Origin of the sequence: Streptomyces sp. NRRL F-6676 (assembly GCF_000725625.1) — a bacterium.
In the GTDB taxonomy this organism is placed as follows: domain Bacteria; phylum Actinomycetota; class Actinomycetes; order Streptomycetales; family Streptomycetaceae; genus Streptomyces.
The window spans coordinates 1-57,671 of record NZ_JOHS01000030.1 but is presented as its reverse complement, the minus strand read 5'-3'; the positions used below and the strand labels follow the sequence as shown (position 1 = coordinate 57,671).

Here is a 57,671-nt window from a genome sequence, read left to right as displayed (position 1 = left end):
GCGGCGGTCCCGACGCGCCGGCCGGCCGGCCGGCCTCGGCCGTGTCGCCGGACGTGGGCACCGCGTCCGGACCGGTCACCGGGCCGACGGCGCCGAGGACCGGCGCGGAGCGGTCCGCGCCGGCGGACGCGGCGGTGGGGACGGGTGCCGCGGCGGCACCGGCCCGACGGCCGGCTTCCGCGCCCGGCGGTTCCGCGACGCCGGCCCCGCTCGCACCGTGGGGTGCGGTGACCACGTCCGGGCCTGTCGCCGGTTCCGCGGCGGCAGAGGCCGGTGCGGGGTCGCTCGCGTCGGCCGGCCCGGACTCGGGGACGGACGGTTCCGGGGCCGCGGCGGCACCGCGTGACGTGACCACCGGGTCCGGGGGCCGTGGCGGGAGCGCGGCGCCGCCCGCCGCGCGCGCCGCGCGCGAGGGGACGCCCTCCGGCCGGGACGGCGGTGAGCCGGCCGGGTCCGGCCGGGAGCCGTCGGCCGAGGGACGTCCGACGCCCGACGTGGTGGACGGGGCCGATGGGCCCGGTGTGCGGGCGGGACGGGGCGGCTCGGCCGCGGAGGTCGTGCGATGAGTCTCGTGCAACTCCTGTTCGCCGCGCTGCTCGTGCTCGCGAACGGGTTCTTCGTCGGCGCCGAGTTCGCGCTGGTCTCCGTGCGGCGCAGCCAGATCGAGCCGCTCGGCACCGCCCGGGCGCGCCAGGTGCTGTACGGCCTGGAGCGGCTGCCGCAGATGATGGCGGCGGCCCAGTTCGGCATCACCGTCTGCTCCCTCACCCTCGGCGCCGTCGCCGAGCCCACCGTGGCGCACCTGCTGGAACCGCTCTTCGAGGCGGTGCGCCTGCCCGAGGGGATGATCCACCCCCTCGGATACGTCATCGCGCTCGCCGCCGTCGTCTTCTTCCACCTCGTCATCGGCGAGATGGTGCCGAAGAACCTCGCGATGGCCGCTCCCGGGAAGGCCGCGCTGTGGCTCGGCCCCGGACTGGTCGCCTTCGCGCGACTGTGCGGGCCGGTCACGGTCTTCCTGAGCGCCTGCGCCCGGCTGATCCTCCGGCTGTTCCGGGTGGAGCCCAAGGACGAGGTCGAGGCGGTCTTCACCAGCGAGCAGCTCAACCAGCTCGTGGAGGACTCCGGCCAGGCCGGACTGCTCGACCCCGAGGAGCAGGAGCGCCTGGAGGACGCGCTGGAGCTGGGCTCCCGCCCGGTCACCGACGTCCTCCTGGACCGCGCCTCACTGGTGACCGTGCGGCCCGCCGTCACCCCGGGCGAGATCGTGGCGCTGACGGCCCGTACCGGGTATTCCCGGTTTCCCGTCGCCGCCGGGACCGGCGCCTTCATGGGCTATCTGCACGTGAAGGACGTCCTCGACCTCGAGGAGTCCGAGCGCGCGGTGCCCCAGCACGTGTGGCGGCCGATGACCACCCTGGCCGCCGAACTCCCGCTGGACGACGCCCTGACGGTGATGCGGCGGGCCGCGACCCACCTGGCGCAGGTGGCGGACGCGTCCGGGCGCGTGCTCGGCCTGGTCGCCCTGGAGGACGTGCTGGAGCTGCTGGTCGGAGAGGTACGGGACCCGGCACACCGGGTCGCCGCCGGGGAAGCGGAGGCGCCGGTGGCGTGACGGACGGCGTGGGCGGAGACCCCGAAGGCTCCGCCCACGCCGTGCGCCACCAGCGCGGACGGTTCCCGCGGTCCCCGCTCCCGCCGCCGGCTACAGCGCGGACGGGTCCTGCGGGCTCCGCCCGGACAGCACCTCCCCGTACGCCTGCATCAGATCCGGCAGCCGCAGCGTGGCGAGGTCGTCCCGGGACAGCGTCCCGGGATACGTGGTCAGCCGCAGGTCGCGGTAGGCACAGCTCTTCTCGTACAGCGTGCGCAGGAACCGCCCGTTGCCCAGCTCGTCGATCCACCCCTGGTCGACGACGTGCCCGGCGATCGAGCGCAGCTCGTCCAGCGCCTCCTCGTCCCACACGTCACCGTTCTCCCCGGCCAGCACCTCCCCGATGGACGTCAGCTCCAGCGGCCGGTACGAGGGGAAGTCCACCCGCGTGGTGAACCGCGAGGACAGCCCGGGGTTGGCGGCCAGCAGCCGGTCCATGCCCTCGGGGTACCCGGCGAGGATCACCACCAGATGGTCCCGGTTGTCCTCGGCCCGCTTCAGCAGCACTTGCAGCGCCTCGTCGCCGTACGCGTCGCCCTTGCCGTACCCGGAGTTGGACAGGGCGTACGCCTCGTCGACGAAGAGGACGCCGCCGATCGCCGAGTCGATCAGCTCGTTGGCCTTCACGGCCGTCTGGCCCAGATACTCGCCCACCAGGTCGGCCCGCTGGGCCTCCACCAGATGGTCGCCGCCGAGCAGCCCGAGCGCGTAGAACACCCGGCCGAGGATGCGCGCCACCGTCGTCTTGCCGGTGCCGGAGGGGCCGGAGAAGACGAAGTGCCGCTTGGGCGGCTGCACGGGCAGCCCCTGACCGGCCCGCAGCCGGGCCATGTTGAGCTGCGCCGACAACGCCTTGACCTGGCGCTTGACCGGCTCCAGCCCGACCATCCGCTCCAGCTCCGCGAGCGCCTGTTCGAGCAGCGCGGGGTCGGTGGGCCCGGCCGGCAGCGGCGAGCCCGTCCCGGGGGTCCGCTCCCGGGCCGCGTCGGCGGCCGGCGCCGCGACGACGGGGCCCACCGGACCCACCGGGTCCACCGGACCGCCGGGGCCGCTCGTCGGCTCCGGTTCGGGGGAGACCCGCAGATCCCGCCCCTCCGCGCCCGCGCCGAACAGCGGATCGACGCCGTCGAGACCGTCCGGGCCGTCCAGCAGGTCCTGGCCGATCCCGGCCAGGCTGACCGCCGCGAGACCGGCCGCGTCGTCGTACCCGTCCCCCTCCGCGATCGCCGCGAGCCGGGCGGAGGTGTCCATGAACGCCGGATCCACCCGGTGCACCGCCCGGTACAGGGGCAGCGCGGCCGCCGAGCGGCCCGTGCCCTCGTGCGCCCGCGCCAGCCAGTACCGCAGCTCCTTGCGCTGCGGCTGCTCGCTGCGGCACCGCATCAGCGCGGCCGACAGCAGCGGCTCCGCCTGCCCGAACATCTCCAGCCGCACCCGGGCCATGCCGCCGAACAGCCCCGCCTCGATGCCGAGCAGGGTGTCGTCGATCAGCGGATCGGTGTGCCGGACCAACTGCTCCCAGTCCTTGACCAGATAGGCCCGGCAGGCATGCAGGAAGCGGACCTGGGCGTCGGTGTCGACCGGCGGCAGCCCCGCGAGCGCCCGGTCCAGCTCCGGCACATGCCTGCCGTCCAGCCAGTGCGAGGCGTGCGCCAACAGCAGATCGCGCGGGCTCTCCAGCACCGGCTGCACCCACCAGCCCAGCCAGTACCAGGAGTTGAAGGTGCGACGGTGCCGTGCCCGCTGCTCCCCGAAGCGCTCGCGGTGATGGAACATCCGCAGCAGGGCGGTCGTCGTGTCGACGCGGAGCGCGTGCAGCCCGAGCCAGCCGTCCGCCATCCCGGGGTCCATCCGTACCGCGGCCCGGAACTCCTCCTCGGCCTGCGGATAGGCGCCCATCGTGTAGGCGTCCACCCCCCGCAGCCAGGCGAGGTCGGCCGGAGCCTCGGGGCCCTGCGTGCCGAAGTCCATCACGTCCCCCACAAACCGTGCCCCCGATGGTTCACCGCCGGGCCGTTGCCCGCCGGCAGTCCTCGAACCGCTGTACCGCGGACCGGAGTTGCAGCGGTGCGACCAGGCAGACCCCGGTCACGCCGAGGGCATCGTACCTGCGGGGCAGCCGCCCGCCGAAGGGTGCCGTCCGACCTGTTGGACGAGGTGGGAGCACGGGGGCGCACACGAATCGGTGACCCTGAGTGAGCGCATCGCCGCGCTCGGCACGCGAAAGGAACGCGGCAGGAGGCGGAGGGCGGAACGAAGCCCCCGGTCACGGGGGAACAACCGGGGGCTTCGCGCGGGAGGGCGGCTTCGGTGCACCGCACATTGAAAACGTAGGACGTCCACGGTCCCCCGGTCAAGCCGGAGAGGGGCGCCGGCGCACGCGGATGAGCAGGGACTTCACGAATTCAGCACACCGCTGACGGACCGTCACCCTCAGTGAGGGAACCACCCGTCACAGCCGTGCCCGCCGGCCCCGGCAGCACCAGATATCCGCCGTCGGATCCGTCCGGATCCCCGCCGCGCACCCGCCGCACCAGCAGATCGGCGAAGGGCCGCGACGGATCCCGCGCGAAGTGCCGGCGCTCCGCCCGGACCCAGCCGTCCCAGAACTCCCGCTGCTCCTCCCCGTCCCGCTCCCGCCCGGCCCGCCAGGCCTCCTCGGCCGGCACCTCCATCCACAGCAGCCGCGCCAGATGCGGGCGCAGGGCCCGCCGACCGGCGCCGACCCCCTCGACCAGCACCACGGGCGCGGGCGGCAGCGCACGCGCCGGACCGAAGCGCCGCGCACGCCAGTCGTACGGGCGGTAGTGCGCCGTCTGCCCCCGGCGCAGCGGTGCGACGACCTCGCGCAGCAGCCGCTCCGTCCAGTCGAACAGCTCCTCGTGCGTGGCGACGTCGTCGAGACGCAGCACGGGCGCGCCGCCCAGCGCCCCCGCGAGCCGCCCCGCGCACGTGCTCTTCCCGGACCCCGCGTGCCCGTCGATGGCGACGAGCCGCACGTCCCCGCACGACGGCGGCGCCTGCCGCACGGAGGAGGCGAGCTGCTGAAGGGCGAGTTCCACGCGAGGAGTCCTGAGCGACGAGGAGGGGCAGGGCCGACAGCGGCATCCTAGGTTCCCGTTCCCCGGCGCACGCCAGTGGTCGAGACCAATAGTGGTGGCGCGCCGAAGCGTCGGGATGCTGGCAGGCGTCCGCCTCCGGCGGCCATAGTTGGCCCACTCGCGTCCGACCGCCGCGCAAGGACACAGGACACTCGGGGGTACACACACATGCCCAGCCCATCCCAGCCCTCCCGCCGCACCCTCCTCACCGCCGCGGTGGCCGCCGCCGCGGCCGGCACCGCGATCCCCGCGGCCGCCGCCACACCCGCCGACCGGCCGACGAGGAGGAAGCCCGCACCCACCGTGGACTATCACGCCTGGACCTCCCACACCGACTGGCGCTCCGGCACCGCCAGGGGCACCCGAGCCGTCCCCGGCACCCGCCCCGGCCTGGTGCTCGACACCCCGGCCGGCCGCACCGACTACGCCGACCCGCACACCGGCCGGACCTCCACCTGGGAGTACGCCACCTGGACCTCCCCGGCCCACACCCTCTCCGTGCCCGCCACCGAGGTCATCGCCTCCTGGAACGCGCACACCCCGGCCGGCACCTGGATCCAGACCGAGCTGTCGGCCCGCTACTCCGACGGCACCGACACGCCCTGGTACGTCATGGGCCGCTGGGCCGCCGGCGACGAGGACATCCGCCGCACCTCCGTCGACGACCAGAGCGACGGCAGGAGCAGTGTCTGGACCGACACCCTCGCCCTCGACGACGCCGCGAGCGGACTCCGGCTCGCCTCCTACCGGCTGCGCCTCACCCTGTACCGCGCCCCCGGCACCCGGAGGACGCCCACCGTATGGCGGGCGGGCGCCATGGGCTCCGACGTCCCCGACCGCTTCACGGTCCCGGCCTCCACCCCCGGCGCCGCCCACGAACTCCGGGTCCCGAGCTACTCGCAGGAGATCCACAAGGGCCAGTACCCGCAGTACGACAACGGCGGCGAGGCCTGGTGCAGCCCCACCTCCTCCCAGATGATCGTCGAGTACTGGGGCCGCCGGCCCACCGCCGCGCAACTGGCCTGGGTGGACCCGTCGTACGCCGACCCCCAGGTCTGCCACGCGGCCCGGTACACCTTCGACTACCAGTACGAGGGCTGCGGCAACTGGCCCTTCAACGCGGCCTACGCGGCCACCTACCAGGACATGCAGGGCGTGGTGACCCGGCTGGCCTCGCTCACCGACGTGGAGACGCTGGTCGCCGCGGGCATCCCGGTCATCACCTCGCAGTCCTTCCTCAAGGAGGAGCTGACGGGCGCGGGCTACGGCACCTCCGGGCACCTGATGACCGTGACCGCCTTCACCGCCGACGGCGACGTCGTCGCCCACGACCCCGCCGCGCCGAGCGACGCGGAGGTGCGGCGCGTCTACCGGCGCCGCGAGTTCGAGAACATCTGGCTGCGCACCAAGCGCTACGACGCGAACGGCCAGGTCAAGAGCGGTTCGGGCGGGGTGTGCTACCTGTACTTCCCGGCCGGCCCGACGCCGGGCGTCAGGCGCGCGCTGGAGAGCGTCGGGGTGCGGTGACCCGGGCCGCCGCACGACCCGGCGTGCTACGGCGCCGGGTCGGCGGGCGCCGTGCCGACCGATTCCGTGCCGGTCTGCTCGGTCTGCTCGGTCTGCTCGGTCTGCTCCGTCTGTGACAGCGCGGCGAGGAGCCGCAGCTTCTCGTCGCTGTCGCTGTTCCTGTCCGGGTAGTAGACGACGAGGATGACCCCGCCGACGGGCAGTTTGTCGCGGTGCAGACGCAGTTCGCCGACGGCCGGGTGGTTGACGGTGACCGTGCCGCCGTCGAGGACGCGGACGTCGTGCCGGGCCCACAGGGTGCGGAACCGCTGGCTGGACAGCGCCAGCTCCCCGACGAGTTCCACGAACCGGGGGTTGTCGGTGTCGTCCCCGATGGTGCTGCGCAGGGCGGCGACGAAATCGGCGGTGGCCCGCTGCCAGTCCTGGTGGAAGGCCTGTTCCTCGGGGTCCAGCAGCAGCGAGCGCAGCCGGTTCTCGCCGGGCCGCAGCCGGGGGGAGAGCGCGACGGCCATCTGGTTGGCGGCCAGGACGTCGAAGGCGCGCCCCTCGACGAACGCCGGGACCGTCAGATGGGCGAGCAGTTCGTGCAGCCGCGCCGGTACCCGCTCGGGCCGCCTGGCGCGTGACGCGCGGGGGCGGGCGGCCGCGAGGCCGAGCAGATACGTCCGCTCCACGTCGTCGAGCCGCAGGACGCGCGCGAGCGAGGAGAGGACCTGGGAGGACGGGTTCCGGTCCCGGCCCCGCTCAAGGCGCAGGTAGTAGTCCGGGCTGATCCCGGCGAGCAGGGCGACCTCCTCGCGGCGCAGCCCGGGCACCCGCCGGTTGCCGCCGGGCGGCAGCCCCGCCTGCGCCGGGGAGACCAGCTCGCGCCGGGCGCGGAGGTAGTCACCGAGCCGGTTGCCGGATTCCTCGTCCTTCATACCGCCACGGTAATGCGGATCCCGGGCCGCGAAGGGGGCCCTGTCAGGACCAGGGAACACCGGGGCACTGCCCCCTTCGGCGCGGGTCGCGAAGACTGCCGTCGTGCCGCCCGTCCGGGACGGACGGCCGTTCCTCACCGTCCGCGCCGCCGGACCGCACACCGGCGGCGCCCGTACGAAGGGAAGATCCCGTGGATCTGACCAACCGCACCGTCCTCGTCGTCGGCGGCACCTCCGGCATCGGGCGCGAGCTGGCCCGCCGGTTCGCCGCGGCGGGCAGCACCGTGGCCGTCGCAGGGCGTGACCCGCGCGCACTCGCGGAACTCGAAGGGCAGGGCTTCGGCACGGTCAGCGTGGACGTCACCGACGACGCCTCCGTCGCCGCGGCCCGGGACGCCGTGCTCGCCCGGTACCCCGGCCTCGACACCGTGGTGACGATGTCCGGCGTCATGCTCCTGGAGGACCTGCGCGACCCCGCGCACTTCGAGACCGCCCGGACGACGGTCGACACCAACCTCCTCGGCACCGTCCGCGTCCTCGACGCCTTCACCCCGCACCTGGTCGGGCGCGGCGCCGGCACCTTCGTCACCGTCACCTCCGGCATCGCGTTCCTGCCCTTCCCGCCGATGCCCAGCTACGCCGCCTCGAAGGCCGCGGTGCACGCCTACTCGGAGGCGCTGCGCGCGCAGCTCGACGGCACCGGGGTCGACGTCGTCGAACTCGTCCCGCCGGCCGTCGCCACGGCGGGCCAGGAGAAGGTGAACCCGCACGCGCTGCCGCTCGACGACTTCGCGAGCGAGGTCATGGAGCTGCTGTCACAGGAGCCCACGCCCCGCGAGATCCTCGTCAAGGGCGTCCTCGGGCATCGCTGGGCCGAGCGCGACGGTACGTACGACGGCCTCGTCGCCCAGCGCTCCCGGGCGCTGGCCATGCTCCCCGGCCGGCAGGGCTGACCGCACGCCCCGGGTGCCGGTGGGGCGGACGGCCGGGCCGGGGGCCTGTGAGCAAGCTCTCGGCCGCGCCCGCCGCATCCGGTGGCAAGGTGGACAGCACGGTGGGGGGAGCCCAGATCCGCCGCACGACGAGGACCAGCGAGAAGCCATGACCGCACTGTCTGCCACCACCGCACGTCCGCGCGCCCGCACCGGCGGGCCGAAGGACGACGGCACCCCGTACCTGGAGCACGTCCTCGGCTGGACCCTCGTCGTCGTCCTCGCGATGCTCGTCACGCAGCTCGGCCTGCTGTGAGGTGAGGGCGCGCCCCGAGGGACAGGGCCCCGGGCGCGGTCCGGTGATCGGAGTCGAACATGCGGGCGGTGTGGCTCTGCCATACTGCCGCTGTCCCGCCCGACCGCTTCAGACATGGGCCGAAATTGACGCACAGTCAGCAGCGTGACACCGCGCGCCCCCGGGCGCGCGGGACCGACCGCTCCGTGGCACGCCGCGCCGAACTCATCGCCGTCGGACGGGCGTTGTTCTCCGACAGGTCCTACGACGCGCTCTCGATGGACGACATCGCCCGCCACGCGCAGGTGGCCAAGGGGCTGATCTACTACTACTTCCAGTCCAAGCGCGGCTACTACCTGGCGATCATCGAGGACTCGGTTGCCGGACTGGTCACGCGCGCCGCCGAGGGGCGGGAACTGCCGCCCGCGCAACGGGTGCACCGCACCATCGACGGCTACCTCCGCTACGCCGAGCACAACCAGGCCGCGTACCGCGCGATCGTCAGCGGCGGTGTCGGGTTCGACACCGAGGTGCAGGAGATCCGGGACGGGGTGCGCGAGGCGATGATCGAGGCGATCGCCGAAGGGGCGTACGGTCGCCGCCGGATCGCCCCGCTGGCGCGGATGGGGCTGCTGGCCTGGCTGTGCAGCGTGGAGGGGACGACCCTCGACTGGATCGGCCGCCCCGAGCTGTCCCGGGACACCGTGCGGGAGCTGCTGGTGAAGATGCTCGGGGGGACCCTGCGGGCGATCGAGGAACTGGACCCGGCGTACCCCGCGCCGGCGGCGGCGCGGCGGGGGTAGATTCCCCGGGCGCCGGGCCTCGACCGACGCGAGCGGCTCCGCCCCCAGTGGTCGTACGGCCGGGTCAGGCCGCCGCTTGGCGCATGGTGGGGACGCGGATGGGGCGGGAGCCGGGGCCGCCCACGTGGGAGAAGGGCTGGGTGCGCCAGTCCAGGCCCTGGGGCAGGGTCAGGAGCAGACCCGTCTCCTGCTGCTGGGGCGTCAGCGACTCGTCGGCGGGGCGGGCCTCGTCCGCCGGGCGGCCCGTGCCCGCGCACACCGTGAGACCGAACGGGTTCCACGGCGACGCGCACAGCGCGTGCTCGGGCAGCACCTCCTCGTCCGCGAGGAGCGCGATCGGCTGCGCGCAGTCCGGGCAGATCACCCGGTACATCTCGAACGTGTCGTAGGCGTCGAACTCGTCGTCCGGTTCGACGCCCTCCGGCTCGGGCTCCACCACCGGCTTGAGCCGCTTGGGCACGGAGCGGCCAGGGCGCTTCACACTCTGCATGGGATTCTCCCCCTAGGGCTGGGCCGATCAGGCACTGCGGCCTCGACCACAGCAAGCACTTCCCGCCCCGCCCGGTGGGTAATCACGAGGACATCACGAAGCCTGTTCGGACACTGTGGCGTTCGTCACATGCCGCCCGCAGGTGCCGTACGAGGTGCCGTACGGGACACGCCCGTCCGCGCGTACCGGACCACGTCAGGTCACGAACCGGACATGACCTGCGTCGCCGAGCTGTCCCGGGTGATCCGCGGCACTGTAGGTTCTTGCGCCATGGAGGAGCTGGACCGACAGATCGTGCAGCTGCTCGTCAAGGACGGGCGGATGAGCTACACCGACCTGGGCAAGGCCACGGGCCTGTCCACGTCGGCCGTGCACCAGCGCGTGCGCCGGCTGGAGCAGCGCGGTGTCATCCGCGGCTACGCCGCCGTCGTCGAGGCGGAGGCGGTGGGGCTGCCGATGACCGCCTTCATCTCCGTGAAACCGTTCGACCCCAGCGCCCCCGACGACATCGCGGACCGGCTGGCCGGCGTCCCCGAGATCGAGGCGTGCCACAGCGTGGCGGGGGACGAGAACTACATCCTCAAGGTCCGGGTGGCGACTCCGCACGAGCTGGAGGAGCTGCTGGCCCGCGTGCGCACCCTGGCCGGCGTCTCCACGCGCACCACGGTCGTCCTGTCGACGCCGTACGAGGCCCGCCCGCCCCGCATCTGACCCGGCGCCGTCCGCAGTGGTCGGACGTCTCCGACGGCCACCCGCGGTCGGCCGCGTCCGGCGGCCGCGCGACACTGTTACGCATGAGTGAGCGCACCCCCGACCCGCAGACCGTCCTCCTCCGCCGCGGCGAGGTCCACAGCCCCGCCGACCCGTTCGCGACCGCGATGGTCGTCGAACGCGGCCGGGTCGCCTGGGTCGGTTCCGAGGGTGCCGCCGACGCCTTCGCGGACGGCATCGACGAGGTGATCGACCTCGACGGCGCACTCGTCACCCCCGCGTTCACCGACGCACATGTGCACACCACCGCCACCGGCCTCGCGCTCACCGGACTCGACCTCTCCGCCGCGCCGACGCGCGAGGCGGCCCTCGCCCTGGTCCGCGACTTCGCCGCCGCCCGCCCCGCCGACCGGGTCCTGCTCGGCCACGGCTGGGACGCGGCCCGCTGGCCCGATGGCCGGCCCCCGGCCCGCGCCGAACTCGACGAGGCCACCGGCGGCCGTCCGCTCTACCTCTCCCGCATCGACGTCCACTCCGCGGTCGTCACCACCGCCCTGCTCGACCTGACCCCCGGCGTCACCGGCCTGGCCGGGTACGACGACGGCCCGCTGACCGGCGACGCCCACCACGCCGTCCGCGCCGTCGCCCTCGGCGCGCTCACCCCTGCCCAGCGCGAAGAGGCCCAGCGCGCCGCGCTCGCGCACGCGGCCTCGCTCGGCATCGGCTCGGTCCACGAGTGCGGCGGCCCGGACATCTCCTCCGAGGACGACTTCACCGGACTGCTCCGGCTCGCCGCCGAGGAGCCCGGCCCCCGCGTGGTCGGCTACTGGGCCGAGCAGGGCGACGCGGGCGTGGCCAGCGCGCGCGAACTGGGCGCGGCCGGCGCCGCGGGCGACCTCTTCGTCGACGGCGCCCTCGGCTCGCACACCGCCTGCCTGCACGAGCCGTACGCCGACGCCGCCCACACCGGCACCGCCCGCCTGGACGCCGCCGACGTCACCGCACACGTCGTCGCCTGCACCGAGGCGGGGATCCAGGCCGGGTTCCACGCCATCGGCGACGCCGCCGTCACCACGGTGGTCGAGGGCGTCCGCGCCGCCGCCGAGAAGGTCGGCCTCGCCCGCGTGCGGGCCGCCCGGCACCGTGTCGAACACGCCGAGATGCTCACCCCCGAGACCGTCGCCGCCTTCGCCGAACTCGGCCTCACCGTCTCCGTACAGCCCGCGTTCGACGCCCTGTGGGGCGGCGAGGACGGCATGTACGCACGCCGACTGGGCGCCGAACGGGCCCGCACCCTCAACCCCTTCGCGGCCCTGCTGCGCGCCGGGGTGCCGCTCGCGCTCGGCTCCGACAGCCCCGTCACCCCGCTCGACCCGTGGGGCACGGTCCGCGCGGCCGCCTTCCACCGCACCCCGGAGCACCGCGTCTCAGTGCGCGCCGCGTTCACCGCGCACACCCGCGGCGGCTGGCGGGCCGTCGGCCGCGACGACGTCGGCGTCCTGGTGCCCGGGGCGCCCGCGGACTACGCCGTCTGGCGCACCGACGAACTGGTCGTCCAGGCCCCCGACGACCGGGTCGCCCGCTGGTCCACCGACCCGCGCTCCGGCACCCCCGGCCTGCCCGACCTCGCCCCCGGCCGGGACCTGCCGCGCTGTCTGCGGACCGTGGTGGGCGGACGGACGGTGTTCGTACGGCCGGGCGAGTGATCTACCGGGGCGGCCGGGTGCCGCCCGGCCCCCGCCGGGCCGTGGCACGACCTGCGTTTCCTCCCCGCTGACCTGCGACGCTGCGCGAAAGCCGCAGTTGGGAGGGGTGTTGACAGCGAGCCGTCGGGGGCCGGTAGGTTCTGCCGGGTCCACCACCGCCACGTCCGGCCGGAGAACGTCCGAGAGGTCGCCGGAGCCCGCTGGGTCAGGGATGGTGCGCCGCCGGCGCGCCGCCACTGGGAGCCAGGCCCAGCGTCCGCGCCACGGCGAGGGAATGTTTCGTGCCCGGCCGGCAGGTGTGACCCGGGTGGGGCCCGGCCGCTCAGTAGACAACGGCTTTCGGTCGATCCGCAGCCAGCGGTTCCCAGGTCGGCCCGAAGGGCCGCCGGGCCCCCATCTCGTCGCCCGCGACAGCCGTGACAGGGGCCTGTGGCGGGTAGACGGCAGTCATGGGCGCGCACTCCTACCCACTTTCTGTCCGGCCGACACCCCCGTGGGCCCGTGCTGTCGCGTCCTACCAGGCAGTGGCCACTATGGTGGTGCCCTGCGTACGGACATGAAGGGGCTGCAGTGAACGACGGCGACGGGACCCTCGAGGCGGGAGCCCAGGGAAGACGGTTCGGCCCGCTCGGCACGGCCTTGGTGATCATCCCCACCTACAACGAGGCGGAGAACGTCAAGACCATCGTCGGCCGGGTGCGCGAGGCCGTTCCCGAGGCGCACGTCCTCGTGGCCGACGACAACAGCCCCGACGGCACGGGCAAGCTGGCCGACGAACTGGCCGCCGAGGACGACCATGTCCAGGTGCTGCACCGCAAGGGCAAGGAAGGGCTCGGCGCCGCCTACCTCGCGGGCTTCCGCTGGGGCATGGAGCACGACTACGGCGTACTGATCGAGATGGACGCCGACGGCTCGCACCAGCCCGAGGAACTGCCCCGGCTGCTCACCGCGCTCAAGAACGCCGACCTGGTGCTCGGCTCGCGCTGGGTGCCCGGCGGCCGCGTGGTCAACTGGCCCCGCTCCCGCGAGATCATCTCCCGCGGCGGCAGCCTCTACTCCCGGCTCGCACTCGACCTGCCGCTGCGCGACATCACCGGCGGCTACCGCGCGTTCCGCCGCGAGACCCTGGAGGGCCTCGGCCTCGACGAGGTGGCCTCCCAGGGCTACTGCTTCCAGGTCGACCTCGCCCGCCGCGCGGTCAAGGCCGGCTACCACGTGGTCGAGGTGCCCATCACCTTCGTCGAGCGGGAGCTCGGCGACTCCAAGATGAGCCGCGACATCCTGGTCGAGGCCCTGTGGCGGGTCACCTCCTGGGGCGTCGGGGAGCGGGTCGGGCGACTGACGGGGCGTACCGCGCCGAAGCCGTCCCCGGCCGACGGCGCCGGGCGTACGGCGCCGAAGTCCTCCGGCTGACGGCCGGGGCGGCCGGCCGGGCGCCTTGGACGATCACTCGCTTACGCCGTTCTGAGCAGGGCCCAGGCACACTGGAACCATGACGTCTGGCGCATCGAGTCCCACATACCCGGCCCGGCCCCGCCGCTCCCGTCTGCGCACCTTCCTGCCGCTCGGTGTCGCCGCGTGGCTGGTGCTGGAGATCTGGCTGCTCCTGCTGGTCGCGGACGCGGCCGGAGGGCTCGCGGTCCTCCTGCTGCTGGTCGCCGGGTTCGTGGGCGGTGCGGCGGTGGTCAAGCGGGCCGGACGCCGGGCCTTCAGGAACCTCAGTGAGTCCCTTCAGCGCGGGACGCCTCCGCAGAGCGGTGGGGCGAACGGGCTGACGATGCTGGGCGGGCTGCTGCTCATGCTGCCCGGTCTCGTCTCCGACGCGGTGGGGCTGCTGCTGCTCGTGCCGCCGGTGCAGAAGGCCGTGAGCGCGTACACCGAGCGCACGCTGGACCGCAAGCTGCGGGCGACGGTTCCCGGGCCGCTCGGTGACGCGTTCGCACAGGCCCGGATGCGGCGGCCCGACGGCAAGGTCGTCCAGGGCGAGGTCATCCGGGATGACCGCCCCGGCAACCCCTACGACACCGGCGACGACCGTCCGCCGCTGACGGGCTGACGCGTTTCCCCTGAAAAGATCGCGCAGTTCCCCGCGCGCCTATTTATTCCCCGCGCCCCTATTTAGGCGCGGGGAACTGCGCGAGCAACAACCACGACGCACCCGCACCTGTCGGCCAGGCGCGCGGCGCGCGCAAGAGCGAGGGCGCCGTACGTCGAAACGTACGGCGCCCTCGCTCTTGCGCGACGTCCGCTGTGCTACCGCCCGACCCCCGGAGGGATCACGCGGACTTGCGGCTGTCGCGGGGATGAACCGCGATATTCATCGCACCGGACCGCAGGACGGCCAGCCGCTCCTCGAGGACCTCTTCGAGTTCCTCGCGGGTGCGCCGTTCCATCAGCATGTCCCAGTGCGTACGAGCGGGCTTGGCCTTCTTCTCCTCAGGACCGTCGCCGTCCACCAGGAGTGCCTGGGCCCCGCAGACCTTGCACTCCCACTCCGGCGGGATCTCCGCCTCGACCGAGAAGGGCATCTCGAAACGATGCCCCTTCTCGCATGCGTACTCCACGGCCTGGCGCGGGGCCAGGTCGATGCCGCGGTCCGTCTCGTAGCTGGTCACCACGAGGCGCGTGCCGCGAAGAGCTCGCTCACTCATGAATCGTGCCTCCCGGGCTTGTCGCCCACAGGACAGGTGTCGCTGTCGTCGTCATCCGGTCAACGTCCGGTCGGCGGTAAAGATTCCCGTCCCGTGTCCCGTTTCGGGTCATGCGTCGCCGTCGTAGCCGCAGCCTTGTCTCCCCATGCAGTACCCAACGGCGCCCGGTTTGTCACATCTGCTAGCAGATGTCACCCAGCGTCGCGTCTTCTCTGACGCGCAGTAACGGTACGCCTGGCAGGCCAAACGCGTACACTACCGCCCTTTGGTCCGGAGTGCTAAATCCGGTCGGGAACCGGGTTGCCCGCGTCCCGCACCGCCCGCCGCACCGGAACCCGGGCGAGCGGGGCGAATCCGGCGACGAAGAAGACCACCAGCGACATGATCGCGTCGCGCAGTACCTGCACGAGCAGCACCGCGCCGATGAGGGTGGACTGGCCCAGGCCCAGTTCCTCGGAGCCGTAGACCGAGGCCCCCGCCGCCCCTACCCGTCCCGTCCTCAATCCGGGGGCTCCGCCCCCAGGGCCCCCGGGGCGCGGGAGAGCTCGGGTGGGGTGGGTTCGTCGGCGGGTGCGGGTGTGTCGTGGCTTGTCGCGCAGTTCCCCGCGCCCCTGAAAGACCGGGGGCGCCCCACTGCTTTTAGGGGCGCGGGGAACTGCGCGAGAAGTCCCCACCCACCCGCACTCCCCACACGACCCCACCCCACCCGAACTCTCCCGGGGTCCAAGGGGCGGAGCCCCTTGTAGGGACGGGAAGGGTAGGGGCGGCGGGGGCGAGGGAAAGCCGTCCGCACCCCCGCGCACCGTTACGCCCGGCGCGTGGCCGTCACCCAGCGGGAGAGGGTCTCCCGGCCCGGGCCGGGCCGCTGTCGATTCACTCCGCCGCGCGCGACCCCGTCGCGGAGACGGTCCACCAGGGGACCCTCCTCCCCCCGCAACGCCACCACCGCCGCCGCCACGCGCACGGTGCCGATGTCCACCCGTGCCCTCGCTTCCCCGTGCCCGTTCCCCGGGGTGCCCGAGGACCCCGTGAACGTCTGCCGTCCGCCGCCGCGCCGGGCCGTCAGCCCCAGGTGCCCCGTTCCTCCAGGACCGTGCGCAGCGTGTCGATGTGATCGGTCATGATGCCATCGACCCCGAGGTCCAGGAGCCGGTGCATGCGGTCCGCCTCGTTCACCGTCCACACGTGCACCTGGAGCCCCAGCGCGTGCGCGGTCCGTACGAAGCGGGCGTCGACCACGGGCACGCCCGACTGCCGCTCGGGCACCTGGGCCGCGACCGCCGAGCCGCGCACGGCGGCGGGCAGCCCCCAGGAGCGCAGCCGCAGACCGAGCACGCCCCGGGTGCCGTACGAGGTCGCCAGCCGGGGTCCAGCCAGCCGCTGGGCCCTGGCCACCCGCGCCTCCGAGAACGAGCCCACGCACACCCGGTCCCAGGCGTCGGTGCGCCCGATGAGGCCGAGCAGCGGGAACAGGGCGGACTCCGCCTTGCAGTCGACGTTCCAGCGGACCTCCGGAAACTCCGTCAGCAGGTCCTCGAACAGGGGGACGGGCTCGCCGCCCGCCACGCGTGCCTGGCGCACGACGGACCACGGGAGGCCGGCGATCCGGCCCGTGCCGTCCGTCAGCCGGTCCAGGGTCGCGTCGTGGAACGCCACGAGCCTGCCGTCGGCCGTGACGTGCACGTCCGTCTCCAGGTAGCGGTAACCGGCCGCCACCGCGCGCCGGAACTGGACAGCGGTGTTCTCCAGGCCGTCGGCCGCTCCGCCCCGGTGGGCGAAGGCGAGCGGGCCGTGGTGGTCGAGGTAGGGGTGGCGTATCGCGGTGGTCACCGCCGCAGTATGGCCCGCCCCGGTTTCCGTCCGGCAACGACGGTGCTGCCCGAGGGCGTCGACGGGACGGCGCACACCCGCAGGAACAGCTGTACGAGCGGGCCGATGGACAGCGCGTACAGCACGGTGCCCACGCCGACCGTGCCGCCCATGACGAAGCCGGTCACCACGACCGCGACCTCGATGCAGGTCCGCAGCAGCCGGACCGACCGGCCGGTGCGCGTGTGCAGCCCCGTCATCAGCCCGTCGCGCGGGCCCGGGCCGAACCGCGCGGCGATGTACAGACCGGTGGCCAGCCCGTTGAGGACCACACCGCCGGCCATCAGCGCGATCCGCAGCCAGAGGGTGTGCACCGGGGGCAGTACGGCGAGCGTGCCGTCCATGGCCAGGCCGATCGCGAAGACGTTCGATACGGTGCCGAGTCCCGGACGCTGGCGCAGCGGGATCCACAGCAGCAGCACCACGGCGCCCACGGCGATCGTCACCTCGCCGATGGTGAACCCGGTGCGTTCGGCCAGCCCCTGGTGCAGCACGCCCCACGGTTCGAGGCCCAGACCGGCCGCCACCAGCAGCGCGGAGCTCACGCCGTACAGCGCCAGGCCGACGTAGAGCTGGGACAGCCTTCGCAGCAGGCGCCGGCGCTCCGGCGGCGCGGACGGGGCGGAACCGGAGGGAAGGACGGACGGCGAGGTCGGCAAGGGAGCCCCCGAGTGGTTGAAGTGGACCGGCGCGTGCCACTCTGTGGCTCGGGGAATTGAACCATCCAGGGCCAATTCCAGGAAGGTGGACCGATCTCCATGGTGAAGTGGACCTCCGCCGTCGGGGCGGCACAGCTCGCCCGGCTGCTCGGCTCGCAAGCGGACCGCCCCGCCGGCCCCGGCACCCGCCGCCCGCCCGCCTACCGCGCCCTGGCCGACGGTATCCGGCTGCTCGTGCTGGAGGGCCGGGTCCCGGTCGCCGCCCGGCTGCCCGCCGAGCGCGAACTGGCGCTCGCCCTCTCCGTCAGCCGCACCACGGTCGCCGCCGCCTACGAGGCACTGCGCGGCGAGGGGTTCCTGGAATCCCGCCGGGGGGCCGGGAGCTGGACCGCCGTACCCGCCGGGAACCCGCTGCCCGCGCGCGGCCTGGAACCGCTGCCCCCCGAGGCGCTCGGCTCGCTGATCGACCTCGGCACCGCGGCCCTGCCCGCCCCCGAACCCTGGCTCACCCGCGCCGTCCAGGGAGCCCTGGGGGAGCTGCCGCCGTACGCCCACACGCACGGCGACTACCCGGCGGGGCTGCCCGCGCTGCGCGCCATGCTCGCCGAGCGCTACACCGCGCGGGGCATCCCGACCATGCCCGAGCAGATCATGGTGACCACCGGTGCGATGGGCGCGATCGACGCGATCTGCCACCTCTTCGCCGGGCGCGGCGAACGGATCGCGGTGGAGTCGCCGTCCTACGCCAACATCCTCCAGCTGATGCGCGAGGCGGGGGCGCGGCTGGTGCCCGTCGCCATGGCCGAGGGGCTGGCCGGCTGGGACGTGGAGCGCTGGCGACAGGTACTGCGTGAGGCGGCACCGCGCCTCGCCTACGTGGTCGCCGACTTCCACAACCCCACCGGCGCGCTCGCCGACGAGGACCAGCGGCGCCGCCTGGTGGAGCTGGCGCGCTCGGCCGGCACCGTGGTCGTCGTCGACGAGACGATGAGCGAGCTGCGCCTGGACGAGGACACCGAGATGCCGCGCCCGGTGTGCGCCTTCGACCCCGCCGGGTCGACCGTCATCACGGTCGGCTCCGCCAGCAAGGCGTTCTGGGCCGGCATGCGCATCGGCTGGGTGCGGGCCGCGCCGGACGTCGTCCGCAGCCTGGTCGCGGCCCGCGCCTACGCCGACCTGGGCACCCCCGTCCTCGAACAACTGGCCATCAACTGGCTGCTGAGCACGGGCGGCTGGGAGGAAGCCGTCGGACTGCGCCGCGGCCAGGCCCGGGAGAACCGTGACGCGCTGGTCGCGGCGGTGCGCCGGGAGCTGCCCGACTGGGAGTTCGCGGTGCCGCACGGCGGCCTCACGCTGTGGGTCCGCACCGGCGGGCTGTCCGGCTCGCGGCTGGCCGAGGCGGGGGAGCGGGCGGGCGTCCGCGTCCCCTCGGGGCCCCGCTTCGGAGTGGACGGCGCCTTCGAGGGCTATGTCCGGCTGCCGTTCACGGTGGGCGGCGCGGTGGCCAACGAGGCGGCGACGCGGCTGGCCGCGGCGGCGGACATGGTGCGGGCGGGGGCGTTGGGGACGACGGAGCCGCCGCGGACGTTCGTGGCGTGAGGACGACGGAGCCGCCGCGGATGTTCGTGGCATAGGGCGCCGGGGGCGCTCACCCCTCCGCGGCCACCGGCTCCGTTCTGCTCAGGGGCCCCGCGTCCTTGGTGAACGGCCCCGGGTCCGCCGGCGCCGTGCGCTCCGGCAGCAGGGCCAGCACCGCCTCGCGCTGCCGCTCGCCGGTGGCGTCGTCGTACGGGTCGGGGGTGGCCGGCACCTGGAGCCGGTGGACCGGTCCCGAGCCGAGCCGCGCGTACCCCCGCCCCGGCGGGACGTCCTTGGTGGGGGTCGTGTGCGGTGGCGCCCCCAGTACCGCCGTGAGCAGGTCCGCGGCGGCCGGGCCGAGCACCACACGCGCGCGGGTGTGCTGCCGTACCGACTCCGGGAGCGCGTCGAGGCCGTCGACGTGCTCGGCCACCACCACGGTCACGTTCGCCGCGCGGCCGTGCCGCAGCGGCACCTGGAGCAGCGCCAGCGGATCCTCGTGCCCGCCGGCCGCGGCCAGATGGCCGAGGGCGGCCGGCCGGTCGAGCAGGATCCACAGCGGGCGCCGGACGTCGTCCGGGGCCGGCTGTCCGGCCTGCCGGGCCCGGTTCGCGGCGATCAGCCGCCGCTCCGTCTCGTGGGTCGCCCACTGAAGGCTCGCCACCGCGCCCGCGAGCGCGCACTCGACCGCGAGGACGCCGTCGCGCCCGGTCAGACACGCGTACTCGCCGGTGCCGCCGCCCTCGACGATCAGCACGTCGCCGTGCTGGAGCGCCTGGAGGGCCAGCGAGCGCAGCAGGGTCGTCGTGCCGCTGCCCGGCTCGCCGACGGCCAGCAGATGCGGCTCGGTGGAGCGCGCGCCGGTGCGCCACACCACGGGTGGTTCGTCGCGCCGCTCCTCGCCGTAGTCGAGGGGGACGGTGCGCTGGACGCCGGTGGGGTCGGTGAAACCGAGCACGAGTTCGCCCGGCGCGGTCACGAAGCGCTGGGCGGCGATGTCGGTGGGCAGCGGGGCGAGGACGGAGAGCGTCAGCTCGTTGCCCTCCTCGTCCCACGTGAAGTGGTACTCGCGGCCCCGGCCGGCCTTGGCCTGCAACACCTGTTCGATCCGGGCGCGGGACTCGGGCTCGCCGTCGGTGAAGTAGGCCGGGTAGCGGACGGTCAGCCCGGAGATCCGGCCCGCGTCGTCGAACTCGTATCCGGACAGCGCCGCCGTCCAGTCGCCGCCGTGCCCGTAGAGCGGGGTGGGGTCGCCGGCGGCCGTGAAGTACGGGACGAGCGCGTCGTACAGCGCGCGCAGCCGTTCGGTCTGCGCCTCGTCGGGGCCCTCGGGCACCGGCACGGCCTGCTCGCGGCCCTGCCAGGCCGCCGCCGCCAGCAGGGCGACGACGGCGAGCAGCGGCCCGTACGGCGCGAGGCCCACCACCAGGAGCACCGCGACGACGAGGAACACCAGTGGTCCGCGCCGGTCCTTCGGTGTCTCCGCCCATCTGCGCCGGCCGGCCGCGGCCAGCCGGCGCAGTCCACGGGTGACCGTGATCAGCGGATGGAGGACGTCGGTGGCGCCGTCCGCCGCCGTCCGGGCCAGCTCCCGGCCGCGGGCGAGCTGTGCGCTGCCTCGGCCGGCGAGCCGTGCACTGCCTCTGCCGAGGACGGTGCCTCGCTGGAGGATGCGGGGAAGGGGGCGGCGGGCCACGTCGTCTCCTGGAGGTACGGGGCTGTCAGGGGCGTTCAGAAGTTGATTCCGCCAAGGAGGCTCGCCAGGCTCTCGCCGCCCGCCTTGATGCTGGGGGCGATCGCGGTGCTCGCCAGGTAGAAGCCGAACAGGGCCGAGACCGTTGCGTGCGACGCCTTGAGGCCGTCCTTCCTGAAGAACAGGAAGACGATGATGCCGAACAGGACCACGCCTGAGATGGACAGAATCATTTGAGCTCTCCTGGTTGAGGGGGACGGTCACCATGAGTTCGTCCAGGATCACAGAATGTATCCATATGACAAAAGGTGCAACTGGGTGATCTCCCGGCGTTTCACCCCTCGTCCGTTCCCGGTGCGCGCTCCCCGCCCTCCGGCCCGTCCCCGGCCGGGGGCCCGCGGCCCCGTGACGGACGGCTCCCGGTGATCCTCGCCACGGCGGACGCCGGTCATGTGCCGCGCGGAGCCAGTACGCTGGCGATTCACCCGTACGGCCGCACTCCGGCCGCACCACGGGTCCCCCCACGTACGCAGTGAAAGGTGAGCCGGCGATGAGTGAAGCCCCCGACCCGGAGGTCGTGGAGCTCGCGACCAGGATCTTCGACCTGGCCCGGCGGGGCCGGACCGAGGAGCTCGTCGCCTACGTCGACGCGGGCGTCCCGGCCGACCTCACCAACGACCGCGGCGACTCCCTGGTGATGCTCGCCGCCTACCACGGCCACGCCGGGGCCCTGCGCGCCCTGCTGGAACGCGGCGCCGAGGCCGACCGCGTCAACGACCGCGGCCAGACCCCCCTCGCGGGGGCGGTCTTCAAGGACGAGCGCGAGGTGATCGAGGTCCTGCTCGCCGCCGGCGCCGACCCGACGGCGGGCACGCCGTCCGCCGCCGACACCGCCCGGATGTTCGGCCGGACCGAACTGCTCGCGCTCTTCGGCGTCAACTGACGGTAATCTCCTGGCCATTCGGGACGCCGGTCACACCGGGCCACACCGTCCCGGACCGGACAGGACGGGAAACGACGGGGGAGGCGGGACGGGGCCGCCGGAAATACGGTCGCGGCAGCGAAAACAGCGGGCCATCATGACGTCGTGATTCACGGACGCGACGGCTGGGCAGGTGTTGCCGCACCGCGCGGACCGTGACCGGTCCGCATGGGCCACCGACGAGAGGCAGAGGAAGATGGTTCACAGCAAGCATGAGACGGCGGGCGCTCCGACGTGTTGTCACGCGGCCAGGTAACGCGGTTGTTCCCCGGTTGCGTCGACGCTTGATGTGAGGCTGTTTCCCATGTTCGATCCGGTCATAGCGCCCAGCGGTACGCTGCTCGGCCTGCTCCAGCGGGGCCGCGGCGACGGCACACTGCACGCGCTCACCGCCCCGCGCGCCGAGGCGCTCGCGGCCCTGAACACGTGCGTGCTGCGGGACCCCCGCCACGACTGGCAGGTGGAGAACCGCTCCCTCTACTACGCCCGCCTGTACCTCGACCTGAACGGCGGGCTCGACGCCGTCGAGGCACACCTGTTCGACGCCGAGGACGTCCTGGACACCGAGGAGTCCCGCACCGGGCTCGCCCTCGCCGTCCTCGGCCACCTCGCCTCCTACGGGCGGCGGGACGCCCTCGCCCTGCTGCGCCGCTACGCGGCCACCGGCACCAACTGGGCCTGGGCCCTGGACGAGCTGGCGCTGCGCGACGACGACGAGGGGCTGCGCGCGCTCGCCGCTCCCGTGCTCGCCCGCTTCCCGGCCGGCCCCGAGGGCGAGGCCGAACTCGCCGCTGCCGTGCGCGACGCCTTCGAACCCCGGCCCTGGCGGCTGTGGGCCGACGACGCCCGCGCCTGGGTCGCCACCCGGGTCCGCACGGCCCAGGAGACCGGCAGCTTCGACCGCTGGCAGCGGCAGCTGAGGCCCTCCGGGCCCCGCCCCGGCTGGAGCGTCCAGGCCGTGTTCGACTGGGCCCAGCAGGGCTTGGACCGCGGCGCCGCCCTCCATGTGCCCGCCGCGCGCTGTCTGAGCGCCGTGGCCGGGCCCGAGGACCACGCCGAGATCGTGCACGCGGCCCGCTCCGGCGGCGACGGCGCCCGCTGCACCGCCCTGCGCTATCTCGCCGACACCGGCGATCCCGGCATCCTCGACCTGGTCGAGGCCGCCGTGGCGGACGGCGGCACGCTCGTCGCGGAGGCCGCCGTCGCCGCCTTCGAACGCATGAGCAGTACCGCCGCCGTCCAGCGGGCGCGCGGCTGGGCCCACCGGCCCGACACGCTCGGCGCGGCCGCCGGCCGGATGCTCGCCTGCCGCGGCGGGGCCCAGGACAAGGACCTGGTGCTCGCCGCCCTCCGCGAGGCCGTGCGCGGCGAGGGACCCGACGCGCCGACCCTGTGGACCCTCGTCGACGGCGCCGGGCGGCTCGGCATCGGCTGCGCCGCCCCCGTGCTGCGGCACGTCTACCGCGAGACCGCCTCCTCCCATCTGCGCGGCCGCGCCGCCCGCGCCCTGGCCGCCACCGACCCCTCCTTCGCGACCGGGTTCGCCGTCGAGTGCCTCTGGGACTGCGAGGAGACCACCCGCGAACTCGCCGCCCGGCACGCCGAGACCGGCGACGTCCGCGTCGTCGAACGCCTCCGCCGCCTCGCCGCCGATCCGGCGGAGGAGGCCGAGGTCCAGACCGCCGTCCGCAGCCGGATCGGGCCGGGTTCCGGCGCCGTCGGGGGGTGAGGGAGCCCGGGGCGGGCGCCCGGGGCGCGGGGGAACCGACCGCTCATGGGACGTTCCCCGCCGGGAAAGATCGACGTTGACGCGAGCACGTCCAGCCCGGCGACAACACGGGTATGCGTGTCGTCATCGTGACCGAGTCCTTTCCCCCCGATGTGAACGGCGTGGCCCACTGCGCGCTCCAGACCGCCCGCCACCTCGCGGACCGCGGTCACTCCCCGCTCGTCGTCGCTCCGGCAGCCGCCGGTGCCCAGGACACCGACGCCCAGGCGCCGTGCCCCGTCGTCCGTGTCCCCTCCCTCCCGCTCCCCGGCTATCCCCAGGTCCGTGTCGCCCTGCCCAGCCGCCGCGTCGCCGCGGCCATCGCCGACCACCGTGCCGACGTCGTCCACCTGGCCGGGCCCTTCGTCCTCGGCGCCCGCGGCATGGCCGCCGCCGCGCGGCTCGGTGTGCCCGCCGTGGCCGTCTACCAGACCGACCTGGCCGGCTATGCCCGTACGTACATGGGCGCCGGCGAGGCCGCGGCCTGGCGCCGCCTCCGCTCCGTGCACACCGCCGCCGACCGCACCCTCGCGCCGTCCCGCGCGGCCCGTGCCGACCTGGAGGCGCACGGCGTGCCCCGGGTCCGGCTGTGGCCGCGCGGCGTCGACACCGACAGGTTCCGCCCCGGCCGCCGTGACGAGGCGCTGCGCCGCGAACTCGCGCCCGGCGGCGAGCTGATCGTCGGCTACGTCGGGCGGCTGGCCCCCGAGAAACAGGTCGAACTGCTGTCCGAGGTGTGCGGCCTGGACGGGGTGCGGGTCGTCGTCGTGGGCGACGGGCCGAGCGCACCCGGGCTGCGGGCCGCGCTGCCCGGCGCCGTCTTCCTCGGCCGCCGCACCGGCGACGACCTCGCCCGGGTCTTCGCCTCGCTGGACGTGTTCGTGCACACCGGGCCGTACGAGACCTTCTGCCAGACGGTGCAGGAGGCGATGGCCTGCGGACTCCCCGTGATCGCCCCCGCGGCGGGCGGCCCGCTCGACCTGGTGACCCCCGGCCGCACGGGCCTGCTGGTACCGCCCCGGGACGCGGGCGCGGTGCGCGACGCGGTGTGGTCCCTGGCCGCGGACCCCGCCTTGCGCGCCGCGTACGGCACCGCGGGCCGCGCCGCCGTGGAGGGCCGCACCTGGACCGCCGTCGGCGACCGGCTGATCGGCCACTACGAGTCCGTCCTCGCGGCCCGGACGGCGGTGGCGGCGTGAACGCCGGCGCACCGGGCGCGCGTACGACGGAGCCGCTGTTCGCCACCCAGCGGTACGGCGGCGGACTGCGCATCGTGCGGCTCGCCAACTTCGTCGCGCCCGCCTCCGGCGGGCTGCGTACGGCGCTGCGGGAGCTGGGCAAGGGGTTCCGGGCCGCGGGCCACGAACCCGTCCTGATCGTGCCGGGCGAGCGGTACGAGGACCGTGACACCGAGCAGGGCAGGGTGATCACCCTGCCGGGCCCGGTCGTCCCCGGCACCGGCGGCTACCGCGTCCTCACCGACCGCCGCCGTGTCGCCGCCCTCCTGGAGGAACTGGCCCCCGACCGGCTCGAGGTCTCCGACCGCACTACGCTGCGCTGGACCGGGACGTGGGCGCGCCGGGCCCGGGTGCCGGCCGTGATGGTCTCCCACGAGACCGCCGACGGCGTCCTGCGCACGTGGGGCGTCCCGGAACGCCTCTCCCGGCGGGCCGCCGACGCCCTCAACCTCCGTACGGCACACCACTACGCGCGCGTGGTGTGCACCACGGAGTTCGCCGCCCGGGAGTTCGTGCGGCTCGGCGTCCACAACGTGGTCCGCGCGCCCCTCGGCGTGGACCTCGCCCGGCGGCACCCCGGGCTGCGGCGGCCCGCACTGCGCGAGACGTACGCACGCCAGGGCGAGGCGCTGCTCGTCCTCTGCTCCCGGCTGTCCGTGGAGAAGCGGCCCGGCACGGCGCTGGACGCGCTGCGGGAGCTGCGGCGGCGCGGGCGGCGGGCGGTGCTCGTCGTCGCCGGGGACGGGCCGCTGCGGGCCCGGCTGGAGCGCCGGGCGCGGGAGGGCCGGCTGCCCGTGACGTTCCTCGGGCACGTCGGCGACCGGGACCTGCTCGGCGCGTTGCAGGCGAGCGCGGACGTGTGCCTGGCGCCGGGGCCCGCCGAGACGTTCGGGCTGGCCGCGCTGGAGGCGATGGCCTGCGGCACGCCGGTGGTGGCCGGCGCCTCGTCCGCGCTGCCGGAGGTGCTCGGCACGACAGGTGCCGTCGCGGCCGACGGTGTTGCGGCCGCGGTCGCCTTCGCGGACGCCGTGGAGCACGTCCTCGACCGCCCGGAGGCCGCCCGCCGCGAGGCCGCACGCGCGCGTGCGGCCCATTTCGGCTGGGACACGGCGGTGACGGCGTTCCTCGAGGCCCACGAGGCGGAGCCGGTGCGGGCTGTGGCGTCCGTGCGGTGCGCCCAGGACGGGCCGGCCGTGCGTGACGCGGCGGCCGTACCCGGCCCGGTGGGCGTCCGCGAGGCCGTGCCGGACCACGACGCGGAGTCCGCGCACGGCGGACTTCCGTCCGCCGTCGCCCCCGCGGCCCCCGCCGTCGCCGCCGTCGAGGGGGCCCGATGAGCCCCCTGCGGTTCGTCGCGCTCGGTGACTCGCTCACCGAGGGCGTGGGCGACCCCGTCGGCGGCGGTGCCCGGCGCGGCTGGGCCGCGCTGCTCGCCGCCGGGCTCGGACCCGCCGCCGCGCCCGCCGCATTCGTCAACCTCGCGGTCAGCGGGGCGCAGACCCACGACGTGCTGTGCCACCAGACCCCGGCCGCCCTCGCCCTGCGCCCCGGCCTCGTCTCCGTGGTCGTCGGCGTCAACGACACACTCCGCCACGGCTTCGACATCCGCACCGTCGCCGCCCGCCTCGACCAGGTGTACGGGTCTTTCCGCGCCCAGCGGGCCGCCCTGCTCACCGTCTGCCTGCCCGGCCCGGGCGCGGTGCTCGGCCTGCCCGGACCGCTCGCCCGCCCCCTCGACCGCCGTCTGCGGGCCGTCAACGCCGTCGTCCACGCGCTGTCCGAGCGGCACGGCGCGCTCCACCTGCACGCGGCGGAGGACACGTGGGTGGCCGACCGCGCGATGTGGAGCGCGGACCGGCTGCACCCGGGGGAGCGCGGACACCGGCAACTCGCGCTCCGCAGCCACCGACTGCTCGCGGCGGCCGGTCTCGCGACCGGAACGCCACCGTCCGCCGAACCCGGCTCCCCGCCGCCCACCCGGGCCGACTCCCTGCGGTGGCTGGCGACCGCGGGGACCGCGTGGGTGGCCCGGCGCTGCACCGACCTGCTGCCCCAATTGCTCGCCCTCGCCACCACGGAACTGCGCCACGGTGCCCGCGGCACCACCGCCCGCCTCGATCTGGCCGCCACCCGCGCCGTGGCCTCCGCGCTGACGGCACTCCCGCCGCCGCCCGACCGGTGGGAGGCGGCGGCCTGAGGCGCACTCAGCGGTGTGCCTGGGGCGCACTCAGCGGTGTGCCTGGGGCGCACTCAGCGGTGTGCCTGGGGCGCACTCAGCGGTGCCGTACCGCCGTGAACCGCACCGGCGTACCCGGCGCGGCCTGCGCCGCGGCGGCCAGGTCGGTGGGGCGGACGACCGCGACCACCGGGTAGCCGCCGGTGGTCGGGTGGTCGGCCAGGAACACCACGGGCCTGCCGTCCGGAGGCACCTGGACCGCGCCGAGGACCATGCCCTCGCTGGGCAGCTCCCCGCCCACCGCCCGCTCCAGCGCGGGCCCCTCCGTGCGCAGGCCGATCCGGTTGCTCGTCGACGACACCCGGTACGCGCGCGTGGTGAACGCGTGCACCGCGCGCGCGGTGAACCAGTCGTCCCGCGGCCCCAGCGTGACGCGCAGCACCAGCTCCTCCGACGGCGCCGGCTGCGGAACGACGTCCACGCGCGCGTGGGGACCGGCGGGCCGCCCCAGGGGAAGCACCGTTCCGGTGGTGAGCGGCGGCGGGCCCAGCCCGGAGAGCAGATCGGTGGAGCGGCTGCCGAGCACCGGCTCGACGGCCACCCCGCCCGCGACGGCGACGTAGCTCCGTACCCCCGCACGCACCGCCCCGACGTCCAGCAGCGCACCACCCGGCACCCGGAACGGCGCGCCCCAGGGCGCCGGCCGCCCGTCCACGGCGACCGGACAGGGCGCACCGCCCACCGCCACGGTGACCGCCGAACGCGGCCGCACGGCGCACCCGTCGAGCGTCGTCTCCAGGACGGCCGCGGACGGCGGATTGCCGACCAGCCGGTTGACGAGCGCCGCGGCCGGCGCGTCCAGGGCACCGGAACGCGGCACCCCCAGGTGGGCGTGTCCGGGCCGCCCGAGGTCCTGCACGGTGGTCAGCGCCCCGGCGCGTACGACGGCGAGCGCGCGATCGCTCATGAGGACCCCACCGATCCGCCCACCGGGACGAACCGCACCCGCGCCCCCGGCGTCAGCAACGCGGCCGGCACGCGCGTGTGGTCCCACAGGACCGCGTCCGTCGTCCCGATGAGCTGCCAGCCGCCCGGCGAGGCACGCGGGTAGACGCCCGTGTACGGCCCGGCCAGGGCGACCGATCCCGCCGGGACCGCCGTGCGCGGGGTGGCCCGGCGCGGCACGTCGTACCGCTCCGGCAGCCCCGTCAGATAGCCGAACCCGGGCGCGAAGCCGCAGAAGGCGACCCGGAAGTCGGCGCCGGAGTGGATCCGCGCCACCTCGGCCTCCGGGACGCCCCACAGCGCGGCGACGTCCGGAAGATCGGGCCCGTCGTACCGCACGGGGATCTCGACCGCCTCCTGCGCGCGCGTGGCGACCGGCGGCACCTCCCAGCCGGGGAGTTCGGCGGCGAGCCGGGCCGGCTCGTCAAGACCGTCGAGCAGGACCGTACGGGCCGCCGGCACGATCTCCCGTACCGTCAGCGCGCCCGCGGCCCGGCGGCGCAGCAGCTCGGCGTGGAGGGCCTGGGCCGCCTCTCCGGAGTCCAGTTCGACCAGCAGGGCCCGATCACCGACGGGCAGCGCCCGGACGGAGGCCGTCATGCGAACGCCTCCACCCGCACGCCCGCCCCCTCCAGCCGCGCCCGCACCCGGCGGGCCAGCTCCACCGCGCCCGGGGTGTCCCCGTGCAGGCACAGCGACCGCGCCCGCACCGGGATCCGGCGTCCCGACAACGCGGTCACCCCGCCCTCGCGGGCCAGCCCGAGCGACCGCTCGACCACCGCGTCCGGCTCGGTGACCACCGCGCCGTCCCGGCCGCGCGGCACCAGCGTGCCCTCGTCGGTGTACGCGCGGTCCCCGAACGCCTCGGTGACGGTGGGCAGTCCGGCCTTCGCCGCGGCCTCCAGGAAGCGCGAGCCGGGCAGTCCGAGCACGGGCAGCGCGGCGCCGGCGAGGAGCACGCCCTCGACCACCGCCGCGGCCTGTTCCTCGTCGTGCACCACCCGGTTGTAGAGCGCGCCGTGCGGCTTGACGTACGCCACGCGCGCGCCCGCCGCCCGGGCGAACACCTCCAGGGCACCGATCTGGTAGGCGACCTCGGCGGCCAGTTCCCCGGCCGGCACGTCCATCGCGCGCCGCCCGAAGCCGGCCAGGTCGCGGTAGGACACCTGGGCGCCGATCCGGACACCCCGCCCGGCCGCCAGCGCGCACACCCGCCGCATCGTGGCCGGGTCCCCGGCGTGGAAGCCGCAGGCCACGTTGGCGCTGGTGACGACCGACAGCAGCGCCTCGTCGTCGGTGAGCCGCCAGCGGCCGAAACCCTCGCCGAGGTCGGCGTTCAGGTCGATCATGTTCTCTCCCGCTCGGGCCCGTGCGGGCCCTGTTCTCAGGCTACGCGGTACTGCTCGTCGCGAGCGTCGGTGACGAACATCTGCCCCGGTGCGTGGGTGAGCGCGAACGGCGGCCGGGAGGCCATGACGGCCGCCTGCGGCGTCACCCCGCACGCCCAGAACACCGGGATGTCGCGCGGCCGCAGGCCGACCGGCTCCCCGAAGTCCGGCCGCCCCAGGTCGTCGATGCCGAGCACCGACGGGTCCCCGCAGTGCACCGGGCTGCCGTGCACCGCCGGGAGCAGACTGGTCTCCCGGATCGCCGCCGACAGGTGCTCCGGCTGGACGGGGCGCATCGAGACCACCATCGGCCCGTGCAGTCGCCCCGCCGGACGGCACCGGCGGCTCGTCACGTACATGGGGACGTTGCGGCCCTGCTCGATGTGGCGCAGCGGGACGCCCGCCCCCGTCAGCGCCGACTCGAAGGTGAAGCTGCACCCGATCAGGAAGGACACCAGGTCCTCGCGCCAGTACGACCGCACGTCCGTGGGCTCGTCCACCAGCTCGCCGTCGCGCCACACCCGGTAGCGAGGCAGATCGGTCCGCAGGTCCGCGCCCTCGGCCAGCACCGTGCCGGCGGAGCCGGCGTCCGTGACGTCGAGGACCGGGCACGGCTTGGGGTTGCGCTGGCAGAACAGCAGGACGTCGTAGGCCCAGTCGGCGGGGACGGAGATCAGGTTGGCCTGGGTGTGGCCGAAGGCGACCCCCGCGGTGGGGCCGGCCAGCCCCTCCCGGAAGCGGGCCCGTGCCGTTTTCGGGCTCCACGCGTGCGCGTGCGGGTCGACGGCCGTCACGGGGCGGTCCTGGGTACGGTTCACTGGAGTTCCTTTCCGCGTGTCTCCGGGAGCCCCAGCAGCGCCAGCGCCGCGAGGCCGTAGCCGAGGGCGCCGAAGACCAGCGCGCCGCCCACACCCCAGCTGTCGGCGAGATAGCCGACCAGGGTGGGGAAGACGGCGCCGACGGCGCGTCCGGTGTTGTACGTGAAGCCCTGGCCGGTGCCCCGCACCGCCGTCGGGTACAGCTCGCTCAGATACGAGCCGAAGCCGCTGAAGATCGCCGACATGCAGAACCCGAGCGGGAAACCGAGCACGAGAAGGAGCGTGTCGGCCCCCTCGGGGATGTGCGTGTACGCCAGCACGCAGACCGCCGACAGCACGGCGAACAGCCAGATGTTGCGCCGCCGGCCCAGCCGGTCGGTGAGGTAACCGCCGGTCAGATAGCCGACGAAGGCCCCCGAGATGAGAAACGTCAGATACGAACCGGTGCCGACCACCGACAGGCCGCGGTCCGACTTCAGATACGTCGGCACCCAGGTGGCCAGCGTGTAGTAGCCGCCCTGGACGCCGGTGGAGAGCAGACCCGCGAACACCGTGGTGCGCAGCAGCCCGGGCTCCTGCGCGGTCCCCGGGCGGAAGATCGCCGCGAACGAGCCCTTCGCCGTGCTCTCCCGGTTCTCCCGGCGCACGGCGGCCGCCCCGGGCGCGTCGTGCACCCGGCGCCGCACCCACAGCACCAGCAGCGCGGGCAGCGCGCCGGTCCAGAACATCACCCGCCAGGCGAGGTCGTCGCCCGCGATGGAGAACACCACCGTGTAGACGACGACGGACAGCCCCCAGCCGACGGCCCAGGAACTCTGGATCGCACCCAGGGCGCGGCCCCGGTGCCGGGCGCTCGCGTACTCGGCGACCAGGATCGCGCCGACCGCCCACTCGCCGCCGAAGCCGAGCCCCTGCAACGCGCGGAAGAGCAGCAGCGTCTCGTAGCTGGGCGCGAAGCCGCAGGCCACGGTGAAGACGGCGTACGTGACCACGGTGATCAGCAGCGCCTTGACGCGGCCGATCCGGTCGGCGACGACCCCCGCGACGGCGCCGCCGACCGCGGAGACCACCAGGGTGACGGTGGTGATCAGTCCCGTCTGGCCGCTGTCCAGGCCGAAGTAGGCGGCCAGGGCCACCATGCTCAGCGGCAGCGTGAAGTAGTCGTAGGAGTCCAGCGCGTAGCCGCCGAACGCGCCCCCGAAGGCGCGCCGGCCGCGCGGACCGAGCGCGCGCCAGAACCCGAGGGGGCCGTCGTCGGCCGCCGGGGCGTCCGCGTGGGGGAGCGGGTCGGTGGAGGGCTTCCGGGAGACCCGGGAGGGAGGAGTCGTGCTCATGAGCACCTCGCAGTGAGGGGGACGGAGGGTGCGTGAGGAGTGAGCCGTGCGGTGCTTGCCTGTGTGCCCTACTCAGGAAGGTAGAGGATCGTTGAACGATCCTTCAATACCCATGTTGTCTCGTTCTTCTGTCTGCGATTGAATTCCGCGCATGGCAGACCAGTTGACGCCGCTGGCCGACGACCGCGCCCTCCTGGGCCGGACCAGCACCGCCGAGCGGGTGGCGGACATCCTCAGAAGCCGCATCGCCGAGGGCTACTTCCCGCCGGGCACCCGGCTCTCCGAGGACGGCATCGGCGGGGCGCTGGGCGTCTCCCGCAACACCCTGCGCGAGGCGTTCCGGCTGCTCACGCACGAACGGCTGCTCGTCCACGAGCTCAACCGGGGCGTGTTCGTACGGGTGCTGACCGTCGAGGACGTGGAGGACATCTACCGGGTGCGCCGACTCGTGGAGTGCGCCGTCGTGCGCGGCCTGGGCGACCCGCCGTACGCCGTCGACGGGCTCGCCGCGGCGGTCGAGGAGGGCGGACGGGCGGCCCGCGAGGGCGACTGGAAGGGCGTCTCCACCGCCAACATCCACTTCCACCGCGCGCTCGTCGCGCTCGCGGGCAGCGACCGCACGGACGAGGTGATGCGCAGCGTCTTCGCCGAACTGCGCCTCGCCTTCCACGTGGTGGACGACCCGCGCCGCCTCCACGAGCCCTACCTCACCCGCAACCGCCAACTCCTCCACACCCTCCAGTCCGGCGGACGGGACCACGCGGAACACTTCCTCGCGACCTACCTGGACGACTCCAGGAAGGGCCTGGTGGAGGTCTACGCCCGCCGCGTGGCAGACGCGGGCTGACAGCGCCCCGAAAGGGGCGCGGGGCCGTGTCGACATGCGGCTCCGCCGCGTGTGCGCGAGCGACCACGACTGAGCGGCAGCCCCGTCACGACCGCACCTGACCACCCCGGGGAGCCTGGGGCACGCCACACCCCCGCGCCGAGAAGGCGCCCTCCGCCCCGTTTGGCCCGATGTCAGACCCAGGACCTAGTCTGTGCACCGTGACTTCCCCCGCACCGACGGACCGCGTTCCGCCCCAGCTCAGCACGGGCGCACGCCCCGCGCCGGGGCCGGCCGCCGACGAGGGCCTGGCCCGCCGCCTGCGCGCACTCGCCTGCACCGCGCCCCTGCACGACCTGGACGCCCGCAAGGCCAACCTCGCCGGCGAGTACTCGGTGTACGGCATGGCGGAGGTCGCCCTCGCCGCCATCGACCTCGTCACCCTCCACATGGACTTCGACACGGGCGCCGACCAGGAACAGATCGTCTCCCGCCTCCTCCCGCGCATCGCCGCCCAGGCCCCCCGCCGCCCGGCCGCCGAGCACGAACGCGTGGCCCGCTGGGTCCTGGAGAACCTGATCAACGTCGGCAGCGTGGACCGCGGCTTCCGCGCCGTCTACGGCACCTTCAACCCGGACGGCAGCTACGTCCGCCGGGACTACGACTTCAAACTCGTCGAGGAGGTCCCCGGCTACGGCGGAGGCGTCTACCTGCGCACGACCGACGAGGCGGTCAACGTCCTGGTGGGCGCCCTCGACACCGACGTCACCAGCGCGCAGATCGCCGCCGAGGTCAAACTGGAGGTGCTCGTCAGCCGGGGCCGACTCGCTGACGCCCAGCTCGCCGCCGAACAGGCCCGCTACCGCACCGTGCAGTATGCCGAGACACTGCGCCGCGCCCTGGAGGCCACGCGGCGCAACGTACGGGCGGTGGACTGGCTGAACGCGGTGCCCGACATGATCGCCGAGGCCCTCGACCACGTCGCCGACCGCTACCGCCACGAGAACGCGATCCTCACCAACATCCGCCGCGCGCGCGACGAGTCCGAGGACCCCGAGAACAAGCGGCGCGCCGCCGAACTCGTCGACATCGTCAAGGACTGCATCCGCCGTCACACCCAGTTGCAGTCCCGGCTGCTGGAGGCCGGCCCGCTGTTCCGCGCCGAACAGGACCGCCAGGCGTTCGCCCCGGTGACGGCGGCGTCCGGCACGGACCTGTACGGACAGCTGCTCGCCCCGGTCCTCCCGCTCCCGCTGGAGCGTTCCGTCCGCGTCACCGACGCGTTCTTCGCCCGCGGCACGGGGCTGCGCACCCCCGCCTCCGTCCGCGTCGGTGACCTCGTCGACCTGCTGCTCACCCCGCCCGTCGAACGCGAGCACCTCGGCGCCGAGATGCCCGAGCCGGACCTCATCGCCACCCCCGACGACAGCCGGTTCAGCGAGGAGCAGCTCGCCGCCGCCACGGACCTGCTCGACCTGCCCGCCGACGCGCCCCGCCGGCTGTCCGGACTGCTCGCCGAGGCCCGCCGCCGCGACCCCGACCTGCCCTACCTCGTCGCCCTGCTGGCGGTGCACGCGGCCAGCCCGCCGGTCGGCACCGCCTACCGCCAGGGCGAGGAGAGACTGCTCTTCGCGGTCGACGACGGCACGCAGCTGGACGACCCGGAGTTCGGCGGCGCCGACCTCATCGTCGGCACGGCCCTGCTGGACGCGGCGGGAATGGCGGCGGACCGCTCGGACGCCGCATGACGCCCCGCGAAGCCGTCCCCGCCCCGGCGCACCGCCCCGCGCCCGCACCCTCGACGTACTGACCACCCCCGCACCAAGGAGCCCCGACCGTGACCGAGTCCGCCGAGTGGAGTGAGCCGGAGGCCGCCGCCGCGCCGGCGAGCGGCGGGGGCACGCCCGCCGACGCCGCCGACGCGGCGCGGCTCGTCGCCTTCGGACTACAGCCCAAATTGCAGCCCGCCCGCGACCAGGAGTACGCCGAACTGCTGCGCCGCCACCGTGAGGACCCGGCCTTCGCCCGGCTCGCCGACGCCGTGGCCGCCGGGCTCGGCCTGGTGGTCCTGGAGGTCTCCCCACGCGCGGGCATGGCCGTCACCGCCGCCGAGGACTCCGTCTTCGCCGTCCGCATGGGCGACTACGCCCGCCGCACGTCCGCCGACGCCGGCGACCGCTTCCTGCACGGCCTCGCCCATCTCGCCGTCGCCGCCCTCGCCTTCCCGCGCCCCGAGGACCTCGCCGACGACGGCTACATCGGCCGGGTCACGGTCAACGGCGTCGACGCCTTCGTCCGCCAGGCCTGCCGCCGCCTGGAGGAACGGGCCGCCGCACAGGGCGAGAACACCGACCCGGCGACCGACGCCCCCGGGCTGGAGGCCGCCTGGCGGATCTGGGCCCGGCGCAGCGCCACCGGCGCCACCAAGGACGCCCGCAGACTCGCGGGTTCCACCACCGGCATCATCGCCAAGGCCGTCACCTTCCTCACCGACTCCGGCTTCCTCCAGCGCACCGGCGACGACGGCGGCGGCACATACCGCACGACCGCCCGCTACCAGCTCCAGGTCCGCGACATGGCCGGCGGCGCCGCCATGGCCGAACTCCTCGAACTGGGCGTCGTCCCCGTCACCGACGGCACGCCGACGCTGCTGCCCCCCGACGACGCCGACGACCTGGACCTGGTGGCCGACGCCGGACTGCCCTTCCACTCCGCACAGCCGTAACGCACCACCGCCGCACCCCGATCCGCCGAAGAAGACCGACGAAAGTCCGCCGATGTACGAACTGTCCCGGGTCCGCCTCTACTCCATCGGGCCGGCCGGCGCGCGCTACGCCGACACCGTGCTGGACCTGCGCGGCGTCGGCGAGCCCGTGCCCGACCCCGCGCCCACGCAGGCGGAGTTCTTCGAGGAGGAGCCGGTCGGCCCGCCGCGCCGGCCCGCCCCCGCCGGCGTGCTCTTCCTGGAGAACGGCGGCGGCAAGTCCGTCCTGCTGAAGCTGATCTTCTCCGTGATGCTGCCGGGCCACCGCAACACCCTGGGCGGCGCCAGCTCCGGAGTGCTGCGCAAGTTCCTGCTCGCCGACGACTGCGGGCACGTGGCCCTGGAGTGGCAGCACACGCTGACCGGCGAGTGCGTCGTGGTCGGCAAGGCCAGCGAGTGGCGCGGCCGCCAGGTCTCGGGCGACCCGCGCAAGTTCGCCGAGGCCTGGTACTCCTTCAGGCCCGGCCCCGGACTCACCCTGGACAACCTGCCGGTCGCCGAGTCCACCGCGGTACGGCCCCCCGTCGAGGGCGTCTCGGGCGCGCGCGGCCGGCGCCGCACGATGAAGGGCTTCCGGGACGCGCTCACGGAGGCGGGCAAGGCGTACCCGCATCTGGAGGTTCACTGGGAGGAGATCCACGACCGCTGGAACGAGCACCTCACCGACCTCGGCCTCGACCCCGAACTCTTCCGCTACCAGCGGGAGATGAACGCCGACGAGGGCGAGGCCGCCGGGCTGTTCGCGGTCAAGAAGGACTCCGACTTCACCGACCTGCTGCTGCGCGCCGTCACCGACACCCGGGACACCGACGGACTCGCCGACCTGGTCAGCGGCTTCGGCAACAAACTCGGCCGGCGCGCCGAACTGATCGCCGAACGCGACTTCACGGCCGGGTCGGTGGACCTGCTCGGCCGGATCGTCGAGGCCGCCGAGACCCGTGCCCGCGCGCGGGACGTCCACGCGGGCGCCGAACGGCGCACCCGTACGCTCGCCCGGCGGCTGTCCGCGCGCGGTACGCGGGAGCGGGTGCGCGCCGCGGACCTCGCCCAGCGCGTCACCGCCGCCGCGTACGCCGTCACGCACGCCGAGGGCGCCCGCGAGCGGGCCGCGCTGGTCGCCGCCGAACTCGCCTACCGGCACGCCTCGCTGGCCCTCGCGGGCGCCGAGAAGACGGCGGCCGCGCAGAAGCGCGAGCTGGCCGACGCGCGCACACTGCACGCCGCGTGGCAGGCCGCCGAGGCCGTACTGCGCCACCGCGCCGCCGCCGACCGCTCCGCGCGCGTGGCCGTCGCCATCCGCGAGGCCGAACGGGACGCGGCGCCCGCCCTCGCCGCCCGCGCCAAGGCGGCCGTCGACCTCGTACGAGCGCTGCGCTCGGCCGCCGACGGCGCCGAGAACCTCGCCAACGAGGAGGAGGAGCGCTCGGCCGCGCTCCAGGAGACGGGCGAGGCGGCCCACCGGGACGCCACCGCGGCGGCCACCGAGGCGCAGCGCGCGCGCAGCGAGGCCGGACATCTGCGCCAGCGGCTGACGGAGGTCGAGCAGGAGACCGCCGAGGCGGTCCGCGCGGGCTGGCTCGACGACAGTGCCCCCGACGCCGACCCGGCCCGCGCCGCGCTCGCCGCGAGCGACGCCGAGAAGACGGCGGTCGCGGCGTGGGACACCGCCCGCGAGGCCGCCCGCAGGGCCACGGAGCACGCGCGGGAGGCAGCCTCGGCCGAGTCCCGCGCGGAGCTGACGGCGGCCCGCTCGGCCGACGCGGCGACGGCCGCCACGCGCGCGTACGAGGCCGAGCGCAGGCTCGCCGAGTCCCTGGCGCTCGAGGAGCGCCTCACGGAACTCCTCGGCCTCCCGGCAACGAGCCCGGCGAAGGGCCCGTCGCCGGCAGGCCGGCCCGGGGTACCGGGCCCGAGGACGGGCACCGGGGCCCCGGCCGGCAACCGGAACGCCGCCCGGGGCGCGGCCCCGGGCGGCGAGCGGACGGTGACCGGAGACGAGGGCGACGAGGCGGCAGCCGGGGGCGCGGGCGGCACCTCCGCCGGTGCCGCGTCCGACGCCGGCTCCGGTGCCTGGGGCGAGGCCGCCGGGGGTGCCAGGGCCGAAGCCGGACCACCGGCCGGGACAGGCCCGGGCGCCCCCGCCGGAGCGGCTTCCGCAGCCGATCTCGGTGTCCGGGCCGACGAGGGCGCCGCTGGCACGCGGGCCGAGGCTGGCACGCGGGCCGAGGCTGGCACGTGGGCCGAGGCCGGGCCCCCGGCTGCGGCCGGTCCCGGTGGGAGCGGCGGAGCCGTCCGTACGGCCGTCGTCGAGACCGGGGGCGGTTCCGGGGCGGGCCCCGTCGAGGGCCCCGACGGCCGCGCCGAAGGCGGCCGCACGGTGGACGGTGACGCCGACGCCCTCGCCGGTTCCGGTTCCGGCCCCGCGCGCCCCCTCGCCGACGGTGGGCACCCCGCCCTCACCCCGGAACAACTCGACCGCTTCGCCGACGAGTTGCGGGAGCTGCTCGACGACGCCGTCTCCTTCGCCGAGCGGCAGCTGTTCGACCTGCGGACCGCCGCCGCCGACGACGCCCGCATCCTCGGCGCCCTCGGCGACGGCGGACTGCTGCCGCCCGGCCCCGACGTACTGGCCACCGTCGAGTTCCTCGGCGAGCACGGCATCCCCGCGCTGCCCGGCTGGCGCTACCTCGCCCAGGCGGTCGACCCCGCCGACCACGCGCGCGTGCTCGCCGCCCGGCCCGAACTCGTCGACGGGGTCGTCATCACCGACCCCGCCTCGCACGCCCGCGCCCGCGAGGCGCTCGGCGAGGCCGCGTTGCTGCCCCGCTCCGCCGTCGCGGTCGGCACCGCCGCCGCGCTGCTCGCCCCGACCCCGGCGCCCGGCGCGGAGGAGGGCGAGGTGTTCCTCGTCCCGCCGAACCCCGCCATGCACGACGAGCACGCCGCCGACGAGGAACGCCAGGCGCTGCGCGCCCGCGCCACCGGGCGCGACGAGGAGATCCGGGCGCTCGCCGCCCGCCTCGGCAAGGACCGCGAACTGGCCGCCCGGCTGGCGTCCTGGCGCACCGGCTGCCCGGCCGGCCGCCTCGCCGAACTGGCCGCGGCCGCCACCGAGGCCCGCGCGTTCGCCGAGGAGGCCGAGGCCGAACTCGCCGAGGCCCGCACGGCCCGCGCCGAGGCCGACGAGGCCGCCGCGGAGGCCACCGCCGTCCGGGACGAGCGTCAGGAGAGCGCCCAACGGGCGCGGCGCGCCGCCGACGCCCTCGCCGGACTCGCCTTCCGGCTCCGCGAACGCGCCGGCTGGCAGGCCAGGCTCCGTGAACTCGCCGACGAGGCCGTCGAGTCCGAGGCCCGCGCCCAGTCCTGCCTGGACCGCGCCCGCGCCGCCGACGAGGACCGCCGCGCCGCCCAGCGCGCGGCCGACGACGCCCGCCGCACCGCCCGCACCCTGCGCGCCGAGCGCGCCGAGATCGCCGGCGCCCCCGACGACGTACCGGAGGAGGACGGCGACGCGCCCGCGTCGTCGCTCCCCGCACTGCGCGAGGCATACCGGGCCGCCTCCCAGGTGTACGAGAAGGTCGGTGTCGGCGCCGATCTGCGGGCCGAGCAGGCGCGGGCGGAGAGCGAGGAGTCCGCCGCCCGCCGGGAACTGGACCGGCTCACCAACAAGGTGCGCACCCGCGCGGAACAGCTCCTCTCCTCCCCGGACGGCGCCGACGGGCCCTCCCGCCAGGCCGCCGCCGCCCGCGCCGAGGAACTGGTGCAGCTCCTGGAGACGCGGATGTCCACCGCCAGCGAGCAGCTCGGCCGGCTGCGCGGCGAGGCCGAACGGCACGCCCCGGAGGACGGCGAGGCGCACACCGAGCTGCCCGACGACCTCGTCCCCCGCGACGCCGAGCACGCCCAGGCCCTGCTGCGCACCGCCACCACCGAACTCGCCGCCCGCACCGGGGAACTGACCGGGGCGCGGGACGCCCACGCCGAACTCCTCGACGCCCACCGGGCCGCCGAGGACGCGGCCGGCGGCTTCGACGAGATCGCCGCGATGCTCCGCGACCTGCTGCGCGAGCACACCACCGACGAGGAACAGCCCGAACCCGAGCCCTACCCGGGCACCCTGGAGGAGGCCCGGCACTCGGCCGCCGAGGCCCGCCGCTCACTGCGCGGCTGCGCCGCCGACCTGTCCGCCGCCGAGGGCGCCGTCCGTGAGGCGAGCGACGTCCTCGTCCGGCACGCCAACTCCACGCGGTACGAGCAGGTCCGCACCCCGGCCCGGCAGCAGATCCGCGAACTGCCCGCCGCCGCGCTGCCGGAACACGCCCGGCGGTGGGCGGAGGCGTTCGCGCCCCGCCTGCGCGTGCTCACCGACGAACTCGCGCAGCTCGAACGCAACCGCGACTCCATCGTGGACCGGCTGCGCGGACTGGTGGAGTCCGCGCTCGCCACCCTGCGCTCCGCGCAGCGCCTGTCCCGGCTGCCCGAAGGGCTCGGCGAGTGGTCCGGGCAGGAGTTCCTCCGCATCCGCTTCGACGAACCCGACCAGGCCACGCTCACCGAACGGCTCGGCGAGGTCATCGACGAGGCCACCCGCGCCGCCGTCAAGAAGAACTCCGACCTGCGCCGGGACGGCATGTCCCTGCTGCTGCGCGGCGTCGGCGCGGCCCTGCGCCCCAGGGGCGTCGCCGTCGAGATCCTCAAGCCCGACGCGGTGCTGCGCGCCGAGCGCGTGCCCGTCGGACAGATGGGGGACGTCTTCTCCGGCGGTCAGCTGCTCACCGCCGCCATCGCGCTGTACTGCACGATGGCCGCGCTGCGCTCCAACGACCGGGGCCGCGACAAGCACCGGCACGCCGGCACCCTGTTCCTCGACAACCCCATCGGCCGCGCCAACGCCACCTATCTGCTGGAGCTCCAGCGGGCCGTCTCCGACGCGCTCGGTGTGCAGCTGCTGTACACCACCGGTCTGTTCGACACGACCGCGCTCGCCGAGTTCCCCCTGGTGATCCGGTTGCGCAACGATGCCGACCTGCGGGCGGGGCTGAAGTACATCAGCGTCGAGGAACACCTGCGCCCCGGACTGCCCCGGCCGACCGACCCGGACGAGGCGGTCCACAGCGAGATCACCGCCACCCGGATGTTCAGACGCCCGGCGCCGGACGCCCCGTCCGTGTGAGGGACGGCGGGCCGGTGAAGGAGCTCTCGTCCCTTCACCGGCCCGCCGCTCACCACGGGGCCCGCCGCCTCGGGGCGGCGCCCCGCCGTCGTCAGGGGTGCGACAACTGCCCCGCGCCGCCCCGCCGGCGTATGCGCTCCTGCGCCCGGGCGTCGGACCGCTCCCGGCGCCGGACACGGCGCCGCTCGCGCCGCAGCGCCCGGGCCGCCGCGCTCGGCGTGGACACCACGCCGTGGCGCTGGTTCCACACCTGCCGGGTCACCCACACGTCGAGCACGCCCCACGTCGCCAGGACCGTGCTGACCACGCTGCTCAGCACCATCGGGAAGGCCAGCCAGGAACCGGCCAGCGTGCACAGGAACGCCGTGACCGCCTGGACCAGCGTCACCGCGATGAGCAGCACCGCCCGCACGGCCGCCGTCCGCACCGGATCCGGCAGCCTGCGCCGCCGGGCCGGCTCCTCGACCCACAGCGGCGCACGGCGCGCGTACGCCTCCCGCTCGCCCGGGTCGTCGTCGGTGACGAACGCCTGCTCGTCGTCACCCTCGTCGCTGTCGTCGGCGAAGGCGAACTCCCGCTCGCCGTCGTCACCGAGGCCGTCCCCGGCGAGGCCGTCCTCCGTGAGGCTCGGATGACCGACGGCCCCGCCCGCGGGCGCCTCGCTCCGCTCCGCCGTCCCCATCAACTCGTCCTCCCCGCTGCCGCCCTGGCCGCCACACCGGTGTCGTCCGACACCCGTCTCCCAGCTGCTGCCCGGCTTGCACAGATTTACGCCGCCTGAGTGCGGCATACGGCAGCTGTGGCCGATTCCGCCCCCGATTTCCCTGTAGAAGAAGACGATCCAGGTTCCGTGAAGATTCCCGAAGAATCCCGCGGAAGAAAAATTTCGGCCAACTCGCCGACCTCCGAGGCCAGATCTCCCGGGTTCTCGCCCTCGGCGGTCCGGAGGCGAATATCCGTGCATGCCTCCCATGGGGGGACAACTCCCTCCGCCGCCTTCCCTCTTCGGCTCCCGGGCACACCTGTGGAGCTTCGGATTCTTCCCCTCGCAGTAGTAGGCTCACGCCGTTTGTTGACGCACATGTGTGCCCCCGTACGGAGAGGGGCCGGCTGGGGGAGGCCATGCGCTTTCGCGGGAAGTCCATCCGCCGGAAGATCGTGGCGCTGCTCCTGGTGCCGCTGCTGGCCCTGACGGCCGTCTGGGGCTACGCCTCGGTCCTCATGGGCCGCGAGGTGCTCCAGCTGTTCCACGTCTCCTCCGTCGTCGAGAAGATCGCCTACCCCACCGAGGACGCCGTCCGCGCCCTGGAGCAGGAGCGGCGGCAGACCCTCATCTACCTCGCCGACCCCCGCGCCTCCGACGCCGAGGGCGCACTGCGCCGCACCAGGATCGCCACGGACGACGCCATGGCCACGCTGCGCGGCAACGTCAAGAGCTCCGACGTGCGCGACGCGCTCGACACGGACGACTCCACCCACCTCACCACCGTGCTGGACGCCTTCAAGGGCGTCGGCTCGCTGCGCGAGAGCGTCGACGGCACCATCCTCACCCGGGCGCAGGCCCTCGACCTCTACAACCGTGTCGTCGACCCCTGCTACGCCATGCTCGCCACCCTCGACGTCGTCGACACCACGGAACTGGACAAGCAGTACCGCGCCCTCGTCAACGCCGCCCGCGCCCGCGAGCTCTTCTCCCGCGAGGACGCGCTGCTCGGCTCCTCCCTCGTCGCCGGCCGGGTCACCCGCGCCGAACTGCGGGACATCTCCCAGCTGATCGCCCAGCGCTCCGCCGTGTACGAGGTCAGCATGGACCAGCTGCCCCTCGACGAACGCGACCGCTACGACAGCTTCTGGCAGGGCGCTCCCACCGCCCCGCTGCGCGAGGCCGAGAAGTTCGTCCTCAACACGGACCCCGAGGAAATGCCCCCGGGCGTCACCGCCAAGAGCTGGGACGCCATCGGCGACCGCGTCCTCGAACAGCTCGCCACGCTCGACGACGCCGCCACCGACCGCTACCAGGACCGGGTCCACCCGGCCGCCGTCAACACCATCACCGAGGCCGCCGTCGTGGGCGTCCTCGGCCTGGTCGCCCTGCTGTTCTCCCTCGTGCTCTCCGTCCGCGTCGGCCGCGGCCTCGTGCGCGACCTGCGCCGGCTGCGCCAGGAGGCCCACGAGGCGTCCGGCGTACGGCTCCCCGGCGTGCTGCGCCGGCTCTCGGCGGGCGAACAGGTCGACGTCGAGACCGAGGCGCCCCGCCTGGAGTACGACAAGAACGAGATCGGCGAGGTCGGCCAGGCCCTCAACACCCTCCAGCGGGCCGCCGTCGAGGGCGCCGTCAGACAGGCCGAACTGCGCGCCGGCATCTCCGAGGTCTTCGTCAACCTCGCCCGCCGCAGCCAGGTCCTGCTGCACAAGCAGCTGACCCTGCTCGACACCATGGAACGCCGGACCGAGGACACCGACGAACTCGCCGACCTGTTCCGCCTGGACCACCTCACCACGCGCATGCGCCGCCACGCCGAGGGCCTGGTCATCCTCTCCGGGGCCGCGCCCTCCAGGCAGTGGCGCAAACCCATCCAGCTCATGGACGTCGTCCGCGCCGCCGTCGCCGAGGTCGAGGACTACGAGCGCATCGAGGTGCGCCGGCTTCCCCGGGTCGCCGTGACCGGGCCCGCCGTGGCCGACCTCACCCACCTGGTGGCCGAACTCCTGGAGAACGCGACCGTGTTCTCGCCCCCGCACACCGCGGTCCAGGTGATCGGCGAACGCGTCCCCAACGGCTTCACCCTGGAGATCCACGACCGGGGTCTGGGCATGGCCGCCGAGGCCCTCCTCGACGCCAATCTGCGGCTCGCCGAGACCCCGGAGTTCGAACTCTCCGACACCGACCGGCTCGGCCTGTTCGTCGTCAGCCGGCTCGCTCAGCGGCAGAACATCCGCGTCTCCCTCCAGCCGTCCCCGTACGGCGGGATCACCGCGGTCGTCCTCATCCCGGACACCCTGCTCACCGACGAGATCCCCGACACCAACGGCACCGGCTTCCGCCTGGACCGGTTGTCCGGCAAGAAGGCCAGGGGTACGGCGGGCCGGGACGCGGCGTTCGGCGGGGTGCCGGGCGACCGGCCCGGCCTGCCCGCGCCGGTCCTGGACGGGCCCGTCGAACTCGAGGCCCCCGTCGACCTGGACGCGCTCGCGGGCTTCCCCGACGCCCTCGCCGGGGACGACGGCCACCGCGGGCTGTTCGGGCCCCGCAGATCCCTCACCGGCGTGCCCGACGAGCAGCACGCCCGCGACGCCCGCGACGGATCCGGCCGCCACGAGGACCCCACCCGCTCCGACGGCCCCGTACCGCTGCCGCGCCGTCAGGCGCCCAAGCTCGTCAGCTCGCACGGCCGCCCCGTGCCGGACGGCCGCGCACGGCGCGGCGGATGGGACGAGGCCCCCTCGGAGGCCCGCGCACACGGCGAGAACGACGGCCGGACGGGCGCCGCGGGCACCGACGGCCGGGCCACGGACCGGCGGCCCGGCGACCGCCGGGACGCCGGGCTTCCCCACGACGGACGCGAAGACTCCGGGCGTCCCCACGACGACCGGCGGACGTCCGGCACGGGTGCCGCGCACCCCGCGCCCGGCACCCGGAACCCCACCCCCCGCATCGCCCCCGCGACCGGCCAGGCAGAATCGGGTGCGGGCCCGCTGCCCCGGCGCGTACGCCAGGCCAGCCTCGCCCCGCAACTGAGGCAGGGCCCCGACACCCGGCCCGGCGGCACGGACGCGGCGGACCCCGCCGACCGCGACGCGGACGAGGTCCGCAGCCGGATGGCCTCGCTCCAGCGGGGCTGGCAGCGCGGCCGCCACGAGAACGCCGCCGGTGACGAGGGACCGGACGGCTCGGCACGAGGAACGACAGAGGGGGACGGTCGATGACCGCACCGAAGGACGCAGGCGCCCACCGGACCGGCACGCCCGGCGAGCTGAACTGGCTCCTGGACGACCTGGTCGACCGGGTCGCCAGCATCCGCAAGGCGATCGTGCTCTCCGGCGACGGCCTGCCCACCGGGGTGTCCACGGACCTGAGCCGGGAGGACAGCGAGCACCTGGCCGCCGTCGCCTCCGGATTCCACAGCCTCGCCAAGGGCGTCGGCCGCCACTTCGAGGCGGGCAGCGTCCGCCAGACCGTGGTGGAACTCGACGAGGCCTTCCTGTTCGTCACGGCCGCGGGCGACGGCAGCTGCCTGGCCGTCCTCGCGGACGCGGACGCGGACATGGGGCAGGTCGCCTACGAGATGACGCTGCTGGTCAAGCGGGTCGGCACCCATCTCGGCGCCGCCCCGCGCACCGATCTGCCCGCCGGCGGGTAGTGACAGGACATGAACCCCGAGGGACAGGGACCCGGACAGGGACAGGGAAACGGCCACTGGTTCGACGACGACGCCGGACCGGTGGTCCGTCCGTACGCCATGACCCGCGGCCGCACCAGCCATGCGGGCCAGCACCGCCTCGACCTGATCGCGCTCGTGCTCGCGGAGCCGGGCGCCGACGACGCCGGGGCGGAGTCCCTGTCCCCGGAACACCTGGACATCGTCGCGCTCTGCCGCGACACCCCGCAGTCGGTCGCGGAGCTCGCCGCCGGGCTCGACCTGCCGATCGGCGTCGTACGGGTCCTGATCGGCGACCTCGTGGACGAGGAACTCGTCCATGTGTCACGGCCCGTGCCCCCGGCCGAACTGGTCGACGAAAGCATTCTGCGCGACGTGATCAACGGTCTCCGAGCGCTGTGAAGCGCTTACCGGACCGGCACGGGTCCCCGCGGGCCCCCGTCGCGTGCCACCGCACGAGCACCACGCGACACCGAACGAGCAGGAAAAGAGACAAGCGATGATCTTCGGGCGCCCTGAGCGCGGCACGCCGCCGGTCGAGCCCGTCACGCTCAAGATCCTCGTGGCCGGCGGCTTCGGGGCGGGCAAGACCACCCTGGTCGGCGCGGTCAGCGAGATCAGACCGCTGCGCACCGAGGAACTCCTCACCGAGGCGGGCCGCCCCGTCGACGACCTCCGGGGCGTCGAGGGCAAGCACACCACCACCGTCGCCATGGACTTCGGCCGCATCACGCTCCGCGAGAACCTGGTGCTGTACCTGTTCGGCACGCCCGGTCAGGACCGCTTCTGGTTCCTCTGGGACGAGCTCGCCACCGGGGCGCTGGGCGCGGTCGTCCTCGCCGACACCAGCCGCCTGGAGGACTGCTTCGCCGCCGTCGACTACTTCGAGCGGCGCGCCATCCCCTTCGTCGTGGGCGTCAACTGCTTCGACGGGGCCGCCCGCTACCCGGCGGACACCGTACGGCAGGCGCTCGACCTCGACCCCGCGGTCCCCCTGGTGCTGTGCGACGCCCGGGAGCGGGAGTCGGTCAAGGAGGTCCTCGTGGAGGTCGTCCAGCACGCGATGGCCCGTGCTGCGGACCGCCGGGCGGTCGCCCTCTGAGGCACGTGTCCTCTGAGGCACGCCGACTGAGGCACGCCCGACTGAGTCACGCACGCGTACGCGCGCGCGTGGCGGATGACGGCCTCCACGCGCGCGTGGAGGCCGTCCGCGCTCAGCTCCCGCCGCCCCGCTCCTCCCAGCCGAAGCTCTTCTCCACCGCCCTGCGCCAGTTGCGGTACTCGCGGTCCCGCACCGCGTCCTCCATGCCGGGCGTCCACTCGGTGTCCTTCTCCCAGTGCGCCTTCAGCTCGTCGAGGCTGTTCCACACGCCCGTCGCGAGGCCGGCGGCGTACGCGGCGCCCAGACAGGTCGTCTCGGAGATCCTGGGCCGGATCACCGGGACGCCGAGCACGTCCGCCTGGTGCTGCATCAGCAGATTGTTCGCGGTCATGCCGCCGTCCACCTTCAGGGTGTTGATCCGCACCCCGGAGTCCTGGTACATCGCGTCCACGACCTCGCGCGTCTGCCAGCTCGTCGCCTCCAGGACCGCCCGCGCGAGGTGCGCCTTGGTGACGTACCGGGTCAGTCCGGTGACCACCCCGCGTGCGTCCGAACGCCAGTACGGGGCGAACAGCCCGGAGAAGGCGGGCACGATGTAGGCCCCGCCGTTGTCCTCCACGCTCGCCGCCAGCGACTCGATCTCGTCGGCGCTGCGGATGATCCCGAGCTGGTCGCGGAACCACTGCACCAGCGCCCCGGTGATCGCGATCGACCCCTCCAGGCAGTAGACCGGCGCCTCGTCGCCGATCTTGTACCCCATGGTCGTCAGCAGCCCGTTCTTGGACGGCACGGGCCGCTCGCCGGTGTTGAGCAGCAGGAAGCTGCCGGTGCCGTAGGTGTTCTTGGCGCTGCCGACGTCGTAGCAGGCCTGTCCGAAGACGGCCGCCTGCTGGTCGCCCAGCGCGGAGGCGACGGGGACGCCGGCGAGCTGGCCCACGGCGGTGCCGTACACCTCGGAGGAGGACCGGATCTCCGGCAGGACGGCCTCGGGGACGTGCATGGCGGCGCAGATCGCGGGGTCCCACTGGAGGGTCCGCAGATCCATCAGCATGGTGCGGCAGGCGTTGGTGACGTCCGTGACGTGCCGTCCGCCGTCGGGGCCGCCGGTGAGGTTCCAGATCAGCCAGGAGTCCATGGTGCCGAACGCGATCTCGCCGCGCTCGGCCCGGTCCCGCAGCCCCGGCACGTTGTCCAGCAGCCAGGCCGCCTTGGGGCCGGAGAAATAGCTGGCCAGGGGCAGCCCGGTCTGCTCGCGGAAACGGTCCTGCCCGTCCGCGCCGCCCAGTTCGTCGCAGAGCGCGGCCGTCCGGGTGTCCTGCCAGACGATCGCGTTGTGCACGGGTTTGCCGGTGGCGCGGTCCCAGAGCAGCGTCGTCTCGCGCTGGTTGGTGATGCCCAGGGCGCTGAGCTGGTCGGCGCGCAGTCCGGCCTTGGCGAGCGCGCCCGCCACCACGGCCTGCACCTTGGACCAGATCTCGGTGGCGTCGTGCTCCACCCAGCCGGGCCGGGGGAAGATCTGGCGGTGCTCGCGCTGGTCGACGGCGACGATCGCGCCGTCACCGTCGAAGACGATGCAACGGCTCGATGTCGTGCCCTGGTCGATCGCGGCGACGTACGTGCGGGCGGTGTCCGGCATGGCTTACCCCTTGGTCGCTCGGTTCGAGAAGTGCGCAGAGAGGTGCGGGTCCGAGGTCGCGCGGCGGTCCGGCTGCCTTCGGGAAGTGTTCACCGGTGCTCCTGGGGCGTCAAGGCGGCGGACGAGAACGGCGGAACGCCGGAACGCATGGTGCGAAAAGCGGATGAAACGTACACGGTCCATTCTGGGGCCGTAACCGGCGATCCCGCTCCTCGCGCCGGCGGCTCCGCCGGAGCGCGCGCCGACAGACCGTCGGCACACAGGCCGGTCGCCTGCCGGTACACGGGCCGGTTGCCCGCCGGCACACAGGCCGGTCGCCTGTCGGTACGCGGCCCGTTCGCCTGTCGGTACGCGGCTCGTTCGCCCGTCCGCGACCCCGGGATTTCGGACACGGGACGAAAACCGTCGGCCCGCGGAGAACCGTGCGCGGCCCGGCGGCGTCCGAGACAGCACGAGGGATGGCCGGGGCCGACGGGGGTGGTTCCGGCCATCCCTCCCTCATTCCGCCGCCGGTGCCCGAAGATCTGGTAGACGCAGGGTGCATGACATCTCTCCCACGCACGGTCCGCACCCTCGTCACCACCCTGACCGCGCTCCTCGCGTTCGGCACCGCCGCCGCCCCGGCCCGGGCCACCCCCGAACCCCAGGCACCGGCCGACTTCGTGGCCCTGGACAGCGTCGACCCGACCATCCTCGAGGAAATCCGCTACGCCACCCCGCACAACTTCGTCGGGGAGCCCGTCGACGGCTACGCACAGCCCCTGTGCCTCCTCACCCGCCCCGCCGCCGAGGCCCTGCACCGGGCGCAGAACCGCCTGCGGCGGCAGGGCTACACCCTCAAGGTCTACGACTGCTACCGGCCGCAGCGCGCCGTGGACCACTTCGTCCGCTGGGCCGAGGACCTCGACGACCAGAGGATGAAGACCGAGTTCTATCCCCAGGTCGACAAGACGCGGCTGTTCGACGACGGGTACATCGCCGAGAAGTCCGGCCACAGCCGCGGCTCCACCATGGACCTCACCCTCGTCAGGCTGCCCGCCGAGCCGACGCGCCCCTATGTGCCGGGAGAACCCCTGGTGCCCTGCTACGCCCCCAAGGGAGAGCGTTTCCCCGACAACTCCGTGGACATGGGCACCGGCTACGACTGCTTCGACACCCTCGCCCACACCGACGACCCCCGCGTCACCGGCGCCCCGCGTGCCCACCGGCAACTGCTGAAGAGCACCCTGGAGAGCCTCGGTTTCGTCAACCTCGCCGAGGAGTGGTGGCACTACACGTACCAGCCGGAGCCCTACCCCGACACCTACTTCGACTTCCCGGTCTCCCGCGCCTCCCTGCCCGGGACGCGCTGACGCACGCCCCCCAGGGCGCCCGCCGAAGGCCGCCGTGTCCGGACCGCAGACGTCCGCCCGGTGATCGGCTACAGTCCGCGGCGTGCCCGCCTCATCACACCGCCCGTCCGTCGCGCCGCGCCCGGACTCCCACTGTTCGAGCTGCGGCGCGCCCTACGGCGAGGACGTCTCCGGCCGGCCGCGCACCTGCGCCCGCTGCGGCACCGTGGCGTACCGCAACCCGCTGCCCGTCGCGGTGGCGCTCCAGCCCGCGTACGACACCCAGGGCACCGGTCTGGTCGTCATCACCCGCGCCATCGCGCCGGCCCGGGGCGGCACCGCCCTGCCCGGTGGCTTCGTCGACCACCGGGAGGACTGGCGGCACGCCGTCGTCCGCGAGCTCAAGGAGGAGACCGGCATCGACGTGGCGGACCGCGAGGTACGGCTCGCCGACGCGATGAGCTCTCCCGACGGCCACCTGCTGCTCTTCGGACTCCTGCCCGAACGCCCGGCCGCCGACCTGCCGCCCTCCGCCCGCACGGACGAGACGGAGGGATGGCAGCTCCTGCGCCGGCCGGCCGACCTGGCGTTCCCGCTGCACACCCTGGCCGTCCGCGCCTGGTTCGAGGGCCGGTACGTCTGAGCGGCCCCGAGCCCGTTTCGTCCGCTCAGGCGTCCACCAGCCCCCGCACACGGACGGGATACGGCGGTTCGCCCTCCGCCCCGTGCCGCCGTACGACGACCCGCGCGCCCTGGCGCCGTGCCACGTACCGCTCGAGCCGCGGTTCGTCCGGACCCTCGGCCGCGTCCGGCACGACCACACCGCCCCCGGTGCGCCCGCGCCCCGGCGCCCAGACCTCCAGCTCCACGCCCCCGTCCGCGCCCCGTACCGGCAGCACCGCGCCCGCGCGCGCGAGCACCGGGATGCGCGACAGGGGAGCGTCCACCACGGCCCGCCCCGGCCCCTCGTACGCCCGCCCCGTCGCCGTGTCGTACCAGCGTCCCCGGGGCAGCCGCACCGTACGCCGGTCCGCGCCCGGCTCCAGCACCGGCGCGACCAGGAGGCAGTCACCGAGCAGGAACGCGTCCTCGCAGTCGCGCAGCTCCCGGTCCTCCGGCGCGCCCCACCACAGCGGCCGCACAGAGGGCGCCCCGGTACGGCGCGCGAGGTGCGCCAGCGTCATGAGGTACGGCAGCAGCCGACGCCGTTCGAGCAGCGCCACGCGCGCGTGCTCCAGCGTTTCCGCGCCGAGCGCCCAGAACTCGTCACGGGGCCCGGAGCGCGTACGGAACAGCGGCAGGTACGCGCCCAGCTGGAGCCGGCGCACGGACAGCTCCGCCGACCGGTCGCCGTCGTCGCCACCGACGTCCGTGCCGGAGAAGGGCACCCCCGACAGCCCGAGGCCCAGCACCCGCGACAGCGCCGCCCGCAGTCCGGACCAGCCGTCCGCCGGTTCACCGGACCAGACGCCCCCGTACCGCTGCGTCCCGGCCCAGCCCGACCGCGACACCACGAGCGGCCGTTCCCCGGGTGCCAGGGCCGTCAGCGACTCGTGGGCCGCCCGCGCCATGCAGAGCCCGTACACGTTGTGGGCCTCCCGGTGGTCGCCGCCGCGCCCCTCCAGCGCGTGCCGGGCCGACCGGGGCAGCGTGTTCTCCCCGAAGGCGGCGAACGACACCGGCTCGTCCCCCTCGTGCCAGAACCCCGCGAAGCCCCGTTCGAGACGCTCCCCGTAGTGCGCGCCCCACCACGCGCGCACCCGCGCGTGCGTGAAGTCCGGGAACACCGCCTCCCCGGGCCGCGCGAGGCCCCCGACGGTCCGCCCCGCGGCGTCCCGCACGAACACGTCCCCGTCGCCGCCGCCGTCGAAGACCGCGTACCCCGGCTCGGCCCGCACCGCCGGATCGACGAAGGACACCAGCCGGATGCCGTCCCGGCGCAGCTCCTCCGCGAGCACCGGCAGCTTCGGGAACCGCTCCTGGTCGACGGTGAACACCCGGCTCCGGTCGGCGTGACCGGCGCCCAGATGCACGGCGTCCAGCGGCAGCCCGCGCTCCTGGAACCCTGCGACGATCCGCCGCACCTCCTGCTCGCCGGCGTCCTCCCGGGGCGCGTGATGGTGCCCCAGCGCCCAGGCGGGCGGCAGCGCCGGCGCACCCGTCAGCGACGCCCAGACGTGCAGCACGCGCGCGGGGGACCCCACCACCACCCAGCAGCGCAAGGGGCCGCCCTCCATGCGCAGCTCGCACGTCGAGGGCCGGTCGTGCCCCGAACCGGCACCCTCCTCGCCCTCCGCCAGCGTCACGGCACCGTCCCAGGTCGCATCGTGGAACACCAGGTGCGTGCCCGCGTCGGCCACCACGAGCTGCACCGGCAGCGTCAGCTGCGGCGCACCGCCACCGGGGGAGGACGGCCGCCCCGGATCCGTGTTCCACAGCCGGTACGGCCCGCCCCGCAGCCGGGGCCCGTCCGCCCGCGCGCCGAGCCCGAAGAACCGGGCGTCCGGCGCCGTCTCCGCGCGCTGCGTCCAGCGCGCCGGACCGCCGCCGACCGGCTCCCACCAGCGGGGCGGCAGATCCCGCCGCAGCGTCACCCCGCCCGGCGTGCGCACCTCGACGGCGCCGAACCGCGACACCACGACCGTGACCCGCTCCGCCACCACCCGCCAGCCGCCGTCCTTGTCCGGCTCGAGCACCGCCCTCGGATCCGGCTCGGGGCAGCCGCCCGCCAGCGCGTACGACGGCTCAGGGCCCGCCCCGTCCCACGCCCAGAACACCGCCCCGTTCGGTGCCACCGCGATGCGCAGTTCCGAACGCGCGAACCGGATCACCCCGCCCCCGGGCCCCGGCTCCGCCTCGCGCACCGCACCGGGCACCCGCGCCCGCTCGGCACCCCGCCGCGGCAGCCCGACCGCGTCCGCACGCCTCCGGCGCCACGCCGCCCGCACCGTACGCAACCCCTGCGCCGCACCCCCCGAACCGAACACCCTCACCGAACGCACCAGGTCACGACCGTCCATGCTGCTCACCCTGCCATCACCGGCGCCGCACATCTAAGCCGTTCAACTGCCGTTCACCAGCACTGCGGTCACATGTTCACGTTGCAGACCATCGAAGGCGCACCCTGGTGCGGAAGTCGATCACATGGCATCGTCCGTGTCACCGCGTGCCGCGCACCCCACCCGTGCACGACCGCGCACACGACGCGCACAGCCCGGGAGCCGCCCCATGACCTCAGCGCACCCCTCGCCGCTCTGGCGACCCGACGAGGAACGCATCGCCCAGGCCCGGATCACCGCCTTCCAGTCCTGGGCGGCCACCCACCACGCCGCCCCCGCCGACGGCGGCTACGCGGCCCTGCACCGCTGGTCCGTGGCCGAACCCGAGGCCTTCTGGAAGGCCGTCACCGAGTGGTTCGACGTACGGTTCGGCACGCCCTACGCGCGCGTGCTGGGCGACCGCGCCATGCCCGGCGCCCAGTGGTTCCCGGAGGGCCGGCTCAACTACGCCGAGCACGCCCTGCGCGCGGCCGCCACCCGCCCGGACGAACCCGCCATCCTGGCCGTCGACGAGACCCACGAGCCCCGCCCCGTCACCTGGGCCGAACTGCGCCGCCGGGTCGGCTCCCTCGCCGCCGAACTGCGCGCCCTCGGCGTACGCCCCGGGGACCGCGTCAGCGGCTACCTGCCCAACATCCCCGAGGCCGCCGTCGCCCTCCTGGCCACCGCCGCCGTCGGCGCCGTCTGGACCTCCTGCGCCCCCGACTTCGGCGCCCGCAGCGTCCTGGACCGCTTCCAGCAGGTCGAACCCGTCGTCCTGTTCACCGTCGACGGCTACCGCTACGGCGGCAAGGAGCACGACCGCCGCGAGACCGTGGCCGAACTCCGCCGCGAACTGCCCACCCTGCGCGCCGTCGTCCACATCCCGCTGCTCGGCACACAAGCCCCCGAGGGCGCCCTGGACTGGGCGGCCCTGACCGCCGCCGACGTCGAACCGGAGTTCGCACAGGTCCCCTTCGACCACCCCCTCTGGGTGCTCTACTCCTCCGGCACCACCGGCCTGCCCAAGGCGATCGTCCAGTCCCAGGGCGGCATCCTCGTCGAGCACCTCAAACAACTCGGCCTGCACTGCGACCTCGGCCCCGAGGACGTGTTCTTCTGGTACACGTCCACCGGCTGGATGATGTGGAACTTCCTCGTCTCCGGCCTGCTGACCGGCACCACGATCGTCCTGTACGACGGCAGCCCCGGACACCCCGCCATCGACGCCCAGTGGCAGGTCGCCGAACGCACCGGCGCCACCCTCTACGGCACCTCCGCCGCCTACGTCATGGCCTGCCGCAAGGCCGGCGCGCACCCCGCGCGCGACCACGACCTCTCCCGCGTCCAGTGCGTCGCCACCACCGGCTCGCCCCTGCCGCCGGACGGCTTCCGCTGGCTCCACGACGAGTTCGCCGACAGCGGCGCCGACCTGTGGATCGCCTCCGTCAGCGGCGGCACCGACGTCTGCTCCTGCTTCGCCGGCGCCGTCCCGACGCTCCCGGTGTACATCGGCGAACTCCAGGCGCCCTGCCTCGGCACCGACCTCCAGTCCTGGGACCCGGCCGGCGAACCCCTGGTCGACGAGGTCGGCGAACTGGTCGTCACCAACCCGATGCCGTCCATGCCCATCCGCTTCTGGAACGACCCCGACGGCAGCCGGTACCTCGACAGCTACTTCTCCGTCTACCCCGGCGTCTGGCGCCACGGCGACTGGATCACGCTCACCTCCCGCGGCTCCGTGATCATCCACGGCCGCTCCGACTCCACGCTCAACCGCCAGGGCGTCCGCATGGGCTCGGCCGACATCTACGAGGCCGTCGAACGCCTGCCCGAGATCCGGGAATCCCTCGTCCTCGGTATCGAACAGCCCGACGGCGGCTACTGGATGCCCCTCTTCGTCCACCTCGCCCCCGGCGCGGTGCTCGACGAGAACCTGCTCAACCGCATCAAGAAGACCATCCGGGAGCAGCTCTCCCCGCGCCACGTGCCCGACGAGATCATCGAGGTCCCCGGCGTCCCGCACACCCTCACCGGCAAGCGCATCGAAGTCCCGGTCAAGCGTCTGCTCCAGGGCACCCCGCTGGAGAAGGCGGTCAACCCCGGCTCGATCGACAACCTCGACCTGCTGCACTTCTACGAGGAACTGGCCCGCAAGCGCGCCTGACCACACTCCGTCCCCGGCCGGGCGGCCGCGATCCCGCGCCCGCCCGGACCCCTTCACAGCCCTGAGCTGCGCAGACGGTCCGGCAGACAGGCATTGTCAGTGCCGCCCGTTACTGTGAGTGAGCATTGATCGACCGTGCTCACACGCGCCGCACACCGGCGCGCCGCACCGCGCACCACAGGGGGAATCATGGGGGAGACCCGCACCGAGACCATGCGCCGCGTCCTGCGCCGCGAGATCGCCGGAACCATCGGCCTGCTCACCGACGAAGAGGACTTCGGCGCGATGCGCCGCTACCGCACCTTCGCCTTCGAAGACCACACCACCTACCTGCGCCAGGTGGAAATCCTGCTCCGCACCCTCGCCGACCAGGGCAGCCACACCACCGTCGCCCTCTTCGACCCCGAGGACTACGCCGTCTACTGCGCCGAACACGGCCTGGAACCCGACGCCCCGGCCAGCCGCACCCGCTACACCGCCCGGCTCGCCCTGACCGGCCCCGCCATCCCGTACGACGGACAACCCCTGTCCGACCTCGTCCCGCACCTCGTCGACGAAGCCGTACGCCAGGCCACCTGGGAGTACGCCGCCACCGCCCTGGCCGCCCTCGGCCCCTGCGCCGGCTGCGGCGAGGACATCGGACGCGCGGCCCTGGCCCACGCCTCCGCCCTGCTCACCCGCGTCCTCGGCACCCCGGCCCCCGGCGGACGCCACCTCGTGTGCAGCGTCGCCACCCACCCCGAAGCCCTCGTCGCCGTCCTCCGCACCGAGGACGGCCCCGACGGCACCCCCCGGCTCGACGACACCGAAGCGCTCGAATTCACCACCGTGCTCGCCCTCGGCCTCGCCACCGACAGCCCCGGCGGGCTGGTCGTACGCGACAGCACCCCCGGCACACCCGACCGGGTCTACGGCTGGCGGCTGCGCGCCGGCGGCCTGGCACCGCTGACCGCCGCCGAGGTCTTCGACGCGTACTGTACCGACGCCGCTTCCGGCGATCTCCATTCCCCGGAGTCCGGCGTCGACTACTGCGCGCCACCGGACCTCGGCGACACCGGCCATCCCGGCCACCCCCACTGATCACCGGAGACACCAGGGGCGCCCCACCCGACGGGTGGAGCGCCCCTGAACTCCGCGACGTGGCACGGCATACCGTGCCACGCACCTACTCCCCGGACAGCACCGCCTGGGCGGCCTCCCGCGCCTCCTCGGCGCTGTCCGCCGCCCGCGCCGCCGACGCCGCACGCTCGCACTGGGCCAGCGTGTACTTCGCCAGCGTCGCCCGCACATAGGGCAGCGACGCCGCACCCATCGACAAGGAGGTGACACCCAGACCGGTCAGCACACAGGCGAGCAGCGAATCCGACGCCGCCTCACCGCAGACGCCACAGCTCCTGCCCTCGGCCCTCGCCGCCTCGGCCGCCAGCGCGACCAGGTCGAGCAGCGCGGGCTGCCACGGGTCCTGCAACCGGGAGACGGCACCCACCTGCCGGTCGGCCGCGAACGTGTACTGCGCCAGGTCGTTCGTGCCCAGCGACAGGAACTCGACCTCCTGCAAAATCGACCGCGCCCGCAGCGCGGCCGACGGGATCTCCACCATCGCCCCGAACTTGGCCCGCAGACCGGCGGCACGGCAGGCCTCGGCGAACGCCCTGGCATCGGTGCGGTCCGCGACCATCGGCGCCATGACCTCCAGGTGCACCGGAAGCCCCTCGGCGGCCTTGGCCAGCGCGGCCAGCTGCGTGCGCAGCACCTCGGGGTGGTCGAGGAGGGTGCGCAGACCCCGCACGCCCAGCGCCGGGTTCGGTTCGTCCGCCGGGGTCAGGAAGTCCAGCGGCTTGTCGGCACCGGCGTCGAGCACCCGCACCACGACCCGGCCCTCCGGGAAGGCTTCCAAAACCTGGCGGTAGGCCTCGACCTGCTTCTCCTCCGACGGCGCCTTCTTGCTGTCGTCCAGGAAGAGGAACTCGGTACGGAACAGACCGACACCCTCGGCCCCGGCCTCCACCGCCGCCGGCACGTCCGCGGGCCCGCCCACATTGGCGAGCAGCGGCACCCGGTGACCGTCGGAGGTGGCACCCGGCCCGGTCGACGCGGCCAGCGCCGCCCGCCGCTCGGCCGCCGCGGCCTCCAACTGCGCCTTCTTCTCCTCGCCGGGCTCCACGAAGATCTCACCGGTGCTGCCGTCCACGGCGATCACCGTGCCCTCCGCCAGCTCACCCGCGCCCGGGAGCGCCACCACGGCGGGCACGCCCAGCGCGCGGGCGAGAATGGCGCTGTGGCTGGTCGGCCCGCCCTCCTCGGTCACGAAACCGAGCACCAGCGTCGGGTCGAGGAGCGCGGTGTCGGCCGGCGCCAGATCCCGCGCGATCAGGACGTAGGGCTGGTCGCTGTCCGGGACGCCCGGCATCGGAACACCCAGCAGCCGCGCGACGATCCGGTTGCGCACGTCGTCGAGGTCGGCGACCCGGCCCGCCAGATACTCACCCGCACCGGCCAGCAGCGCACGGTACGAGGCGAAGGCGTCGTACACCGCCCGCTCGGCCGTGCTGCCGACGGCGATCCTGCGCTCCACGTCGGCCATCAGCTCGGGGTCCTGGGCCATCAGGGCCTGGGCCTCCAGCACGGCCTGGGCCTCGCCCCCCGCCAGATTCCCGCGCGCGTTGAGATCCGCCGCGACGGCTTCCACCGCCTGACGGGCGCGCCCCTGCTCGCGCTCCGCCTCCTCCGCCGGTATCTGCTTGGCCGGCGGCTCCAGCACCGCCGTCCCCATGTGCCGTACCTCGCCGATCGCCACACCGTGGCTCACACCGACGCCTCGCAGCGTTGTCTCCATCTCACCCGTCTCCGCTCGTGCGGCGGGTCCACCGCCGCGATGATCCTTGCTCCCGTGCCGCCAGGGACGGCACCGACGTCACTGCCAGGCGAACAGCTGCTCGCCGGCCTTCACGTCACCGCTCTCCCGGACGTCCGAGAGGGACTCCGCCGTGGCCTCCAGCGCCACGACCGGGCACACCGGGGACTTCCCGGCCGCCTCCACGGCCGCCGGGTTCCACCGGACGACGGCCTGGCCGCGCGTCACGGTGTCCCCCTTGTTGACGAGCAGCTCGAAACCCTCGCCGTTGAGCTGCACGGTGTCGATGCCCAGATGGGTCAGGACTCCGTGTCCGTCCGCGTCGACCACGACGAAGGCGTGCGGGTGCAGGGAGACGACGACGCCGTCGACGGGAGCGACCGCTTCCGAGGGCTCGCGCACGGGATCGATCGCGGTGCCGGGTCCCACCATCGCCTGGGAGAAAACGGGATCGGGTACTGCGACGAGTCCGATCGCACGCCCTGCGAGAGGGGACGTCACGGTGGTCATGGGGGGCCTCCCGGGGGGTGGAGATGCACAAGAACCGCAGGTCCGCCGAGGCTGGAGCATCCAGGCACGGCGGGCCGGTCAGCAGCGTATGTCATGGGAAGTACGGGTTCCGCAGCAGACGTACGGGTTGGCGCCCGTAGGAGGGCAGCGCAATCGATTTGCGTCCCCTCCGCGGATCGCTGTAGAGTCGTACTCCTGCTCGGGGCGATGTGGTGCGGCCAAGCACCCTCACTCGGCAGCAACCAACTCTCCAGATCCTATCCCGGGGTCGCTTCCTGCGTGCTCGCAGGGCAGTGGTCAGAAGCCCGGAAAAACGCTGGTAGAGTGGGAAACACCGAAGGGAAGCAAGGAAGCGTCCGTTCCTTGAGAACTCAACAGCGTGCCAAAAGTCAACGCCAGATATGTTGATACCCCGTCTCCAGCATCTGCTGGGGCGAGGTTCCTTTGAAGAATACACAGCGAGGACGCTGTGAACGGCTGGGCTTATTCCGCCTGGCTGTTCCGCTCTCGTGTGTGTGGTCCCGATTACGGGAAAACATTCACGGAGAGTTTGATCCTGGCTCAGGACGAACGCTGGCGGCGTGCTTAACACA

The 57,671-nt window shown here is 74.5% G+C and carries 46 protein-coding genes and 1 pseudogene; 27 read left to right on the top strand and 20 right to left on the bottom strand.

Annotated elements, in window-relative coordinates:
• Positions 1 to 562 precede the first annotated feature (562 nt).
• Entirely contained in the window at positions 563 to 1,615 is a 1,053-nt protein-coding gene (locus IO29_RS19575) for a hemolysin family protein (RefSeq protein WP_030380822.1), read from the top strand.
• A 90-nt stretch (positions 1,616 to 1,705) separates the two neighbouring features.
• On the opposite strand, the gene IO29_RS19570 is transcribed toward IO29_RS19575, so the two are convergent.
• Together IO29_RS19570 and IO29_RS19565 are read right to left on the bottom strand one after the other, a co-directional pair.
• Entirely contained in the window at positions 1,706 to 3,625 is a 1,920-nt protein-coding gene (locus IO29_RS19570; protein ID WP_030380821.1) for an AAA family ATPase, read from the bottom strand.
• Between the two features lie 434 nt (positions 3,626 to 4,059).
• Positions 4,060 to 4,716 carry a uridine kinase family protein gene (locus IO29_RS19565; RefSeq protein ID WP_030380820.1) on the bottom strand — a complete coding sequence of 219 codons (657 nt, stop codon included), beginning with the start codon at positions 4,714 to 4,716 and terminating at the stop codon, positions 4,060 to 4,062.
• A gap of 207 nt (positions 4,717 to 4,923) precedes the next feature.
• Between IO29_RS19565 and IO29_RS19560 the strand changes: the two genes are divergently transcribed.
• Positions 4,924 to 6,282 carry a peptidase C39 family protein gene (locus IO29_RS19560; RefSeq protein ID WP_030380819.1) on the top strand — a complete coding sequence of 453 codons (1,359 nt, stop codon included), beginning with the start codon at positions 4,924 to 4,926 and terminating at the stop codon, positions 6,280 to 6,282.
• Positions 6,283 to 6,308: 26 nt separating this feature from the next.
• Here IO29_RS19560 and IO29_RS19555 read toward each other — a convergent pair whose 3' ends face one another.
• Positions 6,309 to 7,202 (bottom strand): helix-turn-helix domain-containing protein, encoded by an 894-nt coding sequence (locus IO29_RS19555; protein ID WP_030380818.1) that lies wholly within the window; start codon positions 7,200 to 7,202, stop codon positions 6,309 to 6,311.
• A gap of 191 nt (positions 7,203 to 7,393) precedes the next feature.
• Here IO29_RS19555 and IO29_RS19550 point away from each other — a divergent pair, with 191 nt between their 5' ends.
• The 3 genes from IO29_RS19550 (at position 7,394) to IO29_RS19545 (ending at position 9,232) form a co-directional block, all read left to right on the top strand.
• Complete coding sequence (locus tag IO29_RS19550; RefSeq protein WP_030380817.1) at positions 7,394 to 8,155, top strand: SDR family oxidoreductase; 762 nt, start codon at positions 7,394 to 7,396, stop codon at positions 8,153 to 8,155.
• Between the two features lie 148 nt (positions 8,156 to 8,303).
• Entirely contained in the window at positions 8,304 to 8,450 is a 147-nt protein-coding gene (locus tag IO29_RS37860; protein WP_106969851.1) for an SCO1431 family membrane protein, read from the top strand.
• A 125-nt stretch (positions 8,451 to 8,575) separates the two neighbouring features.
• Positions 8,576 to 9,232, top strand: coding sequence for a TetR/AcrR family transcriptional regulator (locus IO29_RS19545; RefSeq protein ID WP_033226055.1), 657 nt, complete (start codon positions 8,576 to 8,578; stop codon positions 9,230 to 9,232).
• 64 nt (positions 9,233 to 9,296) lie between these two features.
• Here IO29_RS19545 and IO29_RS19540 read toward each other — a convergent pair whose 3' ends face one another.
• On the bottom strand, positions 9,297 to 9,722 hold the full coding sequence (locus IO29_RS19540; protein WP_030380815.1) for a hypothetical protein: 426 nt from the start codon (positions 9,720 to 9,722) through the stop codon (positions 9,297 to 9,299).
• A gap of 270 nt (positions 9,723 to 9,992) precedes the next feature.
• On the opposite strand from IO29_RS19540, the gene IO29_RS19535 reads away from it, so the two are divergent.
• From IO29_RS19535 to fxsA, 4 genes are all read left to right on the top strand, one after another.
• The gene (locus IO29_RS19535) at positions 9,993 to 10,433 is read left to right on the top strand and encodes an Lrp/AsnC family transcriptional regulator (protein WP_030380814.1); all 441 of its coding nucleotides are present in this window, start codon (positions 9,993 to 9,995) and stop codon (positions 10,431 to 10,433) included.
• A gap of 83 nt (positions 10,434 to 10,516) precedes the next feature.
• Positions 10,517 to 12,139 carry an amidohydrolase gene (locus IO29_RS19530; protein WP_030380813.1) on the top strand — a complete coding sequence of 541 codons (1,623 nt, stop codon included), beginning with the start codon at positions 10,517 to 10,519 and terminating at the stop codon, positions 12,137 to 12,139.
• 570 nt (positions 12,140 to 12,709) lie between these two features.
• On the top strand, positions 12,710 to 13,552 hold the full coding sequence (locus IO29_RS19525) for a polyprenol monophosphomannose synthase (protein ID WP_051707781.1): 843 nt from the start codon (positions 12,710 to 12,712) through the stop codon (positions 13,550 to 13,552).
• Between the two features lie 79 nt (positions 13,553 to 13,631).
• Entirely contained in the window at positions 13,632 to 14,195 is a 564-nt protein-coding gene (gene fxsA, locus IO29_RS19520; protein ID WP_030380811.1) for an FxsA family membrane protein, read from the top strand.
• Between the two features lie 220 nt (positions 14,196 to 14,415).
• Here the strand turns inward: fxsA and IO29_RS19515 are convergent, their stop codons facing one another.
• From IO29_RS19515 to IO29_RS19500, 4 genes and pseudogenes are all read right to left on the bottom strand, one after another.
• A complete protein-coding gene (locus tag IO29_RS19515) occupies positions 14,416 to 14,790 on the bottom strand; it encodes an RNA polymerase-binding protein RbpA (RefSeq protein WP_003977404.1) in 375 nt (124 codons plus the stop codon).
• 278 nt (positions 14,791 to 15,068) lie between these two features.
• A pseudogene (locus IO29_RS37855) lies at positions 15,069 to 15,263 on the bottom strand (hypothetical protein); the annotation flags it as partial.
• Positions 15,264 to 15,852: 589 nt separating this feature from the next.
• The gene (locus IO29_RS19505) at positions 15,853 to 16,620 is read right to left on the bottom strand and encodes a glycerophosphodiester phosphodiesterase family protein (RefSeq protein WP_030380809.1); all 768 of its coding nucleotides are present in this window, start codon (positions 16,618 to 16,620) and stop codon (positions 15,853 to 15,855) included.
• Positions 16,617 to 17,318 carry a membrane protein YczE gene (locus IO29_RS19500; protein WP_051707779.1) on the bottom strand — a complete coding sequence of 234 codons (702 nt, stop codon included), beginning with the start codon at positions 17,316 to 17,318 and terminating at the stop codon, positions 16,617 to 16,619. Before IO29_RS19500 ends, IO29_RS19505 begins: the two co-directional genes overlap by 4 nt.
• Positions 17,319 to 17,417: 99 nt before the next feature.
• Between IO29_RS19500 and IO29_RS19495 the strand changes: the two genes are divergently transcribed.
• The gene (locus IO29_RS19495; RefSeq protein WP_030380807.1) at positions 17,418 to 18,917 is read left to right on the top strand and encodes an SCO1417 family PLP biosynthesis transcription factor; all 1,500 of its coding nucleotides are present in this window, start codon (positions 17,418 to 17,420) and stop codon (positions 18,915 to 18,917) included.
• Between the two features lie 49 nt (positions 18,918 to 18,966).
• Here IO29_RS19495 and IO29_RS19490 read toward each other — a convergent pair whose 3' ends face one another.
• The gene (locus IO29_RS19490) at positions 18,967 to 20,592 is read right to left on the bottom strand and encodes a membrane protein (protein WP_030380806.1); all 1,626 of its coding nucleotides are present in this window, start codon (positions 20,590 to 20,592) and stop codon (positions 18,967 to 18,969) included.
• A gap of 35 nt (positions 20,593 to 20,627) precedes the next feature.
• Positions 20,628 to 20,822, bottom strand: coding sequence for a hypothetical protein (locus IO29_RS19485; RefSeq protein WP_006141523.1), 195 nt, complete (start codon positions 20,820 to 20,822; stop codon positions 20,628 to 20,630).
• 317 nt (positions 20,823 to 21,139) lie between these two features.
• Between IO29_RS19485 and IO29_RS19480 the strand changes: the two genes are divergently transcribed.
• The 5 genes from IO29_RS19480 (at position 21,140) to IO29_RS19460 (ending at position 26,774) form a co-directional block, all read left to right on the top strand.
• The gene (locus IO29_RS19480; RefSeq protein WP_030380805.1) at positions 21,140 to 21,532 is read left to right on the top strand and encodes an ankyrin repeat domain-containing protein; all 393 of its coding nucleotides are present in this window, start codon (positions 21,140 to 21,142) and stop codon (positions 21,530 to 21,532) included.
• A 343-nt stretch (positions 21,533 to 21,875) separates the two neighbouring features.
• Positions 21,876 to 23,300, top strand: a complete 1,425-nt coding sequence (locus IO29_RS19475; protein WP_030380804.1) for a hypothetical protein — start codon at positions 21,876 to 21,878, stop codon at positions 23,298 to 23,300.
• 113 nt (positions 23,301 to 23,413) lie between these two features.
• On the top strand, positions 23,414 to 24,538 hold the full coding sequence (locus IO29_RS19470) for a glycosyltransferase family 4 protein (protein ID WP_030380803.1): 1,125 nt from the start codon (positions 23,414 to 23,416) through the stop codon (positions 24,536 to 24,538).
• 35 nt (positions 24,539 to 24,573) lie between these two features.
• On the top strand, positions 24,574 to 25,914 hold the full coding sequence (locus IO29_RS19465) for a glycosyltransferase (RefSeq protein ID WP_078618362.1): 1,341 nt from the start codon (positions 24,574 to 24,576) through the stop codon (positions 25,912 to 25,914).
• On the top strand, positions 25,911 to 26,774 hold the full coding sequence (locus tag IO29_RS19460) for an SGNH/GDSL hydrolase family protein (RefSeq protein ID WP_030380801.1): 864 nt from the start codon (positions 25,911 to 25,913) through the stop codon (positions 26,772 to 26,774). The genes IO29_RS19465 and IO29_RS19460 overlap by 4 nt, the downstream gene beginning before the upstream one ends.
• 76 nt (positions 26,775 to 26,850) lie before the next feature.
• Here IO29_RS19460 and IO29_RS19455 read toward each other — a convergent pair whose 3' ends face one another.
• The 5 genes from IO29_RS19455 to IO29_RS19435 are packed head-to-tail and all read right to left on the bottom strand — an operon-like array spanning position 26,851 to position 31,298.
• Entirely contained in the window at positions 26,851 to 27,720 is an 870-nt protein-coding gene (locus IO29_RS19455) for a 5-oxoprolinase subunit C family protein (protein ID WP_030380800.1), read from the bottom strand.
• Positions 27,717 to 28,358 carry a 5-oxoprolinase subunit B family protein gene (locus IO29_RS19450; RefSeq protein ID WP_030380799.1) on the bottom strand — a complete coding sequence of 214 codons (642 nt, stop codon included), beginning with the start codon at positions 28,356 to 28,358 and terminating at the stop codon, positions 27,717 to 27,719. The genes IO29_RS19455 and IO29_RS19450 overlap by 4 nt, the downstream gene beginning before the upstream one ends.
• Positions 28,355 to 29,107, bottom strand: a complete 753-nt coding sequence (locus IO29_RS19445) for a LamB/YcsF family protein (RefSeq protein ID WP_030380798.1) — start codon at positions 29,105 to 29,107, stop codon at positions 28,355 to 28,357. Before IO29_RS19445 ends, IO29_RS19450 begins: the two co-directional genes overlap by 4 nt.
• A 35-nt stretch (positions 29,108 to 29,142) precedes the next feature.
• Complete coding sequence (locus IO29_RS19440) at positions 29,143 to 29,964, bottom strand: putative hydro-lyase (protein ID WP_030380797.1); 822 nt, start codon at positions 29,962 to 29,964, stop codon at positions 29,143 to 29,145.
• Positions 29,961 to 31,298 (bottom strand): MFS transporter, encoded by a 1,338-nt coding sequence (locus IO29_RS19435; RefSeq protein ID WP_030380796.1) that lies wholly within the window; start codon positions 31,296 to 31,298, stop codon positions 29,961 to 29,963. The genes IO29_RS19440 and IO29_RS19435 overlap by 4 nt, the downstream gene beginning before the upstream one ends.
• 151 nt (positions 31,299 to 31,449) lie before the next feature.
• Between IO29_RS19435 and IO29_RS19430 the strand changes: the two genes are divergently transcribed.
• The 4 genes from IO29_RS19430 to IO29_RS19415 all read left to right on the top strand — a co-directional run bounded on the left by IO29_RS19430 (position 31,450) and on the right by IO29_RS19415 (position 40,061).
• Positions 31,450 to 32,145 carry a GntR family transcriptional regulator gene (locus IO29_RS19430; RefSeq protein ID WP_030380795.1) on the top strand — a complete coding sequence of 232 codons (696 nt, stop codon included), beginning with the start codon at positions 31,450 to 31,452 and terminating at the stop codon, positions 32,143 to 32,145.
• A 200-nt stretch (positions 32,146 to 32,345) separates the two neighbouring features.
• Entirely contained in the window at positions 32,346 to 33,872 is a 1,527-nt protein-coding gene (locus tag IO29_RS19425; protein ID WP_030380794.1) for a hypothetical protein, read from the top strand.
• An 89-nt stretch (positions 33,873 to 33,961) separates the two neighbouring features.
• Complete coding sequence (locus IO29_RS19420; RefSeq protein ID WP_037840567.1) at positions 33,962 to 34,849, top strand: hypothetical protein; 888 nt, start codon at positions 33,962 to 33,964, stop codon at positions 34,847 to 34,849.
• A gap of 52 nt (positions 34,850 to 34,901) precedes the next feature.
• On the top strand, positions 34,902 to 40,061 hold the full coding sequence (locus IO29_RS19415; RefSeq protein WP_030380792.1) for a coiled-coil domain-containing protein: 5,160 nt from the start codon (positions 34,902 to 34,904) through the stop codon (positions 40,059 to 40,061).
• Between the two features lie 91 nt (positions 40,062 to 40,152).
• On the opposite strand, the gene IO29_RS19410 is transcribed toward IO29_RS19415, so the two are convergent.
• Positions 40,153 to 40,743, bottom strand: a complete 591-nt coding sequence (locus tag IO29_RS19410; RefSeq protein WP_030380791.1) for a hypothetical protein — start codon at positions 40,741 to 40,743, stop codon at positions 40,153 to 40,155.
• A 440-nt stretch (positions 40,744 to 41,183) separates the two neighbouring features.
• Between IO29_RS19410 and IO29_RS19405 the strand changes: the two genes are divergently transcribed.
• From IO29_RS19405 to IO29_RS19390, 4 genes are all read left to right on the top strand, one after another.
• The gene (locus tag IO29_RS19405; RefSeq protein ID WP_030380790.1) at positions 41,184 to 43,988 is read left to right on the top strand and encodes a sensor histidine kinase; all 2,805 of its coding nucleotides are present in this window, start codon (positions 41,184 to 41,186) and stop codon (positions 43,986 to 43,988) included.
• Complete coding sequence (locus IO29_RS19400) at positions 43,985 to 44,422, top strand: roadblock/LC7 domain-containing protein (protein ID WP_030380789.1); 438 nt, start codon at positions 43,985 to 43,987, stop codon at positions 44,420 to 44,422. Before IO29_RS19405 ends, IO29_RS19400 begins: the two co-directional genes overlap by 4 nt.
• Before the next feature lie 9 nt (positions 44,423 to 44,431).
• Positions 44,432 to 44,842, top strand: coding sequence for a DUF742 domain-containing protein (locus IO29_RS19395; protein ID WP_030380788.1), 411 nt, complete (start codon positions 44,432 to 44,434; stop codon positions 44,840 to 44,842).
• A 97-nt stretch (positions 44,843 to 44,939) separates the two neighbouring features.
• Positions 44,940 to 45,542: a GTP-binding protein gene (locus IO29_RS19390; protein WP_030380787.1), complete on the top strand. Its 603-nt coding sequence runs from the start codon at positions 44,940 to 44,942 to the stop codon at positions 45,540 to 45,542.
• A gap of 112 nt (positions 45,543 to 45,654) precedes the next feature.
• On the opposite strand, the gene glpK is transcribed toward IO29_RS19390, so the two are convergent.
• A complete protein-coding gene (gene glpK / locus IO29_RS19385; protein WP_030380786.1) occupies positions 45,655 to 47,178 on the bottom strand; it encodes a glycerol kinase GlpK in 1,524 nt (507 codons plus the stop codon).
• Between the two features lie 542 nt (positions 47,179 to 47,720).
• Here glpK and IO29_RS19380 point away from each other — a divergent pair.
• Complete coding sequence (locus IO29_RS19380) at positions 47,721 to 48,530, top strand: M15 family metallopeptidase (protein ID WP_030380785.1); 810 nt, start codon at positions 47,721 to 47,723, stop codon at positions 48,528 to 48,530.
• An 82-nt stretch (positions 48,531 to 48,612) separates the two neighbouring features.
• On the top strand, positions 48,613 to 49,152 hold the full coding sequence (locus IO29_RS19375) for an NUDIX domain-containing protein (protein WP_030380784.1): 540 nt from the start codon (positions 48,613 to 48,615) through the stop codon (positions 49,150 to 49,152).
• 25 nt (positions 49,153 to 49,177) lie between these two features.
• Here IO29_RS19375 and IO29_RS19370 read toward each other — a convergent pair whose 3' ends face one another.
• Entirely contained in the window at positions 49,178 to 51,529 is a 2,352-nt protein-coding gene (locus tag IO29_RS19370; protein WP_030380783.1) for a glycoside hydrolase family 31 protein, read from the bottom strand.
• A gap of 208 nt (positions 51,530 to 51,737) precedes the next feature.
• On the opposite strand from IO29_RS19370, the gene IO29_RS19365 reads away from it, so the two are divergent.
• Complete coding sequence (locus IO29_RS19365; RefSeq protein WP_030380782.1) at positions 51,738 to 53,714, top strand: acetoacetate--CoA ligase; 1,977 nt, start codon at positions 51,738 to 51,740, stop codon at positions 53,712 to 53,714.
• Positions 53,715 to 53,903: 189 nt separating this feature from the next.
• Entirely contained in the window at positions 53,904 to 54,794 is an 891-nt protein-coding gene (locus IO29_RS19360) for a hypothetical protein (RefSeq protein WP_030380781.1), read from the top strand.
• An 85-nt stretch (positions 54,795 to 54,879) separates the two neighbouring features.
• On the opposite strand, the gene ptsP is transcribed toward IO29_RS19360, so the two are convergent.
• Both ptsP and IO29_RS19350 read right to left on the bottom strand, forming a co-directional pair.
• Positions 54,880 to 56,550, bottom strand: a complete 1,671-nt coding sequence (gene ptsP, locus IO29_RS19355) for a phosphoenolpyruvate--protein phosphotransferase (RefSeq protein WP_030380780.1) — start codon at positions 56,548 to 56,550, stop codon at positions 54,880 to 54,882.
• 78 nt (positions 56,551 to 56,628) lie between these two features.
• Positions 56,629 to 57,078, bottom strand: a complete 450-nt coding sequence (locus IO29_RS19350) for a PTS sugar transporter subunit IIA (protein WP_030380779.1) — start codon at positions 57,076 to 57,078, stop codon at positions 56,629 to 56,631.
• Positions 57,079 to 57,671: the final 593 nt, after the last annotated feature.

Excerpts from the sequence above, each read along its gene's own strand:
- IO29_RS19575 (WP_030380822.1), top strand. The coding sequence starts at position 563 with ATGAGTCTCGTGCAACTCCTGTTCGCCGCGCTGCTCGTGCTCGCGAAC.
- IO29_RS19570 (WP_030380821.1), bottom strand. The coding sequence starts at position 3,625 with ATGGACTTCGGCACGCAGGGCCCCGAGGCTCCGGCCGACCTCGCCTGG.
- IO29_RS19560 (WP_030380819.1), top strand. The coding sequence starts at position 4,924 with ATGCCCAGCCCATCCCAGCCCTCCCGCCGCACCCTCCTCACCGCCGCG.
- IO29_RS19555 (WP_030380818.1), bottom strand. The coding sequence starts at position 7,202 with ATGAAGGACGAGGAATCCGGCAACCGGCTCGGTGACTACCTCCGCGCC.
- IO29_RS37860 (WP_106969851.1), top strand. The coding sequence starts at position 8,304 with ATGACCGCACTGTCTGCCACCACCGCACGTCCGCGCGCCCGCACCGGC.
- IO29_RS19540 (WP_030380815.1), bottom strand. The coding sequence starts at position 9,722 with ATGCAGAGTGTGAAGCGCCCTGGCCGCTCCGTGCCCAAGCGGCTCAAG.
- IO29_RS19535 (WP_030380814.1), top strand. The coding sequence starts at position 9,993 with ATGGAGGAGCTGGACCGACAGATCGTGCAGCTGCTCGTCAAGGACGGG.
- IO29_RS19530 (WP_030380813.1), top strand. The coding sequence starts at position 10,517 with ATGAGTGAGCGCACCCCCGACCCGCAGACCGTCCTCCTCCGCCGCGGC.
- fxsA (WP_030380811.1), top strand. The coding sequence starts at position 13,632 with ATGACGTCTGGCGCATCGAGTCCCACATACCCGGCCCGGCCCCGCCGC.
- IO29_RS19515 (WP_003977404.1), bottom strand. The coding sequence starts at position 14,790 with ATGAGTGAGCGAGCTCTTCGCGGCACGCGCCTCGTGGTGACCAGCTAC.
- IO29_RS19495 (WP_030380807.1), top strand. The coding sequence starts at position 17,418 with ATGGTGAAGTGGACCTCCGCCGTCGGGGCGGCACAGCTCGCCCGGCTG.
- IO29_RS19485 (WP_006141523.1), bottom strand. The coding sequence starts at position 20,822 with ATGATTCTGTCCATCTCAGGCGTGGTCCTGTTCGGCATCATCGTCTTC.
- IO29_RS19480 (WP_030380805.1), top strand. The coding sequence starts at position 21,140 with ATGAGTGAAGCCCCCGACCCGGAGGTCGTGGAGCTCGCGACCAGGATC.
- IO29_RS19475 (WP_030380804.1), top strand. The coding sequence starts at position 21,876 with ATGTTCGATCCGGTCATAGCGCCCAGCGGTACGCTGCTCGGCCTGCTC.
- IO29_RS19470 (WP_030380803.1), top strand. The coding sequence starts at position 23,414 with ATGCGTGTCGTCATCGTGACCGAGTCCTTTCCCCCCGATGTGAACGGC.
- IO29_RS19460 (WP_030380801.1), top strand. The coding sequence starts at position 25,911 with ATGAGCCCCCTGCGGTTCGTCGCGCTCGGTGACTCGCTCACCGAGGGC.
- IO29_RS19455 (WP_030380800.1), bottom strand. The coding sequence starts at position 27,720 with ATGAGCGATCGCGCGCTCGCCGTCGTACGCGCCGGGGCGCTGACCACC.
- IO29_RS19450 (WP_030380799.1), bottom strand. The coding sequence starts at position 28,358 with ATGACGGCCTCCGTCCGGGCGCTGCCCGTCGGTGATCGGGCCCTGCTG.
- IO29_RS19445 (WP_030380798.1), bottom strand. The coding sequence starts at position 29,107 with ATGATCGACCTGAACGCCGACCTCGGCGAGGGTTTCGGCCGCTGGCGG.
- IO29_RS19435 (WP_030380796.1), bottom strand. The coding sequence starts at position 31,298 with ATGAGCACGACTCCTCCCTCCCGGGTCTCCCGGAAGCCCTCCACCGAC.
- IO29_RS19430 (WP_030380795.1), top strand. The coding sequence starts at position 31,450 with ATGGCAGACCAGTTGACGCCGCTGGCCGACGACCGCGCCCTCCTGGGC.
- IO29_RS19415 (WP_030380792.1), top strand. The coding sequence starts at position 34,902 with ATGTACGAACTGTCCCGGGTCCGCCTCTACTCCATCGGGCCGGCCGGC.
- IO29_RS19410 (WP_030380791.1), bottom strand. The coding sequence starts at position 40,743 with ATGGGGACGGCGGAGCGGAGCGAGGCGCCCGCGGGCGGGGCCGTCGGT.
- IO29_RS19405 (WP_030380790.1), top strand. The coding sequence starts at position 41,184 with ATGCGCTTTCGCGGGAAGTCCATCCGCCGGAAGATCGTGGCGCTGCTC.
- IO29_RS19400 (WP_030380789.1), top strand. The coding sequence starts at position 43,985 with ATGACCGCACCGAAGGACGCAGGCGCCCACCGGACCGGCACGCCCGGC.
- IO29_RS19395 (WP_030380788.1), top strand. The coding sequence starts at position 44,432 with ATGAACCCCGAGGGACAGGGACCCGGACAGGGACAGGGAAACGGCCAC.
- IO29_RS19390 (WP_030380787.1), top strand. The coding sequence starts at position 44,940 with ATGATCTTCGGGCGCCCTGAGCGCGGCACGCCGCCGGTCGAGCCCGTC.
- glpK (WP_030380786.1), bottom strand. The coding sequence starts at position 47,178 with ATGCCGGACACCGCCCGCACGTACGTCGCCGCGATCGACCAGGGCACG.
- IO29_RS19380 (WP_030380785.1), top strand. The coding sequence starts at position 47,721 with ATGACATCTCTCCCACGCACGGTCCGCACCCTCGTCACCACCCTGACC.
- IO29_RS19370 (WP_030380783.1), bottom strand. The coding sequence starts at position 51,529 with ATGGACGGTCGTGACCTGGTGCGTTCGGTGAGGGTGTTCGGTTCGGGG.
- IO29_RS19365 (WP_030380782.1), top strand. The coding sequence starts at position 51,738 with ATGACCTCAGCGCACCCCTCGCCGCTCTGGCGACCCGACGAGGAACGC.
- IO29_RS19360 (WP_030380781.1), top strand. The coding sequence starts at position 53,904 with ATGGGGGAGACCCGCACCGAGACCATGCGCCGCGTCCTGCGCCGCGAG.
- ptsP (WP_030380780.1), bottom strand. The coding sequence starts at position 56,550 with ATGGAGACAACGCTGCGAGGCGTCGGTGTGAGCCACGGTGTGGCGATC.
- IO29_RS19350 (WP_030380779.1), bottom strand. The coding sequence starts at position 57,078 with ATGACCACCGTGACGTCCCCTCTCGCAGGGCGTGCGATCGGACTCGTC.